Here is a 42,490-nt window from a genome sequence, read left to right as displayed (position 1 = left end):
TCCTGCAGGCGCCTTCACAAGATACCTGCGCATACTTTCAAAGATCCGGGGAAGTGGCCTCAGCGCCGTTCCCGTGTGCTGCGAAGTTTCCTTCGTAGCGAGCCGCCCATTATGCCAGACTTTTTCAGTCCGTCAACACCTTCGTTCGATCATCTCGTTCGGCGGTGGTGGGCGCCCTGTTGTCGCTGAAGCCCCTTGGTGGCGACCCCTGCGACGGGGGAGGAGAAGTATGTCCCCATTCCGATCATTTGTGAAGGGGGTGTGGCGATTTTTTTCACCGGATGTTGCATCGGTTCATGCGCCGCGCCGCGGGAGGATCCCGTGAAGAGCAGCCGAGCGTGGCTATGCCGGGCGTCCTGCCCGGCCCCTACGGGCCGTCGCACGCGACGAAGGCAACGGCTCCTGCCGTTGCCTTCGGCTCTACAAGAGCAAAAGGAAGGGCCGGCTGGCGCCGGCCCTTCCTTCTTCTCAGCCAGCGACCAGGCGCACGCGGGCGAAGGTGCGCTTGCCGACCTGCAGCAGGCCTTCGAAGCCCGGCTGCAGCACCTGCTGACCGTCTTCGACCACTTCACCGTCCACCTTCACCGCGCGCTCCTTGAGCTTGCGGTTGGCTTCGGAGTTGCTCGGGGTCAGGCCGGCCGCCGTCAGCAACGCGGCAATACGCAGGCCTTCGGCCGGGATCGCCACATCCTGCAGCGGCAACTGGGTGATGTCGCCCTGCCCGGTCACCGCCGCCTCCCAGCCGGCAATCGCCTGCTCTGCCGCCACGGCGTCGTGGAAACGGGTCGCCAGCTCACGCGCCAGGCGCAGCTTGACCACGCGCGGGTTCAGGCCGCCATTGGCCACCTGCTCGCGCAGCTGCACGGCCTCGGCCTGGCTGATGTCGAAGGACAGCAGCTCGATCCAGCGCCACATCAGGGTGTCGTCCACCTTCATGGTCTTGGTGACGATGTCGATGGCCGGCTCGCTGATACCAATGTAGTTGCCCAGCGACTTGGACATCTTGTTGACGCCATCCAGGCCTTCCAGCAGCGGCATGGTCAGCACCACCTGCGGCTTCTGGCCATGGTGTTCCTGCAGGCCACGGCCCATCAGCAGGTTGAACTTCTGGTCGGTACCGCCCAGCTCGACGTCGGCCTCCAGGGCCACCGAGTCGTAGCCCTGCACCAGCGGGTACAGGAACTCATGGATGGCGATGGACTGCTGGGCGGCATAGCGCTTGGCGAAGTCGTCGCGCTCGAGCATGCGTGCCACGGTGTGCTGGCCGGCCAGGCGGATCATGTCGGCCGCGCCCATCTTGCCGAACCACTCCGAGTTGAAGCGGACTTCGGTACGGCTGCGGTCGAGCACCTTGAACACCTGGTCCTCGTAGGTACGGGCGTTGGCCAGCACGTCATCGCGGCTGAGCGGCTTGCGGGTCAGGCTCTTGCCCGAGGGATCGCCGATCATGCCGGTGAAGTCGCCGATCAGGAAAATGACCTGGTGGCCGAGGTCCTGGAACTGGCGCATCTTGTTCAGCAGCACCGTGTGGCCCAGGTGCAGGTCGGGCGCAGTGGGGTCGAAGCCGGCCTTGATCCGCAGCGGGCGGCCTTCCTGCAGGCGCGCACGCAGATCCTCGAGCTTGAGGATCTCGTCGGCACCGCGGCCGATCAGGGCAAGGGCTTCTTCAATCGAGGACACGTGACTACTCCCGGCAACGCCGATTCTTGTGTGGGGTGTTAAAGCAAAGTTAACCCGATTGGCTTCACAAAAGCCAATGGGCACAAGGGTTTGACGCGGTTTTCTCAGGTGTCTATGGTAACCGGCGATCAGGCCCGCGCTCCCGGGCCGCCAGGAAAAAACCGCCGATGCACAATTCCGAACAAGGGCGCGCACGCAAGCAGCGCTTCCAGGAACGCCTTCACGTCCTGCACGACAACGCCCTGCATCGGAAGCTCAGGCAACACCTTCCCGCCGCCTTCAATGAGCGCTGGACCCGCCGCCATTGGATGCACGCCAGCCTGTTTGCGACCATCGGCGCCCTGGTGGCGACGATCGTCCCCGGTTTCTCGCACACCATTGATGCGCCTTACGCGGACAGCCACACCAGCCTGGCGCTGCCGCTGCCGCCGTTGACCATGGCCCGCCAGCAGCAGGTGCCGGGCGACAGCTGGCAGGTGCTGCGCATCCAGCGCGGCCAGACCCTGAGTGACCTGTTCGACAAAGCCGGCATTCCGGCCACCACCCTGCACCGGGTGCTGGAGCACCCCGGTGCGCGCGAGGCGCTGACCAAGCTGCGCCCGGGCGCCGAGATCGCCTTCGACATGCCGCTGTCCGGCGACCTGCGCAGCATCCGCTTCGATCGCGACGCCGACAACCGGGTGGAACTGAGCCTGGCCGGCGATGACATCAAGGAGAAGGTGACGCGGCGCGAGACTTCCACGCGTACCGTGGTCACCAGCGGCGAGATCACCAGTTCGCTGTATGCCGCCGCCCGCCGGGCCGGGCTGTCGCCGTCGGCGATCGCGACGATGACCGACGACATCTTCAAGTACGACATCGACTTCTCCAAGGACCTGCAGCCGGGCGACCGCTTCAGCGTGGTGATGGACGAGACCTGGCGCGAAGGCGAGAAGGTGGACACCAGCAAGATCCTGGCGGCGACCTTCACCACCGGGGGCAAGACCTATTCCGGCTTCCGCTTCGACCGCAACGGCAAGTCCGAGTACTACGACATCAACGGCCGTTCGTTGAAGAAGAGCTTCATCCGCATGCCGATCCCGTTCGCGCGGCTGAGCTCGACCTTCGGCGCACGCAAGCACCCGGTGCTGGGCAAGATGCGCATGCACAAGGGCGTGGACTACGCCGCGCGTACCGGCACGCCGATCATGGCCGCCGGCGATGCCCGCGTGCAGTTCGCGGGCGTGCAGCGCGGCTACGGCAATGTGGTGATCCTCGACCACGGTCGAGGCCACACCACCCTGTACGGCCACATGTCGCGCTTTGCGAACATCAGGACCGGCCAGCGCGTGGCCCAGGGCACGGTGATCGGCTATGTCGGCTCGACCGGCCTGGCGACCGGGCCGCACCTGCACTACGAATTCCGGGTCAACGGCGAACACCGCAACCCGCTGACCGTGACCATGCCGCCGCCGGAGCCGCTGAAGGGCGCCGAGCTGGTCGCCTTCCGCGCGCAGACCGCGCCAGCGATGGCCCGCATCCAGGGCATGGAGAAGCTGATCTACGCCGATGCCAGCCCGGCACCGACCAGCCGCGACGAGGCCGCCGCCGAGGTGGCCAGCGCCAAGGACAAGCAGGCGACCGGCCGCAAGCGCGGCTGAGCCCCTGCGTTGACGAGCAAGGACGCGGCAGCCCAAGCTTGCCGCGTCCTTTTTTTGTGCCTGCCATGAACACTACTGCCGACGCTGACGCCCCCCTGTATCTTGGCCTGATGTCGGGCACCAGCGCCGACGGCATCGACGCCGCGCTGGTGCAGTTTCCCGCGGGCGGTGGCTGCCGCTTCGTGCACGGCCTGACCGCACGCTGGGAACCGGTGCTGCGCGCGCGGCTGGTGGCGCTGGGCGAAGGTGGCCCGTTGGATTCGCTGGAGGAGCTGGGCGAACTGGACGCGCGGATTGCGATCAACTTCGCCGAGGCCGCCAACCAGCTGCTGGCCGAAGCCGGCGTGGACCGCAGCCAGGTGCGCGCGATCGGCTCGCACGGCCAGACCGTGCGACACCGCCCGCTGGCCGATCCAGCGTTCACTGTGCAGCTGGGCGACGGCAACCGCATCGCCGAACTGACCGGAATCACCACAGTATCCGACTTCCGCCGTCGCGACGTAGCGGCCGGGGGGCATGGTGCGCCGCTGATGCCGGCTTTCCACCTGGGCATGCTGGGTGCCGCCGATGAAGACCGCGCGGTGCTCAACCTGGGCGGCATCGCCAACCTGACCCTGATCCCGCGCGAAGGCGCGGTGCGCGGCTTCGATACCGGCCCGGCCAACGCGCTGATGGATGCCTGGTGCCAGCGCCACACCGGCCGTACCTTCGATGCCGATGGCGCGTATGCCGCCAGTGGCGCGGTGGACGAGGGCCTGCTGGCCGGCTGGCGTTCGGACCCGTGGTTCGCGCTGCCGCCGCCGAAGAGCACCGGGCGCGAGCAGTTCCACCTGGCCTGGGCCGAGGCGCACATGGGGGAAGGCCAGTACGCCGCCACCGATGTGCAGGCCACGCTGCTGGAGCTGACCGTGGCAACCGTGGCCGATGCGCTGCTGGCGCAGCAGCCGCAGACCCGGCGCCTGCTGGTCTGTGGCGGCGGGGTGCGCAACCGGCAGCTGATGAAGCGGCTGGCGGCGCGGCTGCCGGAGGTGCAGGTGGAGTCCAGCGCGGTGCATGGGCTGGACCCGGAGTACGTGGAGGCGATGGGATTCGCCTGGCTGGCGCAGCGGACGATGGACGGGCTGGCCGGCAACCTGCCGAGCGTGACCGGAGCCAAGGGGCCGCGGATCCTGGGGGCAGTCCACCTGGCGTGAGGTGGCGCCATCCACGCATGGCGTGGATTCACCGGGCAGCCGAGCGTGGGCTCGGCTCTACAAAGCCGCTAATCGAAGCCCTGCCCTGCGGGCAAGGCCTGCAGGGCGGCGATCGCATCGGAGAGGGCGTCCACTTCGGGATCGCCGAAACCGGAGCGGACCTCCAGTTCACTGCTGAACAGGCCCTGCTCCAACAACGCGGCGCAGGTCTGTTCATGGGTCCAGCCGCGGGCGACCGCGACACGTCGGATACGTTCCAGCAGCAGCGGGTCCAGGTCCCGCAGCACAACGTCGGCCATGCTCACTTCCCCGTTCGCAAGGCACCGCCCCCTCGGCGCGTCGGGGGCGATGATCCCGCAGTCCGGGCGGGCAGGCAATCAGGCGACCGGTGGCGGCCCGCGGTCGGCGATCCGCGGCCACAGCCAGGCCAGCAGCAGCAGGGTCGGCACCACAGTGACCGAGCTGAGGATGAAGAACGTGCTGTAGGACGTCGCCTCAACGATGTATCCGGAGACACCGCCGATGAACTTGCCCGGCAGGTTGGCCAGCGATACCAGCAACGCGTACTGCGTGGCGGTGAAGTTGCGGTCGGTCAGCGACGACATGAAGGCCACCAGCACGGTGCCGGCGAACCCCTGGAACAGGTTGTCGGCACTGAGCGCGGCATAGAACGCCCACAGCTTGCCTGGGTTGTGCGCCATCAGCAGGAAGGCGAGGTTGGACATCGCCACGCCCAGTGCGGCCACCAGCAGCATGCGCCGGAAGCCGAATGCGGCCACCGCAATACCCCCCAGGAACGCACCGCCGATCCCCATCCATACACCGAACAGCTTGGACACGGTGGCGATGTCGGCCTTGTCGAACCCCGAATCGAGATAGAACGGCCCGGCCATCACGCCGATCACCTGATCGGGGAACTTGAACAGGCCGACGAAGGCCAGCAGCACCAGTGCCAACGCCACGCCATTACGGCTGAAGAAGCTGGAGATGGGCTGGACGAAGGCTTCGGCGATATCGATGCGACGCTGCACCGCCGTGGCCGGGCGCTCCGGTTCGGCGCACAGCAGGGTAGTGACGATCGGCAGCAGCATCAGCGCGGCCATCGCCAGGTAGGCGACGATCCAGCCTTCGAACTGCGCCAGGTACAGCGCGCCGGCACCGGCCAGGATCAGGCCGATCCGGTAGCCCAGCGTATAGGTGGCCGCCAGCGCGGCCTGCGCGGTCTGCGGAGCGATCTCGATACGGTAGGCATCGACCGCCGAGTCCTGGGTGGCGCCAGCGAACGACGCCACCAGCACCCACATCACCAGTGGCCAGACGCCCTCTTCCGGCCGCACGAAGGCCAGTGCGACCAGGCCGACCAGCACCAGCACCTGCGATACCAGCAGCCACGAACGGCGGCGGCCGAGCGCGCCCAGCAGCGGAAATGCATAGCGGTCCAGCAGCGGCGCCCACAGGAACTTGAGCAGGTAGAAGAAGCTGGCCAGGCTGATCAGGCCGATGCTGCCCAGGTCCAGGCCGACGTCGCGCAGGCGCGTGGACAGCGTCTGCGAAGCGATCAGCAGGAACGGCAGGCCACTGCCGAAGCCAAGCATGGCCATGGTCAGCGCCGACGGGGTACCGAAGGCGCGCTTGATGCCTGCCCAACCCTTGTAGCTAACCGGCGTGGCGGCCTCGGTCACAGGTCGTAGTCCACGGTGAACGGGGCGTGGTCGGAGAAGCGCTCGTCGCGGTAGATCGAACAGCTACGCAGTTTGTCGCGCAGGCCCGGCGTGATGAACTGGTAGTCGATGCGCCAACCGACGTTGTTGGCGCGGGCGGCGCCGCGGTTGCTCCACCAGGTGTAATCCTCGCCGGTGGGATTGAGCAGGCGGTAGGCATCGGCCCAACCGCGGCCGGCGGCGACATCGGTGGCCTGGCCATGGTCGGCGCAGAGGGCGTTGAGCCAGTCGCGCTCCTCCGGCAGGCAGCCGGAATTCTTCTGGTTGGACTTCCAGTTCTTGATGTCCAGCGCCGAACGCACGATGTTCCAGTCGCCGCACAGCACGTAGTCGCGGCCGCTGCGCGCCCACTCCTCCAGGATCGGGCGCAGCCATTCCATCACTTCGAACTTGAAGCCCTGGCGCAGGTCACCCGAGCTGCCGGAGGGAATATAGAAAGAGACCACGCTGAGATTGCCGTAGCGCGCCTCGATGTAGCGGCCTTCGTCGTCGAACGGGGCCCAGCCCAGCGAGGTGATGACCTGGTCCGGCTCGCGCTTGCTGTAGATCGCCACACCGCTGTAGCCCTTCTTGGTGATGGCGTCGCGGTAGAAGCAGTGATGGCCATCCGGACGGAACATCGGGTCGGTCAGCTGGTCTTCCTGGGCCTTGGTTTCCTGGATGCACAGGACGTCGGCGTCCTGGGCACGGAACCAGTCCAGGAAGCCCTTGGTCGCGGCGGAACGGATGCCATTGGCGTTGAAACTGATGATGCGCATGCGGGGACCTGCGGCGGGAAACCGGGCAAGCATACCGGTTGCCCGTAGGGCTGCGCAGTCCGCCAGGCAGCGCCGCGACAGCCTTCACGCGGGGCCGGACGAGCGCGAAACGCCCAGCTGGATTAGGATTTGTGCTCCAAATGAAGATGAATCGAGTTTTGATGAGCGACCACCGCCACCGTTTCCTGCAGCTGGCCCTGACCGCCGACGCCCTGCGCTTCGGCCAGTTCACCCTCAAGTCCGGCCGGCTGAGCCCCTATTTCTTCAACGCCGGCCGTTTCGACTCCGGTTCGCTGCTGTCCCAGCTCGGCGCCTGCTATGCCGATGCCATCGATGCCAGCGGGATCAAGTACGACGTGGTGTTCGGCCCGGCCTACAAGGGCATTCCGCTGGCCACCGCGATGGCCTGCGAGCTGGCCCAGCGCGGCCGCGACCTGCCGCTGTCGTTCAACCGCAAGGAAGCCAAGGACCACGGCGAAGGCGGCCAGCTGATCGGCGCCGACATGAATGGCAAGCGCGTGCTGATCGTCGACGACGTGATCACCGCCGGTACCGCGATCCGCGAAGCGCTGGGCATCATCCGCGCTGCCGGCGGCACCCCGGCCGGCATCGTGGTAGCCCTGGACCGCCAGGAGATCGCCTCGGAAACCGACCGCCGCTCGGCGGCGCAGTCGGTGGCCGAAGAGGCCGGGATTCCGGTGATCGCCGTGGCGTCGCTGGCCGATCTGCTTGATTTCGCCTCCGGCAACCCGGAACTTGTGGGTTACCGCCAGCCGCTGGAAGCCTACCGGGCCCAGTACGGCGTCCGTTCGATCCGCTGACCGACCCAGGGGAAAGGTCATGTCCCGAGTTCCTGCCGTTCTCTTTGCCGGCCTGCTGCTGGCCGTGCCGTCCACCGTGCCGGCGCAGTCGCGCGACGGCGGCAAAGTGGAGAAGAAGCTGTATTGCTGGAACGAGGGCAAGGAGCGGATCTGCAGCGATTCGCTGCCAGCCGATGCGGTCAATCACGCCCGCGAGGAGTTCAACGCGAAGAGCGGCCTGCGCAATGCGCAGGTCCAGCGCGCGTTGACCGACGAAGAGCGCGCCGCGGCCAGCACCGAGGCGCAGCAGCAGCAGCTGGACCTGATGGCCGAGCAGACCCGCCAGCGCACCGAACAGGCGATGCTGTCCACCTATGGCAGCGAGGACGACCTGCGCCGGGTGTTCGCCGAGCGCCAGGAAGTGCTCGACAACAACCTGAAGACCGCCGAGTACAACGTCACCAGCCTGCGCGAATCGCTGGTGGCGCTGTTGTCGGCCGCTGGCGACCGAGAACTGGCCGGTGGCAAGGTGGCCGACAAGCAGGCCGAGGCGATCCGTCAGCGGCACGTGCAGTTGCGGGCGCAGCAGCGCCTGCAGGCCGGGTTCCTGCAGCAGCAGCAGGCGCTGAAGGCCGAGATCGACAGCACGCTGCAGCGCTACCGCGAGCTGAAGGGCGTGGCGCCAGCGAGCCAGGCGCCGTGATTCGCTTGTAGGGTCGAGCCCATGCTCGGCTCCACGTGGCCTTGGGAAAGAGCAGCCCAGCATGGGCCCGGCTCTACAGTGGGCGGCGCCTGGTTACGGCTTGGCCCACGGAATTTATGCACTCTTTACGCGTCGGCACGGTCCGGCGCGTAGTGCGTTTATGGGCGGCAGGACGACGATGACGGCCTGAGGTGGAGGGGTTCCACCAGGACGCTATTGCAATGTCCCCCTGGCTGTCGTTGTTGTGTGGCGTGCTGGTGCTGGTCGCCGCCGCCTATCTCCTTTATGTCGTGCTGCGGCCCGAGTCGTTCTGAGCGGAGCCTGCCATGACCGAGATGCTTGTGATTATTGCCGCCAGCCTGTTGCTCGCGTGGCCGCTGGGCCTGTACCTGGCGCGCGTGATGCGCGGCACGCCGATGAAGGCCGACGTGCTGTTCAACTGGATCGAAAAGCCGTTGTACAAGGTGTTCGGCGTCGATCCCTCGCGCGCGATGTCCTGGCGCGGCTACGTGCTGGCCTTCGTGCTGAGCAACGTAGTGATCGCCGTACTGACCCAGGCGGTGTTCATGACCCAGGCCTGGTTGCCGTTGAACCCGGACCAGATCCCGAACATGCGCTGGGACACCGCGCTGCACACGATGATCTCGTTCCTGACCAACACCAACCAGCAGCACTATTCGGGCCAGGCCCAGCTGTCCTACCTCTCACAGATGACCGGCATCACCGGCCTGCAGGTGGTGACACCGATGATGGGCCTGGCGCTGGCTGTGGCCACGCTGCGCGCGTTGTTCTCGCGTGCGCCGCAGGCTGCGGCGGCCACCGGTGCCGGCGACGACCGCCAGGTGGCGGTGGGCAACTACTACGTGGACGTGGTCCGCCTGTGCGTGCGCTTCCTGTTGCCGCTGTGCCTGGTGTGGACCCTGCTGCTGACCAGCCAGGGCGTGCCGTCGACGATGGCCGGTGGCCCGCAGGCCACGCCGATCGATGCCAGCGCCGGCATGACCGGACAGAAACTGCCGCTGGGTCCGGTGGCGGCGATGGTCGCGGCCAAGCAGCTGGGCGCCAACGGTGGCGGCTGGTACGGCCCGAACAGCAGCTTCCCGCTGGAGAACCCGACCCCGCTGTCGAACGCGCTGGAGATCGTCGGCATCCTGCTGGTGCCGATGGCGGTGATCTTCATGATCGGTGCGTTCACCGGCCGGCGCCGGTTCGGCGCCCTGGTGTTCAGCTGCATGCTGGGCATGTCGCTGCTGTCCACCGGCGCGATGGTGTGGAGCGAAGGGCACAGTGCCAGCGCCGCCACGCCGCTGCTGATGGAAGGCAAGGAGGTGCGCTTCGGCGCCGACGGCACGGCGCTGTGGGCGGCGGTGACCACCCAGGTCTCCAACGGGTCGGTCAACGGCATGCATGACTCGCTGGCGCCGCTGAGTGGCGGCATCGCGATGGTCAACATGCTGGTCAGCGCGATCTGGGGCGGCATAGGCTGTGGCCTGCAGCAGTTCATCGTGTACCTGCTGCTGGGCGTGTTCCTGGCCGGGTTGATGACCGGACGTACGCCGGAACTGTTCGGCCGCAAGCTGGAGACGCCACAGGTACGCCTGCTGGCCCTGCTGGTGCTGCTGCAGCCGATCACCCTGCTGGTGTTCACCGCGATCACCCTGGCCGTGCCCGGGCTGGCCGCTACCTCCAACCCGGGCTTCCATGGCATCAGCCAGGTGTTCTACGAGTACGTCTCGGCCTACGCCAACAACGGCTCGGGCTTCGAGGGGCTGGGCGACGCCACGCTGTGGTGGAACCTGAGCTGCTCGCTGGTGCTGCTGCTGGGCCGCTTCCCGCTGCTGATCATCCCGCTGGTGGTGGCCGCACAGCTGGCCGCCAAGCGCCAGGCGCCGGAGTCTGCCGGCAGCCTGCAGATCGAAACCCCGACCTTCGCCCTGACCCTGGTCTCGGTGATCGTCATCCTGACCGTGCTGCAGTTCATGCCGGCGCTGGTACTCGGCCCGATCGCCGACCACCTCAGCCTGGGACTGCACTAAGGACACCCCGATGAGTACCCACGCAAGTTCCACCCGTAGTTCCCTTGCCCCGCGCCCTGCGCTGCTTGATGGCGCCGGCCTGCGCCGTGCGCTGGTCGAAGCAGTACGCAAGCTTTCGCCGATGCACCTGGTGCGCAGCCCGGTGATGGCGGTGGTGATGGCTGGCACGATCGTCGCGGCCATCGTCACACTGACCGGCAATGCGCCGCTGGGCTTCGGCATGGCAGTGACCGCGATCCTGCTGGTGACCGTGTTGTTCGGCAATTTCGCCGAAGCAGTGGCCGAGGCGCGTGGCCGTGGCCAGGCCGCGTCACTGCGCCGTGCCCGCCAGGACCTGGTGGCACGCCGGCTGGCGGCGCCGCAGCCGGGTGCCGCAGAAGCCCAGGTGCCGGCCGCCGAACTGCGCCCGGGCGACCATGTGATCGTCAGTGCCGGTGAGCTGGTGCCGGCCGATGGCGAGATCGTGCAGGGCCTGGCCACCATCAACGAAGCGGCGGTGACCGGCGAATCGGCACCGGTGCTGCGCGAGGCAGGTACCGACCGTTCCGGTGTGATCGGTGGCACCAAGGTGCTGTCCGACCAGATCATCGTGCGGGTGACCGCCGAGCCGGGCCACAGCTTCCTGGACCGGATGATCGCGCTGGTGGAAGGTGCCAACCGCCAGAAGACCCCCAACGAGATCGCGCTGACCCTGCTGCTGGCGGCGATGACGCTGACCTTCCTGGTGGTGGTGGCCACGTTGCCGGCCATTGGTGCAGCCGTCGGCGTCAAGGTCGATCCGCTGCTGCTGATCGCGCTGCTGGTGTGCCTGATCCCGACCACCATCGGCGGCCTGCTGCCGGCCATCGGCATCGCCGGCATGAACCGTGCGCTGGCCGCGAACGTACTGGCCAAGTCGGGCAAGGCGGTGGAAGTGGCCGGCGACGTCGACGTGCTGCTGCTGGACAAGACCGGCACCATCACCTACGGCGACCGCCAGGCCAGCCACTTCCATCCGCTGGCCGGCATCGATGCCAGCCAGCTGCGCGAGGCGGCACTGCTGTCCTCGCTGGCCGACCCGACCCCGGAAGGCAAGTCGATCGTGCGCCTGGCGCGCGAACAGGGCTGCGCCACCGCCGAGCCGGACCATGCCGACTACCTGGCCTTCAGTGCCCAGACCCGCATGTCCGGCGTGGATCTGGAACATGGGCGGCAGATCCGCAAGGGCGCCGCCGATGCGATCCGTGCCCACGTGCAGGCGCTGGGCGGCAGCGTGCCGGCTGAACTGGCCGGGCGCGTCGAGCAGGTCGCGCGCAATGGCGCCACCCCGCTGGTGGTGGCCGAGGGTCGCCACGTGCTGGGCGTGATCGAGCTGTCGGACGTGGTCAAGCACGGCATGCGCGAGAAGTTCGCGCAGCTGCGGGCGATGGGCATCCGTACGGTGATGATCACCGGCGACAACCCGCTGACGGCAGCAGCCATTGCCGCCGAGGCTGGCGTCGACGACTACATCGCCGAGGCCCGTCCGGAAGACAAGCTGGCACGCATCCGCCAGGAACAGGCCGGTGGCCGCCTGGTGGCAATGGTGGGCGATGGCACCAACGATGCTCCCGCGCTGGCCCAGGCCGACATCGGCCTGGCGATGAACTCCGGCACGCAGGCGGCGAAGGAGGCCGGCAACATGGTCGACCTCGATTCGGACCCGGCCAAGCTGCTGTCGGTGGTGGAAGTGGGCAAGCAGCAGCTGATCACCCGCGGCGCGCTGACCACCTTCTCGCTGGCCAACGACGTGTCCAAGTACTTCGCGATCCTGCCGGCGCTGTTCGCCGCGGCCGTTCCGACCATGGCCGCACTGAACGTGATGCAGCTGTCGAGCCCGCGCAACGCGGTGCTGGCGGCGCTGATCTTCAACGCCCTGGTGATTCCCGCGCTGATCCCGCTCGCCCTGCGTGGCGTGCGCTTCCGCCCGGCCACCGCCACCGCACTGCTGCGCCGGAACATGCTGGTATACGGCCTCGGCGGCGTACTGCTGCCGTTCGCAGCGATCAAGGCGATTGACCTCCTTCTTGTCCTGGTATTCGGCGCATGAACCGTTCTGCTTCCACCTCATCTTCCCTTCCGGGCGACGCCAAGGCCGAGGCCCGCGTGGCCAGCCTGCAGGATGGCGCCTGCTGGCGCCCGGCGATCGGCCTGGGTCTGGCCTCCCTGCTGCTGGCCGGCGCGGTCTACGCCGGCATCGCCACCGGCTTTGCCGGGCTGGCCTACCCGACCCAGGCCGAAGGCAGCCTGCTGCGCGATGGCAGCGGCCAGGTGCGCGGCTCGGCCTGGCTGGCGCAGCCGTTCACCGGTGACGGCTACTTCCAGGCGCGTCCGTCGGCGGCCAACTACGACCCGATGGCCGCGGCCGGTTCCAACATGGCGCGCAGCAACCCGGCGTTGGCCGAACGTGTTGCCGCCAGCACGGCTGCGGTGGCCGCGCGCGAAGGTGTCGCCCCGGCGCAGGTGCCAGCGGACCTGGTCACCCAGTCCGCCGGCGGACTGGATCCGCAGCTGTCGCCGGCGGCGGCGCAGCTGCAGGTAGCACGCGTGGCGCGTGCCCGTGGCCTGCCGGTGGAGCGCGTGCAGGCACTGGTGCAGGCGCATACCGAAGGGCGCCAGTGGGGCCTGTTCGGGCAGCCACGGGTGAACGTGGTGACGCTGAACTTCGCGCTGGACCATGCGGCCAAGACGCCGTGATGCTGGGCTGCACCTGCTGCGCGCACAATGGTGGCCATGACAGCGGCCCCCATGACTGATGCACGTACCCGCCAGGCCGATGCCCTGGTTGAAGGCCTGCAACGCGAAGCCGGCGGCAAGCTGACCGTGTTCCTCGGTGCGGCGCCGGGCGTGGGCAAGACCTACGCCATGCTGACCCGCGCGCAGGAACAGCTGCGCCGCGGCGTCGACCTGGTGGTGGGCCTGGTGGAAACCCATGGACGCACCGATACCCAGGCGCTGCTGGAGGGCCTGCCGCAGCTGCCGCTGAAGGACGTGGCCTATCACGGCCATGCCCTGCAGGAGATGGATCTGGATGCCGTGCTGGCACGGCATCCAGCGCTGGTGCTGGTGGATGAACTGGCCCATCGCAATGCGCCCGGCAGCCGCCATGAGCGGCGCTGGCAGGATGTGATGGAGCTGCTGGACGCCGGCATCGACGTCTGGACCACGGTCAACATCCAGCATCTGGAAAGCCTCAACGACGTGGTGATGCGGATCACCGGCGTGCGGGTCAGCGAGACCGTGCCCGACGGCGTGCTCGACCGCCTGCACGACATCGTGCTGGTCGATCTGCCGCCGCGCGAACTGATCGCGCGCCTGCAGCAGGGCAAGGTCTATGTGCCGGAACAGGCCGCACAGGCCCTGCAGGCGTTCTTCTCGCCGGCCAACCTGACCGCGCTGCGCGAACTGGCGATGCAGGAAGCCGCCGACCGCGTCGACAGCAGCCTGCGCGAAACCCGCGCCGCGCGTGGCGAAGGCAATCTGCCCCTGCGTCGCGGCGTTCTGGTGGCCATCGACGGGGGCGGCCAGAGCGAATACCTGGTGCGGGTGGCGCGGCGCATCGCAGAGCGCCGCGACGCACCGTGGACGGTAGTGACCGTGCAGGGGCGGCGCCAGGACGAGGCGACCCGGCGCGAGATCGATGCGGCCTTTGCGCTGGCAAGGCGGCTGGGCGGCGACGCCGAACTGCTGCATGGATCGAGCATTGCCGATGCCCTGCTCGACCACGCCGCACACAACGGCGTGTCGACCCTGGTGCTGGGCCGTACCCGCGAACGTCCACTGGCACGGATGTTCAACCGCACCCTGACCCAGCAGCTGATCCAGCGTGGCGCGCATTACGAGATCACCATCATCAGCACGCCGCAGGCACGCGCACGCTCGCGCCGCGAGAGCCTGCTGCCGCCGATGCGCGGCATCAGCTACGAGCCTGCACAAGCCCTGATCGCGACCGCATTGGCCTGTGCGGTGGCGTGGCTGGCCGAACACTGGGTGGGCATGGCCGACCTGTCGATGGTGTTCATCGTCGCGGTGGTACTGGTGGCTGCACGCACGCGCGCCAGCGTGGCGGTGATGGCCGCGATCCTGTGTTTCCTCGCCTACAACTTCCTGTTCATCGCGCCGCGCTTCACCTTCGCCATCGGTGCACGCCAGGGCGTGATCACCGTTTTCCTGTTCCTGGCCGCGGCACTGGTGGCCGGGCGCCTGGCCTCGCGCCTGCGCATGCAGGTCATCGCGCTGCGTGCGGCCAACCGCCATGCGCGCGCGCGCCAGCAGCTGGGACGCCAGCTGGCCAGTGCGGCCGGCAACGGCGAGGTGGCACAGGCGGGCCGGCATGCGCTGGAGCAGGCCCTGGACGTGCCGGCGTGGCTGCGGATCGGCACCGATACCGCCGCCGGCGGCCGCAGCCAGCCCGGCGATACCGACCTGGCTGCCGCCGACTGGGCGCTGCGCCACGGCCAGCCCAGCGGGCGTTTCACCGATACCCTGGCCGGCGCGCAATGGTGGTTCCTGCCGCTGCTGGACGGCGAAGACCGTGCGATCGGCGTGGCCGGCCTGTACCTGCCCGGCGCACAGGCGCGCCTGCTGCCCGAGCAGCGGCAGCTGGCCGAAGCGATGGTCGATGACATCGCCCAGGCCGCGCTGCGCACGCGGCTGGTGGCGGAACTGGAGCAGGCGCACGTCAGCAACGAGACCGAGCGGCTGCGCTCGGCCCTGCTCTCCTCGGTGTCGCACGACCTGCGCTCGCCGCTGGCGGCGATGATCGGGTCGGCCGACAGCCTGGCCAGCTACGGTGCAGCGATGGATACCGCTGATCGCCGCGCCCTGCTGGACACCATCCTGGTCGAGGGCGAACGGCTGGACCGCTACATCCAGAACCTGCTGGACATGACCCGGCTCGGCCACGAAGGGCTGAAGATCAACCGCGACTGGATCGGCGTGGACGAGCTGATCGGCTCGGCGGCACGGCGCCTGCAGCGCTACCAGCCAAAGGTGCGGCTGGAGCTGGACATTCCAGCCTCGCTGGCACCGATCTGGGTGCACCCGGCGCTGGTCGAACAGGCCGTGTTCAACGTGATGGAGAACGCGGCCAAGTTCTCGCCGCCCGACGCCGCCGTGCAGGTACAGGCGCGCGAGCTGGACGGCCAGCTGCGCATCGACGTGATCGACGCCGGCCCCGGCATTCCCGATGACGAGCGCGCGCGCATCTTCGACATGTTCTACAGCGTCGAGCGCGGTGACCGAGGCCGCCACGGCACCGGCCTGGGCCTGACCATCTGCCAGGGCATGATCGGCGCACATGGCGGCAGCGTGCAGGCGCTGCCCGGACGCGACGGTCGCGGTACCCTGATCCGCATCACCCTGCCCCTGCTCAAGCCAGCCTCCCACGATGAGCCCGACCCCGATTGATGCCAGCGTGCCGGCCGCACGCGTGCTGGTGATCGATGATGAAACCCAGATCCGCCGGTTCCTGGACATCAGCCTGCGCGCGCAGGGCTACCAGGTGCGGCAGGCCGCCACCGGCCAGGAAGGCCTGCAGCTGGCCGCCAGCGAGGACATGGACCTGGTGATCCTGGATATCGGCCTGCCGGACATGGAAGGCCACGAGGTCCTGGAACAGCTGCGCCAGTGGAGCCAGGTGCCGGTGATCATGCTGACCGTGCGCGCCGGCGAAGCCGAGAAGGTGCGCGCACTGGATACCGGCGCCAACGACTACGTGACCAAGCCGTTCGGCACGCAGGAACTGATGGCGCGCGTGCGGGCGCTGCTGCGCACGCGCAGCGTGCCGACCGATGGCACACCGCCGGTGTTCGACGATGGCCACCTGCACGTGGACCTGGTGCGTCGCGAAGTCGCCCTGCAGGGTGAGCCGGTGGCGTTGACCCGCAAGGAATACGCGCTGCTGTCGCTGCTGCTGCGCAATGCCGGACGGGTGGTGACCCAGCCGCAGATCCTGCAGGAGATCTGGGGGCCGACCCACCAGCACGACACCCACTACCTGCGCATCCTGGTCGGCAAGCTGCGGCACAAGCTGGGTGATTCGGCGCTGGATTCGCGCTACCTGTTCACCGAGCCGGGCGTGGGGTTGCGGTTCAAGGGGTAGTGCCGGCCGCTGGCCGGCAACTGCAGGGTGTGTGAGGTTCATGGGCTTGCCGGCCAGCGGCCGGCACTACCCATTCTGCTGCAGCTTCCAAAGGGGTCAGAACCCCAGCGGGGTGTCGCCCAGCACTGGTTGCAGCTGGCTGCGGAACAGGGCCTGGATGCGTTCCAGTGCCGCCTCGTCGTTGCCTTCAAAGCGCAGCACCAGCACCGGCGTGGTATTGGAGGCACGCACCAGGCCCCAGCCATCGGCGAAGTCCACGCGCAGCCCGTCGATGGTCGACAGGCGGCCACCCACATACGGGTTGTCCGGGGACTGCGCCGCCGCCACCAGCATCGCCACCAGGGCATGCGGCGTCCCGTCGGCCACCGGTACCTTCAGCTCCGGCGTGGCGACCATTTCCGGCAGCTCGCCCAGCACCTCGCCCGGCGTTTCCTCGCGCTGGGCCAGGATCTCCAGCAATCGCGCAGCGGCGTACAGACCGTCGTCGAAACCGAACCAGCGTTCCTTGAAGAAGAAGTGGCCGCTCATCTCGCCGGCCAGCTCGGCATCGGTCTCGCGCATCTTCGCCTTCATCAGCGAATGCCCGGTCTTCCACATCAGCGGGCTGCCACCGTTGCGCAACACGTGGTCGGACAGCTTGCCGGTGCACTTCACGTCGTAGATCACCATCGCGCCCGGATTGCGCATCAACACATCGGCAGCAAACAGCATCAGCAGGCGATCGGCGTAGATGATCCGGCCTTCGCCGGTCACCACGCCCAGCCGGTCGCCGTCGCCATCGAAGGCAACGCCGAGATCGGCGCCAAAGCGCTTGACCGTCTGCACCAGGTCTTCCAGGTTGGCCGGTTCGCTCGGGTCGGGATGATGGTTGGGGAAGGTGCCGTCGACATCGCAGTACAGCGGAATGACGTCGGCGCCGATCGCTTCCAGCAGCTGCGGCGCCAGTGCGCCGGCCACGCCATTGCCGGCATCGGCCACGACCTTCAGTGGGCGGTCCAGCTGCACGTCATCGGCGATGCGCTGGATGTAGTCGGCACTGACATCGCGCTGCTGGTAGTCACCGGGCTCAGCGGCCTGCACCAGGCGGCCCTCGACGATGCGCTGGTAGAGATCGGTGATGGCATCGCCGGACAGCGTCTCTCCGCCAATGACCACCTTGAAGCCGTTGTACTCGGGCGGATTGTGGCTGCCGGTGACTGCCACGCAGGTGCCGGTACGCAGATGGAAGGCGGCGTAGTACACCAGCGGGGTGGGCGCCAGGCCGATGTCGATCACCGCGCAGCCGGCACGGCGCAGGCCCTCGGCCAGCCCAGCCGTCAGCTCGGGTCCGGACAGGCGGCCATCGCGACCGATCACCACCTCGCGCAGGCCCTGCTCCAGTGCCACGGTGCCGATGGCCTGGCCGATCAGCGCCGCGGTCTTCGGTGTCAGTTCACTGCCCACCACGCCGCGGATGTCATAAGCACGGAAGATGCCGGCGGCCAGCTCTTCAGCGGGCACTGGCGGTGGCGGCGGTGGCGCGGCATCGCCACTGCCGGTCACAGCGGCCTCGGATGGCGGCGCCTGCTGCAGGCTCTCGCTCAGGGTCGGGCCATGGTCGGCCTCGGACGCTGCGGCGCGGCGCGGGAAGGGCAGCGACTTCGGCAGTCGGTCACGTCCCACCACCAGCAACACGGCAATGAACGCCAGCAGCAACGCCACAATGGCGCTGGCCAGCGCGCCCAGGCCCAGCGGACCGGCGTCGACATTCGGCACCGACGCGACCAGCCGCAGCGGCGTGCCTGCAACCGGGCGCGCCAGGGCTTCGGCGCTTTCGGACAGGCCCACGTCGCCCTGGGTGACCAGATCGAAGCCACCCTGGCGCAGGCCAAGGAAGCCGGCGGACGGCGCACGCACCTGGTCCAGCGGCGAGGTCAGCCGCAGCAGCGGCTGGCGGACATAGATCACGGCCGGCCCCAGGCTGCCCAGCTGCACTGGCGCAGCCAGGCCCAGGCGATTGCCGCCACCATCGCGGACGACGCGCAGGCTGGGTTTGCCCTCAGCCACCGCCGCTTCCAGCAGGGCCAGGCGTGCATACCCGAAGGTGGCCGGATCGGCATAGGCGTTGGCCAGATCGGCCGTCAGCACCTCGACCTGCTCAACCCCGGTCCAGCTCTCGCGCACGGCCAGCGCCGCTGCAGCGGCATCGCCGGCCTGCAGCGCCTGCTGCACGCGATCGTTCTTCAACTGCTGCTGCAGCTGCTGCAACTGGCCTGCAGCGGCCTGCTGCAGGCCCTGCACGGCCTGGTCGCGCGCTTCTTCCAGCGCCTGGCCGTTGGCCTCCTGCCGCCATTGCTGCACCGCGCTCCATCCGAACCAGCCGGCCAGCAGGATCAGCAGCACCCCCAGTAGTGGTGCACTGCGACCCAACGACCGTCCCCGCTGTCCTTCCCCGATGCCGCTCATCGATGTCCCCTGTCAACGCACCCCGGTATGGCCGAATCCACCCGTGCCCCGCACGCTGTCGGTGAAAGTATCCACCACCTGCAGGCTGACGCGGGCAATCGGAACCACCACCAGCTGCGCGATGCGATCGCCGGGCTCGATGGTGAAGGCCTCGCGGCCACGGTTCCAGACGCTGATCAGCAGCGGCCCCTGGTAGTCGGCATCGATCAGGCCGGTGCCGTTGCCCAGCACGATGCCATGCCGATGGCCCAGCCCGGAACGCGGCAGGATCACCGCGCACAGGTTCGGGTCGGCAATGTGGATGGCCAGGCCGCTGGGCACCAGCGCGGTGTCGCCCGGCTGCAGGGTCAGCGCGGTATCCAGCGCCGCGCGCAGGTCCATGCCGGCGCTGGCTTCGGTGGCGTAGGCCGGCAGCGGCCAGCTGTCGCCGAAGCGCGGATCGAGCAGCTTGACCTGCAGCGGTTGGGAAAGGGATGCCTGGGTCATGCCTGGAGTCTCCGCGCGATCAGCGCCAGCAGTTGTTCGGCCAGTTCGCGCTTGGAGGTGGCCGGGAATACCTGTTCACCGTCCTGCCAGAAGGCCGTGGCGGCATTGTTGTCGCTCTCGAAACCACCGCCACTGATGCCGACCTGGTTGGCGATCACCAGGTCCAGGCGCTTGTCGATCAGCTTGCCGCGAGCATATTTCTCCACGTCATGGGTCTCGGCGGCAAAGCCGACCACCAGCTTCAGCGACTGCGTCTGCGCGGCGACTTCGGCCAGGATGTCCGGCGTGCGCACCAGCTCGATCACCAGCGACTGGCTGTCGGCGGTCTTCTTCAGCTTCTGCGCGGCGACCTGGCGCGGGGTGTAGTCGGACACTGCGGCGGCACCGATATAGATGTCGGCGGGCAGCGACTTCAGTACGGCATCGCGCATCTGCGCGGCCGAGCGCACATCGATGCGCTGCACGCCCGGCGGCGTCGGCAGCTGTACCGGGCCACTGACCAGCACCACCTGCGCGCCCAGCGCGGCGGCGGCGGCGGCCAGGGCGAAGCCCATCTTGCCGCTGCTGCGGTTGCCGACGTAGCGCACCGGATCGATGTCTTCGTAGGTCGGGCCGGCACTGATCAGCAGGCGCAACCCCTGCAGGGCACGGGTTTCCGGCGCGGCAACCGTCGCAACGACCCCGCCATTGGTCGCCAGCGCGGCCACGATGTCGCCCGGTTCGGCCAGCCGACCGGGGCCGGATTCACCTTCGGCCAGCGGGCCATCGACCGGGCCGATCACCTGCGCACCGCGCTGGCGCAGCAGGGCGATGTTGGCCTGGGTAGCCGGATGCAGCCACATCCGGTGGTTCATTGCCGGGCAGATCGTCAGCGGTGCGGTGCTGGCCAGACACAGGGTGCTGACCAGGTCATCGGCATGGCCCTGGGCCAGCCGCGCCAGCAGATCGGCGGTACCCGGCGCGACCACGATGCGGTCGGCCCAGCGGGCCAGCTCGATGTGGCCCATGGCCTGCTCGGCGGCGCTGTCCCACAGCGTGGTGCGGGTCGGCTGCCCGGACAGGGCCTGGAAGCTGAGGGGGGTGACGAACTGCTGGGCGCCGGCGGTCATCGCCACCTGCACCTGGGCGCCCGCGTCACGCAGGCGCCGCACCAGCTCCAGGGCCTTGTAGGCCGCGATCCCGCCTCCGACGCACAACAGCAGTTTCTGGCCTTCCAGCGCGCGGGCCGGCGCGGGGGAAGCGTTGGGGGAGTCAGCCACCTGGAATTCCTGTGCAAACGAGGGCATTAGCTTACCCGATGGTCGGTAATGTCCCGGTACACGGCACACATAGCGGGCGGCTATCAGCAGATGGGACTTGCGCCACAACGCTTCCAGGGTTCAAGACACTGCGATTCGGAACTTTCCTATACCTGTTGGCCGGCCACGTTTGCAGAATCGTCAGTGGCCACCGCAGGTGTGCCGCTTCGCTTTTCGAGGATTCCGCGTGCACCCGCGCATCATCATCGCCGACGACCATCCCGTCGTCCTGCACGGCATCCGCATCGTGCTGCAGACCCATCTGATGGAGGTCGTCGGCAGCGCGCGTGACGGCGCCCAGCTGCTGCAGCTGGTCGAGCACCACGGCTGCGACGCGGTGCTGACCGACCTCTCCATGCCGGGCACCGGCCCGGATGGCCCGGAACTGATCGCTGAGCTGCGCGCACGCCACCCGGGCATGCCCGTGGTGGTGCTTACCGGCGCCCGTCACCCCGGCCTGCTCGATGGCCTGCTGCGTGAAGGTGTCAGTGGCCTGGTCGACAAGTGCGCCGATTTCGGCGAGTTGCCGCAGGCCCTGAACGCGGCCATGGCTGGGCAGGTGTTCGTCTCGCAGCAGCTGCGCGACCACCTGCAGGCGCGCGACCTGATGTTCGCGCGTGAGCCGGCGGCGCTGTCGGCCCGCGAACAGGAAGTGCTGGACCTGTTGGCCGCCGGGCTGAAAGTGAACGCCATCGCCGTCCACTGCGGCCGCAGCCCGAAAACGATCAGCCGGCAGAAGGCCGAAGCCAAGCGCAAGCTGGGGCTGCAGAACAACCAGGAGCTGTTCGCCTATCTGCAGTCGCGACGCGACTGAGGCAACAGCCTACCCGGGCGTGCGCCCTGCCCTGATGGGACGCATCACGCGCGCTGGCGATGATGCAGGCATGCCCATCCATGACTGGCCCGAGCAGGAACGTCCCCGCGAGAAGCTGATCGCCCGCGGCCCCGCCACGTTGTCCGACGCAGAGCTGCTGGCGCTGTTTCTCGGCTCCGGCTTCGGTGGACGCGACGCGGTGCAGACCGCCCGCGACCTGTTGCAGGCGCATGGCCCCCTGCGCGTGCTGCTGGACCGCCCGGCCCGCGAGCTGGTCCGGTTGCCGGGGCTGGGGCCGGCACGAAGCTGTGCCCTGGCCGCCGGCCTGGAACTGGCCCATCGCTACCTGGCCGCCGAGCTTCAGCAGGGCGAGGCGGTCGGCAACAACCCAGCCGCGGTCGGCCGCTACCTGCAGCACCGCCTGCGCGGCCAGGCCCGCGAGATCTTCATGGCGCTGTTCCTGGACAACCGCCACCGGCTGATCGCCTGCGAGGAACTGTTCCAGGGCACCATCAATGCCGCCCCGGTCTACCCCCGCGAGGTGGTGCGGCGAGCCCTGCTGCACAATGCGGCAGCGGTGATCCTCAGCCACAACCACCCCTCCGGCGACCCGGAACCCTCCGGCGCCGATACCCGGATCACCGATGAACTGCAGCAGGCGCTGGCACTGGTGGACGTACGCCTGCTGGACCACTTCGTGGTCGGCGAAGGCCGCCCCGTTTCGTTTGCTGAACGGGGCCTGCTGTCCCCGCCCCAGCCACGCCTGTTCGGCTGAGCGGGCCTGACCAGGGCCGGGCAGGTACCCCCCACAGGCATGTTCTGGTCAGCGTGGGCGCGGGTATCTGCGCTAAAATGGGCGATTCCGCCGCTCATTCTCACAGCAGGCCTCGTGAAAAATCTCCTCCGCGCCCTGATCAGCCAAGGCATCGAAGCCTTGCGCGCCAATGGCACCCTGCCCGCCGACTCCCTGCCGCCGGACTTCGTGGTCGAGCGCCCGAAGACCCGTGACCATGGCGACTTCGCCACCAACGCCGCGATGCTGCTGGCCAAGGCCGCGCGCAGCAATCCGCGCGCACTGGCTCAGGCGCTGGTCGAGGCGCTTCCGCGCAGCGAGGACGTCAGCAAGGTCGAGATCGCCGGCCCTGGCTTCATCAACTTCCACCTGGCTCCGGCTGCGTACCAGCGCGAAGCCGCGTCGGTCATCAAGGAAGCCCACGACTACGGCCGCAACCTGTCCGGCAATGGCCGCACGGTGGGCGTGGAGTACGTGTCGGCCAACCCGACCGGCCCGCTGCATGTCGGCCATGGCCGCGCGGCGGCTATCGGCGACTGCGTGGCCCGCGTGCTCGACGCCAACGGCTGGAACGCCAAGCGCGAGTTCTACTACAACGACGCCGGCGTGCAGATCGAGAACCTGGCGCTGTCGGTGCAGGCCCGCGTGAAGGGCATTGCGCCGGACCAGGAAGGCTGGCCGGAAGGCGGCTACCGCGGTGAGTACATCGCCGACGTTGCCCGCGCCTACATGGCCGGCGCCAGCGTTGACCTGGAAGGCACGCTGGTGGTCGGCGCCAAGGACCCGGACGACATGCAGGCGATCCGTCGCTTCGCCGTGGCCTACCTGCGCAACGAGCAGAACCTGGACCTGGCCGCCTTCGGCGTCGACTTCGACATCTACTTCCTGGAAAGCTCGCTGTACGCCGATGGCAAGGTCGCCGAGGCCGTGGCCAAGCTGCAGGCCTCCGGGCACACCTACGAGGAAGGCGGCGCGCTGTGGCTGCGCAGCACCGATTTCGGTGACGACAAGGACCGCGTGATGCGCAAGTCCGACGGCACCTTCACCTACTTCGTACCGGACGTGGCCTACCACCTGTCCAAGTGGCAGCGCGGCTACGAGCGCGCGATCACCGAACTGGGTGCCGATCACCACGGCTCGCTGGCGCGCGTACGCGCCGGCCTGCAGGCGCTGGAAGTGGGCATCCCGCAGGGCTGGCCGGAATACGTGCTGCACCAGATGGTCACCGTCATGCGCGGCGGCGAGGAAGTGAAGCTGTCCAAGCGTGCCGGCAGCTATTTCACCCTGCGCGACCTGATCGAGGAGGCCGGCCGCGATGCGACCCGCTGGTTCCTGATCGCGCGCAAGCCCGATTCGCAGCTGACCTTCGACATCGACCTGGCCCGCCAGCAGAGCAACGACAATCCGGTGTTCTACGTGCAGTACGCGCACGCCCGCGTCTGCAGCCTGCTGCGCCAGGCCCAGGAAAAGGGCCTTGTGTACGAGCAGGGCAATGGCCTGGCCAATCTGGGCCGCCTGGCCGACGATGCCTCGCTGGGGCTGATGAACGAGATCTCGCGGTATCCGGAAGTGGTGGAAGCGGCCGGCGTGGCGCTGGAGCCGCACCTGGTGGCGCAGTACCTGCGTGAATTGGCGCATGCCTTCCACACGTGGTATCACGGGACGCCGGTGCTGGTGGACGACGCCACCGATCGCAACGCCAAGCTGACCCTGGCCTGCGCGGCGCGCCAGGTGCTGGCCAACGGCCTCGAACTCCTGGGCGTGAGTGCCCCGGAAAAAATGTAAGCATCAGGAGACGCAGTACACATGGCAGCACGACGCGGCAAAACCCAGGCACGACGCAACAGCAGCAGCCAGGGCACCCCCGGATGGGTGTGGCTGGTGGCCGGTGTGGCGATCGCCGCCGTGGTGTTCCTGGCGGCGCCGAACCTGTTCAAGGGCGAAGGCGATGGCTTCCTGCGTGCCGGTCCGCAGCCGAACCCGAACGCGCAGCCGGCCCCGGTCGCTGATGCCGACAGCGATGTCGGCAGCCAGCCGGCCGCGCAGCCGGCCACGCCGAAGCCGGCCGAACCGGAGAAGCCCGCCGCGACGCAGTACGACTTCTACACCCTGCTGCCGGGCAAGGAAGTGGAAATGTCCGACGCCGAACTGGCCGCCAGCGCGCGCGCCGAGGATCAGCGCCGGGCCAAGGCCGAAGCGTCGCGCGCGCAGGCCGCGCTGGAGGGCAAGCCGGTACCGCCGGCCAGTACGGCCACGCCGGCACCGACCGCAACGGCCAGCGTCGCAAGCACCGCGCCGGTAACCGCGACCAACCGTCCGTTGCCGGCACCGCTGAGCGAGCGCCCGGCCGCGGCAACCCCGTCGGCCAGCACGGCGGCCGCCACTCCGGCGCCGCGCGCGGAAAGCGCGCCCGCCGCATCGGCACCGCCGGCCGCAGCTGCACCAGCGGCCGCCGACAACGCCCGCTACATCCTGCAGGCAGGAGCCTTTGGGGCTTCCGGTGACGCCGAAGCCACCAAGGCCAAGCTCGCCATGATGGGCCTGGCGGCACGCGTGGAGTCGGCGCAGATCAACGGCAAGACCGTGTACCGCGTGCGCATGGGCCCGTACGGCAGTGCCGGCGAGTTGTCCGAAGCCAAGCAGAAGCTGGATGGCACCGGCCTGCAGGCGATGGCGATCAAGGCGCAGTAAGCCTGCCGATGTGAATGAAAAAGCCGGGCAGTGCCCGGCTTTCTTGTTTCTGTAGAGTCGAGCCATGCTCGACTCTGCAAAAAGCGATACAACTCCGGTCAGCCCTCGCGGGCGACCTGGAATCCGGCAAACGACTGGCTGACCGGCATCAGCTCCAGCCGGTTGATGTTCAGGTGCGGCGGCAGGCTGGCCACCCAGAAGATCTGCTCGGCGATGTCTTCGGCGGTCATCGGGTTGGCGCCGCTGTAGAGCTTGTCCGAGGCGTTCTGGTCGCCATGGGTACGTACCACGGTGAATTCGGTTTCGGCCATGCCCGGCTCGATCGTGGTCACGCGCACGCCGGTGCCGTGCAGGTCCGAACGCAGGCCCAGCGAGAACTGGCTGACGAAGGCCTTGGTGCCACCGTAGGCGTTGCCACCCGGGTACGGGTAGACGCCGGCCACCGACGAGATGTTGATGATCGCGCCCTTGCGCTCCACCAGCTGCGGCAGCAGCCGGTGGGTCAGGGTCACCAGCGCGGTGATGTTGGTGTCGATCATCGTGGTCCAGTCCGACAGCGTGGCGCTCTGTGCCGGCGCGGTGCCCTGCGCCAGGCCAGCGTTGTTGACCAGCAGGTCGATCTCGCCAAAGGCCGGCGGCAGCGCCAGCAGGGCCGCCTCCATCGCCACCGCATCGCGGATGTCGAAGGCGGCGGCGTGCACCACGTCCTTGCCGTAGCGCTCGACCAGCGGCTGCAGGCGTTCGCTGCGGCGGCCCGTGGCGATCACTTTCCAGCCGGCCTGGGCGAAGCGGTGGACGGCGGCGGCGCCGAAGCCGGACGTGGCGCCGGTAATCAGGACAGTGCGGGTCATCAGGCAACTCCAGGGGGGAAAAACCGGACGCCCATTCTGGCATTCCCGGCCCGTCCTGAGTTGCCCGCCGTCCAGCCGTCCCCCCGGCTCAACGCACGCGAAACACTCTGGCCTTGGGCAGGTCTTCGTCGACCTGCAGGAACCAGCGCCCGGCAATTCCAGGAACAACGGCGATCTGCGGCGACTGCAACACCTTGCGCAGCTTCATCTGTCCCTTCATCACCTGCCATTGCTGACCGTTATCAAGAGTGAACAGCGTGCCGGGCTGCCAGCCTGCGACCTCTCCGACTACACGGGCACTGACCGGTTCGTCATCCAGGCCCAGATGCATTGCTGCCGGTGCCGGCACATTGGCAGGCAGCGGCGCAGCGACCGGGGCCACCGCTGCCGTCGACGCAGCGGTCGTGCTCTCTGCCTCGCGCAGTACCCGGTTCAACGCCTGCAACTGCGCTGGGCTGAGCCCGACCTCGGCCAGTTGGGATGCACTGAGGCGCCGCTCGACGGGTACGAAGCGGTCCTGGGCGAAGGCAGCGAAGCTGCCGGCGAGCAGTAGTGCGGAAAACAGATACCGGCGCATGCAAGGGTCCCAGCGAACGAGTGCTCACGATGCTGCAGTTCGATGACAGTCCGGTGACACGCCAGGGGCCGGTACAATTGGGCCATGATCAACAATGATGTCCTGCGCAGCGTGCGCTACTCCCTGGACCTGGGTGACCAGCACGTGGTCGCCCTGTGCCAGATGGCCGACCCGGCCTTTGCCGTGGATACCGGGCAGGTGAAGGCCTGGCTGCGCCGCGAGGACGAAGCCGGTTTCGAGGCGATGAACGACAGCGCGCTGGCGCACTTCCTCGACGGCCTGATCGTGCACCTGCGTGGCCGCGACGAGAGCCAGCCGCAGCGCGCAGTGGAGACCCGCATCGACAACAACCTGGTGCTGAAGAAGCTGCGCGTGGCGTTCCAGCTGCGCGACGTGGACCTGATGGAGATCTTTGCCAGCGCAGGTTTCAATGTCTCCAAGTCGGAAGTGGGCGCGCTGTTCCGCCAACCCAGGCACGCCAACTACCGGCGTTGCCTGGACCAGATGCTGCGCAACTTCCTCAAGGGCCTGAGCCTGCGCCTGCGCGGTTGAGCACGGCGTCGACGAACGCCCGCGCCGCTGGTGTCGGCAGGCGCTGCCAGACCAGGTGCACGCGCCGGGTCGGGGTCGGCTGCAGCGGAATCTGCACCACGCCCTGAAACCCATCGGCGATCAATGCCGGCACGATGCCGACCGCCAACCCATGGCGGACGAAGCGCTCGACCAGTTCCATCAGGTTGACCTCGAAACGGACCGTGTGCGGCAGTCCGGCTGCGGCAAAAGCATCATCGGTCTGCCGGCGTGCGCCGGTGCCGCGCGGGAAGTCGACCAGTGCTTCATCCTGCAGTGCGGCCAATGGCAGCCGCTTGCGCCCGGCCAGCCGGTGCGATGGCGCCAGTACCGCCACCAGATCCTCCTCCTGCAGCACCTGATGGCAGACACCGTCCAGCGCTGCCGAAGGCGCCAGGCCGACCAGTGCCACATCCAGCGCGCGCGACTGTACCTGCGCGATCAGGTCCTCGCTCTTGTCCACGCGCAACTGGAACTCCACCTGCGGGTGCACGCGCTGGAAGGCCGCCAGCATCGCCACAACGTCGATTCCGGTCAGCGAGGAAATCTGCCCGATGGCCAGCAACCCACGCACTTCGCCACTGACGGCGGCCACGTCGGCGCGCAGGTGGCGCAGGCTGGCCAGCACCTGGCGTGCGTGCACCAGCAACGCCTCGCCGGCGGCGGTGGCCCGCACCTGGCGCGGCAGGCGCTCGAACAGCGTGGCACCCAGTTCCTGTTCAAGATGGGCGATCTGGTGGCTGAGCGCGGACTGCACCACGTGGCAGCGCTCGGCGGCACGGGTGAAATTGCCCTCCTCGGCCAGCGCCACGGCGAACTCGAGCTGCTTGAGGTTCATACAACTATCTTGTTTTCAGATGGCATGGATGATGATGATTCATTTCCATCATGCTCGCAGCAGGCGGACACTGTGCCCCCCGCTTCCTGGAACATCGCGTGAGCCCGTCCCTTCCCCCTCTGCACCGTTGGCAGGTGCTGCTGATGTCGGTCGCCACCGGCGTGGCCGTGGCCAGCAACTACTACGCGCAACCGCTGCTGCACACCATCGCCGACGCCTTCGGCGTGCCGTTCGGCCAGGTCGGCATGGTGGTTACCGCCGCGCAGCTGAGCTATGCCGCCGGCTTGATCCTGCTGGTGCCGCTGGGTGACCTGTTCGAACGCCGCCGCCTGATCGTGGTGATGAGCCTGCTGTCGGCGGGCGGACTGGTGATCAGTGCCTGCGCACCGTCGCTGACCTGGTTGCTGGTGGGCACCGCGATCACCGGCCTGTTTTCGGTGGTGGCCCAGGTGCTGGTGCCGTTCGCCGCCACGCTGGCCGCGCCGGAACATCGTGGCCGCGTGGTCGGAACATTGATGAGTGGCCTGCTGCTGGGCATCCTGCTGGCGCGCACCGTGGCCGGCCTGCTTTCCAGCCTGGGCGACTGGCGCCTGGTGTACGCGATCGCCGCTGCCACCCTGGTGCTGACCGCACTGGCATTGCAGCGCGGCCTGCCGCGATTCCATCACAGCGCCGGCCTTGGCTATTTCGCATTGCTGCGCTCCATTAGCGAACTGTTCGTGCGGGAACCGGTGCTGCGCCAGCGCACGCTGCTGGGCGCCTGCAGCTTCGCCATGTTCGCGATCTTCTGGACCCCACTCGCATTCCTGCTGGCACAACCGCCGTACGCCTACAGCGACGCCACCATCGGCCTGTTCGGGCTGGTCGGTGCGGCCGGGACGCTGGCGGCGGGTCTGGCTGGTCGCATGTCCGACCGTGGCCAGACCGGACGTGCCACCGCCATTGCACTGGCGCTGTTACTGCTGTCGTGGCTGCCACTGGGGCTGTCGGCCCACTCGCTGCTGGCGCTGCTGGTCGGCGTGGTGGTGCTGGACCTGGCCGCGCAGCTGCTGCATGTCAGCAACCAGAACCTGATCTATGCGCTGCAGCCTGCGGCACGCAACCGCCTCAATGCCGGCTACATGACCGGCTATTTCATCGGCGGCTCGCTGGGCTCGCTGCTGTCTGCACAGGTCTACCAGCGCTTCGGCTGGACCGGTGTCTGCGTGGCCGGTGCCGCCGTGGCCGTGCTGGCCCTGCTGCTGTGGCTGCCCGGCGCGCTGCGTGCGCGCCAGGCGGCATCGTCGAATTAGAAACTGCCCTGCAGCGCCAGCTCCCAGCGTCCACCGGCGTTACCCGGGAACAGGCGCTTGGCCGCACTGTCGGTGTCGTGCACGGTGGCACGCAGCTCCCATGCAGGGGCCAGCGTGGCAATGGCACTGAGCTGGCCATGCAGGTAGTCCGGGCCCTGCGCGGTGGCCAGCCAGTACTGGCCCACCGCCGCTTCCAGGCGGACGCGTTCGTGCAGCGGCACACGCACACCCAGCTGGGCATAGGTGCCGCGGTGGCCACCGGCCAGTGCATCGCTGGAATGGGCGACCTGCAGCCAGGCACGCTGCTTCCAGGTCAACGTGGTGTTGAGTTCGGTCCAGTCCAGCGTGCGGCCGGTGCCCGGGTACACGTAGCGAGTCAGGTTCGCATCCAGGTTCCAGGCCGGCGCCAGTGCGCCGGACCAGCCGGCCACCAGGTCGAACTCGCTGCGCGCACCATTGTCCGGTTTGAACGAAACGTTCGAACCCCACACGCTGGCGTACCATCCCGACGGGATCGAGACCTTCGCGCCGGCCTGCACTGCCGGGTCGCCATCGCTCTGCGAGCTGCCACGCCACACGTAGTCGCTGGTCAATGCAGCACTGCCACTGGCCTGCACCTGTGCCTGCGCGCTGCCGATCCCGAGCAGCCCTGCCAGGGCGGCCACCAGCGCCGCCATCGTCTCCTTGCTGTTCACTGCACTGTGTTCCTCGTCGAAGGCGGTCGCGCCGCCGGGACGGCAGTGTCGGGGGCGCCGCCGTAACGGATCGAGGGCGCTGCCCGGCCTGCGGCGCAAATTCGGCGTAAATCCCGTGGATGGAGGCTACGTGCCAGCCGCGCGGTATCATGGCGCCTTGTTTCCAGGAACCAACCACGTGGACGCCATCCTGACCCCGGTATCGATCGGCGAGCTGATCGACAAGATCACCATTCTCGAGATCAAGGCCGAGCGCATCGACGATGCTGCCAAGCTGGCCAACGTGCGCACCGAACTGGATGGCCTGTTGCCCTTGCTGCAGCAGCAGCTGCAGGCGCAGCCGGCATTGGACGCGCTGAAGCAGCAGCTGAAGGCGATCAACGAGCGCATGTGGGACATCCAGGACCAGCTGCGCGACAAGGAAGCGGCCCAGGTGTTCGACGATGCATTCATCCAGCTGGCACGCGGTGTCTATGGCACCAATGGCGAGCGCGTGCAGGTGAAGAACGAGATCAACCGCGTGGCCGGTTCGGCGCTGGTGGAAGAGAAGCAGTACCAGGGCGAGTAAGGCCGCTCAGCCGCATTCGAGCAGGTGGCGGAAGCGGAACAGGTCACCATCCCCGCGGATGCCGAGCTTGCGGTAGGCCGACGTCTTCTGCGAGCTGATGGTGCTGGCCGAGCGCCCTGAGCGCAGGGCCATTTCACTGGTGCTGACGCCCTTCAGCACCAACCCGAGCACTTCACGCTCGCGCTGGCTCAGCGGCGTCAGCACCGGTGCAGATACCCGGCGTGTGCGTGGCAGCTTCAGCTCCTCGCGTAGTTCCGGTGGCACGAAGCGCCCTCCGCGAGCGACCACGTCAATGGCGCGCAGCAACGTCTCCGGTGGCATCGACTTGGACAGGAAGCCGCGCGCGCCGGCTCGCATCGCGGTGGTCACCGTACTGGCGTTGCAGTGCGCCGAGAGCACCAGCACCGGCAGCGCCGGCCAGCGCTGCGACAGCACGCGCAGCAGGGCCAATCCATCGCCCAGGTCGCCCATCGGCAGCGCATCGATCAGCAGCAGGTCGACACACCTCGGGCTGCGCTCCAGCAGCTGCAGCAGGTTCGCCTCGTTGGACAGGCTCACGCGCACCTGCACACCACTGTGTTGGCGGAGCAGAACTTCCACGCCCAACCGAAGTACCGGGTGCGGATCCAGCAGCGCCAGGCGTCGTGGCCGATCAGGCCGCAGGGGCGGGAGTGTCGGTGGCATCGCGGCCTGTCCAGGCAACATGGAACATCCACCGTAGGCCGGTGCCCGCAGCGGCGGAATCCAATTCCTTGCAATGCTCGGCCCGCATGCGCCACCAGTCAGACGGCATTTTGTTTCGCGCCGCCACAAACGCAACAGGCCCGGCAAGAGCCGGGCCTGTCGAGACGCCTCCAGCGCGCAGGCGCGCCGGAACAGCAGTTACCAGCTGAAGCGCGGGCCGACGGTGTATTCCTTGTCGCCGTCGCGGTTCATCTTCAGTTCGCCGTTCAGGCCCCAGTTCTGGTTCAGCTTGACCTGGCCACCCAGGCGGCCGTACCACTGGCCTTCCGGATTCACGCCGTGCTTCTTTGCGTAGTCTTCGTAGCCAACCATGCCGTAGACCTCGGCGTGGGCGCCGAAGGCAGTGCGGATACCGGCTTCAGCGCTGTAGCCGTTGAAGTCCAGGCCATGCTTCTGGTCGAGCTTCTGGTAGGCAACGCGGGCAACGAAGTCGGTGCTCGGAGCGATTTCAACGTTGTAGCCTGCACCGATCTTCCACTGGTCCAGCTTGACGTTGGTGTGGTCGAATTCCTGACGGCTGTACTCACCGAAAGCGTGGAAGTTCGGCAGGAAGCCGTACGAACCCTTCACACCCCAACCGTCGGACTTGAACGCGTCGTTGTCGGTCTTGGCGTAGTTGGCTTCGGCGTAGTTGTAGGACAGGTTCTCAGCAGCCGAGGCGGTGAACGGCAGGGCAGCGGCCAGGGCCAGAGCAATCAGCGAATTCTTCATGGGGGTACACCTTTACTTTCTTATGGTGTGCAGCAGCGCCAGGGCGCCATCGCATCGGGAATGTAAATTCTCCGTTATTCGCCACAACGCTCCCTGAAAACAGCAGCCTTCGCATTGCTGAATTTTTTGGCTTGATTCAGGCTGTATCTGGCATACGCGCGCGGCGAGCGTGCATTCGAGTTCCGCTGACCCTTGCAACAGGAGGTTGCCTTGCACGTGCCTGCCCCGCTGCGGTTCCCGCTCTGCGCTGTCGTCCTCGCCTTCATCGACGGGTGTTCCACTGTATCGGCTCAGCCACTGCAGCCTTCTGATTACCAGCGCGCCGAGCGCGTGCACGACAGCCACCTGCGCGGTGCATTGCGCAATGCCTCGGTCGTGCCGAACTGGCTGGCCGATGGCCGCTTCTGGTATGAGCGCGAGGATGCACGCGGTCGACGCCAGGCGGTACTGGTCGACCCGCTACAGGCAACTGGCGAGGTCCTGTTCGAGCCCGCCGCACTGGACAGCGCGGTGGCGCCCTTCGGTGCCAGCGGGCCACGCCTGCGACTGGCCAGCGTGCAGGCAACCGACGATGGCCTGCGCCTGCGATTCAGCGGCGAGGCGCCGATCGATTGCCGGTGGCCGCGCTGGCAATGCGCGCCGTCGCAGGATGCGATGCCGCCGGCAGATGCGTTGCTTTCGCCCGCTGGCGATGCCTGGCTGCAGGTGCGCGACCACAATCTGTGGCTGCAGTCGCCCGGAACGGCGGCACGGGCACTGACCACCGGCGGCGAACCCGGTCATGGTTATGGCGTACTGCCGGACTTCACCCTCCGCAGCATTCCGCGCCGCCAGGGCCGGATGCCGGTGCGGCCGTTTGCGGTCGGCTGGTCACCGGATGGCCGCTACGTGGCCGGCATCCGCTACGACGAGCGTGCGCTGCAGGACTACCCCTATCTGGAAAGCACGCCGGCCAACAGCGCGCGCCCACGCGTGCACACCGTGAAGCTGGGGGTACTGGGCGATGCACAGCAGGTGCGCGACAGCCTGTACATCGTCGATGTACGCAGCGGCCGGCAGCAGGACATCACCCTGCCCGAGGGCTGGAACATCCTGAGCGAGGCGGGCATCCTGGGCTGGGACGGTGGCCGGTTGTACGCCGCGATGGCGCACTTCGGCATGCCACGGCGCCTGCGCCTGGTAGAGATCGACGCCGGCAGCGGTGCGCTGCGCACCGTGCTGGAGGAGTCCAGTGATACCCGCCTGCAGCTCAACGTGTATTCCTACAACCGGCCAGCGGTGGCAATCCTGCCCGGCCGGGACACCGCCGTGTGGTTCTCGCAGCGCGATGGCTGGGGCCATCTGTACCGGGTGCGCCTGTCCGACGGCAAGGTGATGGGCCAGCTCACCGGCGGCCGGTGGGCGGTGCGGGACCTGCTCGGCGTGGACAGCGCAGGCGATTGGGCATACTTCAGTGCCGGCGGTGTCGAGGGCGGCGATCCCTACGTGCGTGGCCTGTACCGGGTACCGCTGCACGGCGGAGCGGTGCAGCGCCTGGCCGCCGATGGCGACGACCACCTGGTTGATGCGGGCACCGGCATGCTGTTCGGTGGACGTGCACCGCAAGCGCTCTCACCCGGCGGTGGCTACCTGGTGGATACGGTGTCCAGCCTCACGCAGCCGCCACGCACGGTGCTGCGCGCCAGCGACGATGGCCGCGAAGTGATGGTGCTGGAGGCTGCGGATACGCAGGCGGTCGTCACTGCTGGCTGGCGGCCGCCACGGCGCGAGCGGCTGCTGGCCGCCGACGGGCGCACGCCGATCTTCGCCACCATCTACCTGCCCCGCGACTATCGCGATGACGGCAGCTTCCCGGTGATCGACGCGATGTACGGCGGTGCTTTCATCAGCAATGCGCCGGTCACCTATGCCGAAGCGGTCTCGGCGCAGAACCCGGTATCCCGCGCCAGCCTCGCCGAGCTCGGCTTCGTGGTGGTCAGCATCGATGCCCGCGGCACCGGCGGCCGCGACAAGGCATTCCATGACAGCAGCTTCCTGCACGGCGCCGATGTACAGCTCGATGACCATGTGGCCGCACTGCGCCAGTTGGGCGAACGCTACCAGGGTATCGACCTGCAGCGGGTCGGCATCTATGGGCATTCGTTCGGCGGCTACAGCGCGGCGCGTGCCCTGCTGCGCTACCCCGCGTTCTACAGGGTGGCCGTGGCCTCGGCCGGCAGCCACAATTTCCAGGGCATGTACGGCGGCGCCCTGCACGGCATGGACCGGCTGTTCGGTGGCGTGGTGCCAGCTACAGCCATGGCCGATGGCGTGCCGGCCCCCTTTGCCGGTCTCGACAATGCGGCGCTGGCCAGCAACCTGCGCGGGCATCTGCTGCTGGTCTATGGCGAACTGGACGAGAACGCGCCACCCGCGCTGACCCTGCAGCTGGCCGCGGCCCTGAACAAGGCCCAGCGTCGCTACGACCTGCTGTACCTGGCTCGACAGGACCACGAACTGTTCCGCAACGACGCCACCTATACGCACCGCATGTGGGACTACTTCGTGCGCCACCTGGCCGGCCAGCAGCCACCGGATACGGCGCTGGCCCCGCTCCCGGGTGGCCCGGGCTGAACAGGCGTACGCGGGATGTCGATCCCCGCCGCGCTGGTTCGTCGTGTACTTGAAGGCCGTGCATGTGGCACGGTCCATCCGGAGGCTGGCAATGAGCTACATCGATGGTTTCGTCCTGGCGGTTCCCACCGCCAACAAGGAGAAGTTCCTCGCCCATGCACGCACAGGAGATCCGGTCTTCATCGAGTACGGCGCACTGCGCGTGGTGGAGTGCTGGGGCGATGACGTGCCGCACGGCAAGACCACCGATTTCTTCGGCGCGGTGAAAGCCACGCCGGACGAGACGGTGGTGTTTTCCTGGATCGAATGGCCCGACAAATCGACCCGCGACGCCGGTATGAAGAAGATGATGGAAGACCCGCGGTTTGATCCAACGAAGAATCCGATGCCGTTTGACGGTGCGCGGATGATCTACGGCGGCTTCGTGCCGATCTACGAGCTGACCCGCTGAACCCGGCGGACGTGCTCAGCGCGCGTCCGTTTCATCGCTGGCAGCGGCATGGCCGGCGCCCAGTGCGGCGCCGGCACCGAGGCCCATGCCGCCCATGCCAGCGCCCATTCCGCCGCCCCCACCTCCGCCACCACCCGCACGGCCGCCCTTGGCATCGCCATCGTTGCGCCCCTTGCCGCCACCACTGGCAGCGGGGCGGGTCGGCCCCTGCGGCGGAATCCGCAGGTCGGGAGGAATCGGCGCCAGGTCCAGCGCTTCGCGCACGAAGTCGCGCAGCGAGACCACCAGTTCGTGGGTATGCACCGGTCGCCCCTGTGCCAGTTCGTTGGCAGCGCGCGCGGCCAGCCGCACCTGTTCGTCGGTGCCCAGCAACAGGATGTCCGAGAGCGCGGCCTCGACCGCATCGCGGATGCGGCGCGTTCGATCTGAACGCGGTTCGGCGATGCCTTCGGCCGCTTCGCGCTGGCGCAGATCACGGCGATGGCTGGGATCCACGCCCAGTTCACCAGTGAATGAACCGCCCAGGGTCTTGTAGGCCGCCATCAGTGTGCGCAGCCGCTCGTTGATCTGCCGGTTCTCGCGCTCGCGACGCTGCTGCAGGGTCTGCATCACCAGCAGGCGGATGCCCACGCCCAGCAGGGTGATCAGGACCAGGCCGGCCAACGTGGACAGCACGCCCTGCCAGGAACTGAAATCGATACCGCGCATGCTGGGGCTCCGGCGGGAAGAATCTGCATCTTGCCCCAGACCGCGCCCCGAAAACGCGAAAGGCCCCACCACCCGGTGGGCGGCAGGGCCTTCGGTCACGGCGCGATTACTTGCGCTTGGCGACCTTGCGCACGGCCTTGGCCGGGGCCTTCCTGGCAACAGCCTTCTTGGCCGGAGCCTTCTTGGCGGCGACCTTCTTCAGCGGTGCAGCCTTCTTGGCGACGACCTTCTTGGTCGAAGCGACCTTCTTGCCGACAGCCTTCTTGGCAGCAGTGGTCTTCCTGGCAACGGCCTTCTTGGCGACGGCAGCCTTCTTGCCGACAACCTTCTTGGCGGCGGCGGTCTTCTTGGTGGCGACCTTCCTGGTGGCGGCAACCTTCTTGCCGACAACCTTCTTCGCAGCCACTGCCTTCTTGCCGGCAACCTTCTTGGCGGCGACGGTCTTCTTGGCCACAGCCTTCTTGGCGGTGGCGACCTTCTTGCCAACCACCTTCTTGGCGGCCGTGGTCTTCTTGGCAACGGTCTTCTTCGCGACAGCAGCCTTGTTGGTGGCGGCCTTCTTCACGGTGGCGACCTTCTTGCCGGCAGCCTTGGTGGCGGCCTTGGTGGTCTTCTTGGCAGCGGCGGCCTTCTTGGTCACGGCCTTGCCCGCAGCCGCCTTCTTCTTCGCCACTTCCTTCTTCAGGGCAGCAGCTTCGGCCTTGGCGTTCTTCTTGGCCGCTTCCAGCTTCTTCTTGGCGTTGGCAACTGTCTTGCCAACCGACTTGGCAGCCTTCTCGGCCTTCTTGGCAACGGTCTTCTCGACCTTGGCCACGGCCTTCTTGGCCTTGGCAACGCGGGTACCGGCAGCCTTGCTGGCGCGCTTGACGGTCTTCTTGACCGACTTCACTGCGTCTTCGGCGGCGTGGGCGATGGTCTCGCCGACGTTGGTGGCGGTTTCTTTCACGTTCTCGACAGCGTCGGTCACGACCGACACACCATTACCGTTGCTCATGTTGCCCTCCTGCGGGCCTTAAGTATCAAAACGGGGCGATGCTATACCGACATTGACGATCGTGGAACGGGGCATGTGCCAGCAATCGCATCTGTTGCGACGCCGATGGTGTACGCAGCAGCCCCCGTTGCCACCTGCGGTTCGCAGCAAACCCCTTTTTTTCAGTACTGCGCCACGCGAACCCAGCATTGCCTGGCCGTCGTCGCGCGCACATGCACGGGCGCAGCGTCCGGCATCCGTCGTGGCGCATTGCGGCACCCGCCTGCGCGGAACTGCGCAAGTATCCGCCTGTGCCAGTGCGGCGCGCGTTGGCCTTGAGTGGCGCACCCATCACCTGCCCGGGTGTCACCACAACCGCGCTTTTGGCCCCCGCGCTCCCACCTTCGAGGCCCCCGTTTTCATGGCGCATTTATCCAGATCGCGACACACTCATTCAGCTTGTTTTACCGTAGGCCCGAACAGCCCCCACCCACGCCAGCGAACCGACTCCCATGCGACCGCTTCCCACCCTGCTCACGCTCGCAATCGCCGCCGCCTTCGGTGGCTTCGTTGCCACCGGCATCAATGCCCACCTGGACAACCGTGCCGACGCCGCGCCGCTGCCGGCGGTCCTGCCGACCACCGCAGCGTTGCCGGCCTCGGTGGCCGGACAGGCGGTACCGTCACTGGCACCGATGCTGGAGAAGGCGATGCCGGCGGTGGTCAGCGTCAACACCAAGCAGGTGGTTCGCGTACGCAATCCCTTCTTCAACGACCCGTTCTTCCGCCGCCTGTTCCCGGACATCCCGCAGGAACGCATCAACGAATCGCTCGGCTCCGGCGTGATCATCGACGCCAAGGAAGGCCTGGTACTGACCAACCACCATGTCATCGAGAACGCCGATGACGTGCAGGTGACACTGGCCGACGGGCGCACGGTCAAGGCCCAGTTCCTGGGTTCGGACCGCGATACCGACATCGCCCTGATCCGCATTCCGGCGCAGAACCTGACCGACATCAAGCTCGGCAACAGCGACCAGCTGCGCGTGGGCGACTTCGTGGTGGCCATCGGCAACCCGTTCGGCTTCAGCCAGACGGTCACGTCCGGCATCGTCTCGGCGGTGGGCCGCAGCGGCATCCGCGGGCTGGGCTACCAGAACTTCATCCAGACCGATGCGTCGATCAATCCCGGCAATTCCGGTGGTGCACTGGTCGACCTGCAGGGGCAGCTGGTCGGCATCAATACCGCCAGCTTCAACCCGCAGGGCAGCATGGCCGGCAACATCGGCCTGGGCCTGGCGATTCCATCGAACCTGGCGCGCAGCGTGGTCGACCAGCTGGTCAAGCACGGCGTGGTGGTGCGCGGCACGCTGGGGGTGGAAAGCCAGAACCTGACCGCGCAGATTGCGCAGGGACTGGGCCTGGCCGAAACACGTGGTGCGCTGATCACCCGCGTGCTGGCCGGCTCGGCCGCTGCCGCAGCCGGGCTGAAGCCGGGCGACGTGGTGGTCTCGGCCAACGGCCAACGCGTGGACAGCGCCGAAGCCCTGCACAACGTGGAAGGCCTGGCCGCCGTCGGCAGCCCGATGACGCTGGACGTCCGCCGCGAAGGCAAGCCCGTGCAGATCAAGGCAACGCTGAAGGAACAGGCACGGGCGGTCACCGGCGAGAGCCTGGACCCGCGGCTGACCGGCGCCACCTTCGTCGACCTGCCCGAGTCGCTGCGGCAGTCGGGGGTCGGCGGCGTGCTGGTCAGCGAGGTCAAGCGCGGCAGCCGCGCGGCCAGCAACGGCCTGCAGCAGGGCGACATCATCACCGACGCCACCGTGGGTGAATTCGCCGACCTGGCCAGCTGGCGTGCCAATTTCCAGCAACGCCCGCCGACCCTGGTGGTGCGCGTGCTGCGCAACAATGGCCAGCAGCAGGGCCAGCTCGTGATGCGCTGATCGCCCTGCCGTAACACCCCCTATACCCCAGCAATGCTATTGCTGTCAGTCCAGGTCGGCACCGCCGACGCCCGTTCCCCCATCGCAACAGGAGTGATTCGATGAGCCCCACCAATACCGAGAACCTGAAGGAACACCTGGGTGAAGCCGGTTCCCACCTGAAGCAGGCCGCCACGGCCGCCGGCGGTGCGATCAAGGGCGCAACCGGTGCCGCGACCGACGAACTGCGGATCGGCAAGGCCAACGTCAAGGCTGAACTGTCCGACAGCGCGCTGTCCGGCCTGGCCGCCGCCGAGTTCGGCGGGGCCGCTGCCAAGGAACAGGTCGATGCACTGATGGACAAGGGCAAGGACCTGATCGACAGCGCCGCCGAGCTGATCCGCGAACGTCCGCTGGCCTCGTTCGGCGTGGCCTTCGCTGCCGGCTGGATCATCGCCAAGCTGGCCCGCGGCAGCAGCGACAAGTAAGCCGCGGCGTGAGCGAAGACAACGCGCAAGCCCCTGATCCGGCGGCCACCCCGCCGCTGGATGAGAGCATCCGCCAGGTCGGCGCGGCCGGTCGTGCCGCTGCCGATTCGGCCAAGCACTCGCTGCGTTCGCTGCGCCGGCTGGCCTCGGCCGACTTTGCGCTGGCTCGCAGCGCATTCGGCCGTGCACTGGCCTGGGCCGGGGTAGCGATCGTATTCGGTGCGTCGGCCTGGCTGCTGATGGCCGCCACCCTCATCGCCCTGCTGCAAAGCTGGGGCCTGAGCTGGCTGCAGGCGCTGCTGATCACCTCGCTGCTGAGCCTGGCCGTCACCGGTTATGCGATCTGGCGGGTGTCCTACTTCTTCCACCACACCGGCATGCACGCCACCCGGCGCCAGCTGTCCCGCCTGGGCCTGTTCGACGAGCCCAGCGAAGACGACCCCGATGCCGATGTGCAGCTGCCAGAGGGCAAGCCATGAAGTTCGGTGCGCTGCAGCGGCGGGTGAAGCGCTGCGAACAGGTGGTGACCGTGCGTCTGGTCGAGACCCAGGACCACTGGTCCACGCTCAGCCAGGTCTGGCGCCAGGGCTGGTCGCCACTACGCATCGTGGTAGTGGGCCTGGCCGGTGGCTTCATTGCCGGCAAGCTGGAAATGCCGGGCAAGGTCAACGGTGCGCGCTGGCTGCAGATGGTGGGTTCAGTGTCGAACCTGTTCGCCAGTGCGCAGGCAGCGTTCGCCACGGCGATGGCGGCGCAGGCTGCGGCTACCGCCGACGATGCGGCCGAAGAAGCCGACAACGCCAGCGAACAGGCACAGGCGGCCGCATCGGCATCAGCCGCACGGCCCGCGCCAGCGGCGGCGCCACGGGCCGCCGCAGAACCGGAGCCGCGCGAACCGCGCCCGGCCGAAGCCGCCACCGAACTGTCCGAACGTTGATCCATGGAATCCGCCGCGCCGATCGCGGCCGGCGGATAATGCGCTCCCCTTTCCGGCTGATGCGTCGATGAGCGAGTCCTCCCTGTCCCTGTCACCAGCCGATCCGCAGGACCCGGAGGCACCGCTGCCGCCTCCGTCTCGCCCACGCGGGCCGATGTCGCTGGTGGTGCTGGCGACCCTGGCGGTGGGCTACACGCTGTGGGCTGCGCAGGACATCATCCTGCCGGTGCTGCTGGCGATGTTCTTCGCACTGGTCGGCAACCCGATCCTGCGCCTGCTGCAGAAACTGTGGATTCCGCGCGCGCTGGGCGCGCTGCTGATTCTCGGCGCCGGCCTGGGCGTGACCGGTTCGCTGGCGGTGCAATTGATCGGCCCGGCGATGGAATGGGCGCAGGAAGCCCCGCAGCAGCTGCGCAAGGTCGCCCGCCAGGTGCAGGACCTGACCAAGCCGGTGCAGCAGGCCAACCAGGCGGCGGAGAACTTCGCGCGCGTCGCCGGCGGCGACAGCAACCACAAGGTGCAGGTGATCCGCACCCAGCTCGACGACCCGTACCGCATGCTGACCCGCGCGCCACGGCTTGCCGCCTCGGTGCTGGCCGTGGTGCTGCTGACCCTGTTCTTCATGATCTATGGGCAGAGCCTGCAGCGCGCGGCAATCGCGCTGTTCCCGAACCGCCAGCAGCAGCGCTTCACCGCCGACATCCTGCGGTCGATCGAGCGCGAGGTCTCGCGCTACGTGCTGACCATCAGCGTGATCAACACCCTGGTCGGGCTGGTGTTCGCAGGCGTGCTGATGCTGCTCGGCATCGGCCTGCAGGAGGCGCTGCTGTGGGGCACGGTGGCCGCGCTGCTGAACTTTGCCCCGTACGTCGGTCCGCTGATCGGCGTGGCACTGATGCTGCTGATGGGCTTCGTGGAATTCCGCGACCCGCTGCAGGCGCTGCTGCCGGCGGCCGCGTACCTGGCCCTGCACACTCTGGAAGGGCAGATGGTGACCCCGATCGTGCTGGGCCGGCGCATGAAGCTGTCGCCGCTGGTGCTGATCCTGGCGCTGATGGTGTTCGGCTGGGCCTGGGGCATGATCGGCCTGCTGCTGGCGGTGCCGCTGCTGGTCTGCATCAAGCTGGTGCTGGCACGGCTGGAAGGCATGCAGGGCTGGGCACGGCTGCTGGAATGAAAGCCCGCGCGGGCAGGCGTAGAATGGAGGGGTGAATTTCCCCGTCCAAGCCATCACTCTCGACCTTGACGACACGCTGTGGCCGTTCGCTCCGATTGGCGCCCGCATCGACCTGGTCCTGCACGAGTGGATGCGTGAACACAGCCCCGCCACCGCCGCGATGTATCCGGTGGCGGCAATGCGCGAACTGCGCGAGCGCCTGTACCACGCCCATCCGCACCTCCATCACGACCTGAGCGCACTGCGCCGGCTGACCCTGCACGAAGCGCTGCACGCCAGTGGCGCCAGCCTCGATCTGCTGGAGCCAGCGTACGAAGCGTTCTACGCCGCGCGCAACCAGGTCGAGTGCTATCCCGATGCGATCGATGCGCTGGCGCGGATTGCCGCGCGGGTGCCGGTGGCAGCGCTGAGCAACGGCAACGCCGATCTGGAGCGGATCGGCCTGGCGCATCATTTCGCCTTCCAGCTGGGCGCGCGCGAACACGGCGCGGCCAAGCCGGAGGCAAGCATTTTCCACGCCGCCTGCACCCGACTGGGTGTGGCGCCGGCACAGGTACTGCATGTCGGCGACCACGCCGAAATGGACGTGGCCGGGGCGATCGCCGCCGGCCTGCGCGGGTGCTGGATCAACCGCGAAGCAGCCACCTGGACCCATCCGAAACTGCAGCCGGACCTGCAGTTCGACACCCTCACCGGCCTGGCCGACTGGTTGGACGCCAACCTCGACGCCGCCGCATCCCGGAGTACCTGACGCATGAGCGAGATCACTGGTTTCACCGCCGACACCACCGCGGCGCTGCCGCTGTACGTGCTGGACCGCGAGCAGTTCGCCGCCTGGAAGGACGGCCAACCGGCCGCCACCCAGGCCTGGCTGGCCTCGCAGGGTTTCACTGCCGGTGCGCACAGCGTGGCCCTGCTGCCCGGCAGTGAGGGCCTGGCCGGCGCGGTGATCGGTGTCGGTGATCGCGCCGATGCCTACAGCTATGCGCATGCGCCGCACGCGCTGCCGGAAGGCAGTGTCTGGCAGCTGGCCAATGAACTGCCTGCCGCCGAACAGGCGCTGCTGCAGCTGGGCTGGGGCTTGGGCAGCTACCGCTTCGACCGTTACCGCAAGCGCAACCGCGCCCCGGCGCAGCTGGTGGCCGCACCGTCCGGCGAAGTGGCCGACCTGATCGCCGCCAGCCTGCGCGTGC

General features: G+C 68.0%; 41 protein-coding genes (1 of these 41 cut by a window edge). 26 read left to right on the top strand and 15 right to left on the bottom strand.

The genetic code is table 11. From position 1 onward, the window contains the following. Positions 1–468: 468 nt before the first annotated feature. Complete coding sequence (gene tyrS, locus ACM0PB_RS13985; protein ID WP_164093408.1) at positions 469–1,680, bottom strand: tyrosine--tRNA ligase; 1,212 nt, start codon at positions 1,678–1,680, stop codon at positions 469–471. A 167-nt stretch (positions 1,681–1,847) separates the two neighbouring features. Between tyrS and ACM0PB_RS13980 the strand changes: the two genes are divergently transcribed. Together ACM0PB_RS13980 and ACM0PB_RS13975 are read left to right on the top strand one after the other, a co-directional pair. After that, positions 1,848–3,320 (top strand): M23 family metallopeptidase, encoded by a 1,473-nt coding sequence (locus ACM0PB_RS13980; RefSeq protein ID WP_053500323.1) that lies wholly within the window; start codon positions 1,848–1,850, stop codon positions 3,318–3,320. Between the two features lie 65 nt (positions 3,321–3,385). Next, positions 3,386–4,513 carry an anhydro-N-acetylmuramic acid kinase gene (locus ACM0PB_RS13975; protein WP_222523724.1) on the top strand — a complete coding sequence of 376 codons (1,128 nt, stop codon included), beginning with the start codon at positions 3,386–3,388 and terminating at the stop codon, positions 4,511–4,513. Positions 4,514–4,581: 68 nt separating this feature from the next. On the opposite strand, the gene ACM0PB_RS13970 is transcribed toward ACM0PB_RS13975, so the two are convergent. The 3 genes from ACM0PB_RS13970 to ACM0PB_RS13960 all read right to left on the bottom strand — a co-directional run bounded on the left by ACM0PB_RS13970 (position 4,582) and on the right by ACM0PB_RS13960 (position 6,992). Beyond that, on the bottom strand, positions 4,582–4,812 hold the full coding sequence (locus ACM0PB_RS13970; RefSeq protein ID WP_005420465.1) for a hypothetical protein: 231 nt from the start codon (positions 4,810–4,812) through the stop codon (positions 4,582–4,584). 78 nt (positions 4,813–4,890) lie between these two features. Further along, positions 4,891–6,195: an AmpG family muropeptide MFS transporter gene (locus tag ACM0PB_RS13965; protein WP_049413991.1), complete on the bottom strand. Its 1,305-nt coding sequence runs from the start codon at positions 6,193–6,195 to the stop codon at positions 4,891–4,893. Continuing rightward, positions 6,192–6,992: an exodeoxyribonuclease III gene (locus ACM0PB_RS13960; protein ID WP_005420469.1), complete on the bottom strand. Its 801-nt coding sequence runs from the start codon at positions 6,990–6,992 to the stop codon at positions 6,192–6,194. Before ACM0PB_RS13960 ends, ACM0PB_RS13965 begins: the two co-directional genes overlap by 4 nt. A 161-nt stretch (positions 6,993–7,153) precedes the next feature. Here ACM0PB_RS13960 and pyrE point away from each other — a divergent pair, with 161 nt between their 5' ends. The 8 genes from pyrE to ACM0PB_RS13920 all read left to right on the top strand — a co-directional run bounded on the left by pyrE (position 7,154) and on the right by ACM0PB_RS13920 (position 16,652). Next, positions 7,154–7,813: an orotate phosphoribosyltransferase gene (gene pyrE / locus ACM0PB_RS13955; RefSeq protein WP_005420471.1), complete on the top strand. Its 660-nt coding sequence runs from the start codon at positions 7,154–7,156 to the stop codon at positions 7,811–7,813. Between the two features lie 19 nt (positions 7,814–7,832). Then, complete coding sequence (locus ACM0PB_RS13950; RefSeq protein WP_005420473.1) at positions 7,833–8,495, top strand: hypothetical protein; 663 nt, start codon at positions 7,833–7,835, stop codon at positions 8,493–8,495. A gap of 221 nt (positions 8,496–8,716) precedes the next feature. Continuing rightward, the gene (locus ACM0PB_RS13945; RefSeq protein WP_005407770.1) at positions 8,717–8,809 is read left to right on the top strand and encodes a potassium-transporting ATPase subunit F; all 93 of its coding nucleotides are present in this window, start codon (positions 8,717–8,719) and stop codon (positions 8,807–8,809) included. 12 nt (positions 8,810–8,821) lie between these two features. Further along, complete coding sequence (gene kdpA / locus ACM0PB_RS13940) at positions 8,822–10,531, top strand: potassium-transporting ATPase subunit KdpA (protein WP_053500329.1); 1,710 nt, start codon at positions 8,822–8,824, stop codon at positions 10,529–10,531. 10 nt (positions 10,532–10,541) lie between these two features. Continuing rightward, positions 10,542–12,599: a potassium-transporting ATPase subunit KdpB gene (gene kdpB / locus ACM0PB_RS13935; RefSeq protein ID WP_065179004.1), complete on the top strand. Its 2,058-nt coding sequence runs from the start codon at positions 10,542–10,544 to the stop codon at positions 12,597–12,599. Beyond that, positions 12,596–13,246: a potassium-transporting ATPase subunit KdpC gene (gene kdpC / locus ACM0PB_RS13930; RefSeq protein ID WP_065185650.1), complete on the top strand. Its 651-nt coding sequence runs from the start codon at positions 12,596–12,598 to the stop codon at positions 13,244–13,246. Before kdpB ends, kdpC begins: the two co-directional genes overlap by 4 nt. Positions 13,247–13,297: 51 nt before the next feature. Then, positions 13,298–15,958, top strand: coding sequence for an ATP-binding protein (locus ACM0PB_RS13925; protein ID WP_065185649.1), 2,661 nt, complete (start codon positions 13,298–13,300; stop codon positions 15,956–15,958). Then, entirely contained in the window at positions 15,939–16,652 is a 714-nt protein-coding gene (locus ACM0PB_RS13920; protein WP_005420506.1) for a response regulator transcription factor, read from the top strand. The genes ACM0PB_RS13925 and ACM0PB_RS13920 overlap by 20 nt, the downstream gene beginning before the upstream one ends. A 96-nt stretch (positions 16,653–16,748) precedes the next feature. Here ACM0PB_RS13920 and ACM0PB_RS13915 read toward each other — a convergent pair whose 3' ends face one another. Genes ACM0PB_RS13915 through coaBC form a run of 3 tightly spaced genes read right to left on the bottom strand, consistent with a single transcriptional unit; the run spans position 16,749 to position 20,869 of the window. Next, on the bottom strand, positions 16,749–19,097 hold the full coding sequence (locus ACM0PB_RS13915) for a phosphomannomutase/phosphoglucomutase (RefSeq protein ID WP_065185648.1): 2,349 nt from the start codon (positions 19,095–19,097) through the stop codon (positions 16,749–16,751). 12 nt (positions 19,098–19,109) lie between these two features. Further along, on the bottom strand, positions 19,110–19,583 hold the full coding sequence (gene dut, locus ACM0PB_RS13910) for a dUTP diphosphatase (RefSeq protein ID WP_005420510.1): 474 nt from the start codon (positions 19,581–19,583) through the stop codon (positions 19,110–19,112). After that, positions 19,580–20,869, bottom strand: coding sequence for a bifunctional phosphopantothenoylcysteine decarboxylase/phosphopantothenate--cysteine ligase CoaBC (coaBC, locus tag ACM0PB_RS13905; RefSeq protein ID WP_005420512.1), 1,290 nt, complete (start codon positions 20,867–20,869; stop codon positions 19,580–19,582). Before coaBC ends, dut begins: the two co-directional genes overlap by 4 nt. 199 nt (positions 20,870–21,068) lie before the next feature. Here coaBC and ACM0PB_RS13900 point away from each other — a divergent pair, with 199 nt between their 5' ends. From ACM0PB_RS13900 to ACM0PB_RS13885, 4 genes are all read left to right on the top strand, one after another. Then, positions 21,069–21,695: a response regulator gene (locus ACM0PB_RS13900; protein WP_061478747.1), complete on the top strand. Its 627-nt coding sequence runs from the start codon at positions 21,069–21,071 to the stop codon at positions 21,693–21,695. Positions 21,696–21,765: 70 nt separating this feature from the next. Continuing rightward, entirely contained in the window at positions 21,766–22,470 is a 705-nt protein-coding gene (radC, locus tag ACM0PB_RS13895; RefSeq protein ID WP_414604649.1) for a RadC family protein, read from the top strand. A gap of 114 nt (positions 22,471–22,584) precedes the next feature. Next, positions 22,585–24,273, top strand: a complete 1,689-nt coding sequence (argS, locus tag ACM0PB_RS13890) for an arginine--tRNA ligase (protein ID WP_005420518.1) — start codon at positions 22,585–22,587, stop codon at positions 24,271–24,273. A 21-nt stretch (positions 24,274–24,294) separates the two neighbouring features. Then, on the top strand, positions 24,295–25,179 hold the full coding sequence (locus tag ACM0PB_RS13885) for an SPOR domain-containing protein (RefSeq protein WP_065185647.1): 885 nt from the start codon (positions 24,295–24,297) through the stop codon (positions 25,177–25,179). 98 nt (positions 25,180–25,277) lie between these two features. Here ACM0PB_RS13885 and ACM0PB_RS13880 read toward each other — a convergent pair whose 3' ends face one another. Then, positions 25,278–26,030, bottom strand: coding sequence for an SDR family NAD(P)-dependent oxidoreductase (locus ACM0PB_RS13880; protein WP_005420523.1), 753 nt, complete (start codon positions 26,028–26,030; stop codon positions 25,278–25,280). Positions 26,031–26,118: 88 nt separating this feature from the next. After that, positions 26,119–26,607, bottom strand: a complete 489-nt coding sequence (locus ACM0PB_RS13875; protein ID WP_005420525.1) for a hypothetical protein — start codon at positions 26,605–26,607, stop codon at positions 26,119–26,121. 84 nt (positions 26,608–26,691) lie between these two features. Between ACM0PB_RS13875 and ACM0PB_RS13870 the strand changes: the two genes are divergently transcribed. Continuing rightward, on the top strand, positions 26,692–27,159 hold the full coding sequence (locus ACM0PB_RS13870) for a YehS family protein (RefSeq protein WP_414604647.1): 468 nt from the start codon (positions 26,692–26,694) through the stop codon (positions 27,157–27,159). On the opposite strand, the gene ACM0PB_RS13865 is transcribed toward ACM0PB_RS13870, so the two are convergent. Beyond that, the gene (locus tag ACM0PB_RS13865; RefSeq protein ID WP_053499479.1) at positions 27,128–28,015 is read right to left on the bottom strand and encodes a LysR family transcriptional regulator; all 888 of its coding nucleotides are present in this window, start codon (positions 28,013–28,015) and stop codon (positions 27,128–27,130) included. The two genes, ACM0PB_RS13870 and ACM0PB_RS13865, sit on opposite strands and share 32 nt — an antisense overlap. Positions 28,016–28,158: 143 nt before the next feature. Between ACM0PB_RS13865 and ACM0PB_RS13860 the strand changes: the two genes are divergently transcribed. Continuing rightward, entirely contained in the window at positions 28,159–29,307 is a 1,149-nt protein-coding gene (locus ACM0PB_RS13860; RefSeq protein ID WP_343234758.1) for an MFS transporter, read from the top strand. Here the strand turns inward: ACM0PB_RS13860 and ACM0PB_RS13855 are convergent. Continuing rightward, complete coding sequence (locus tag ACM0PB_RS13855; protein ID WP_065185644.1) at positions 29,304–30,002, bottom strand: TorF family putative porin; 699 nt, start codon at positions 30,000–30,002, stop codon at positions 29,304–29,306. The genes ACM0PB_RS13860 and ACM0PB_RS13855 overlap by 4 nt on opposite strands. Positions 30,003–30,180: 178 nt before the next feature. On the opposite strand from ACM0PB_RS13855, the gene ACM0PB_RS13850 reads away from it, so the two are divergent. Beyond that, positions 30,181–30,570 (top strand): DUF6165 family protein, encoded by a 390-nt coding sequence (locus ACM0PB_RS13850; protein ID WP_049414316.1) that lies wholly within the window; start codon positions 30,181–30,183, stop codon positions 30,568–30,570. Positions 30,571–30,576: 6 nt separating this feature from the next. Here ACM0PB_RS13850 and ACM0PB_RS13845 read toward each other — a convergent pair whose 3' ends face one another. Continuing rightward, positions 30,577–31,254: a response regulator transcription factor gene (locus ACM0PB_RS13845; protein WP_065178996.1), complete on the bottom strand. Its 678-nt coding sequence runs from the start codon at positions 31,252–31,254 to the stop codon at positions 30,577–30,579. A 198-nt stretch (positions 31,255–31,452) separates the two neighbouring features. Continuing rightward, the gene (locus ACM0PB_RS13840) at positions 31,453–32,025 is read right to left on the bottom strand and encodes an OmpO family porin (protein ID WP_065178995.1); all 573 of its coding nucleotides are present in this window, start codon (positions 32,023–32,025) and stop codon (positions 31,453–31,455) included. Between the two features lie 210 nt (positions 32,026–32,235). Between ACM0PB_RS13840 and ACM0PB_RS13835 the strand changes: the two genes are divergently transcribed. Next, positions 32,236–34,638, top strand: coding sequence for a S9 family peptidase (locus tag ACM0PB_RS13835; protein WP_164093411.1), 2,403 nt, complete (start codon positions 32,236–32,238; stop codon positions 34,636–34,638). 91 nt (positions 34,639–34,729) lie between these two features. Beyond that, complete coding sequence (locus ACM0PB_RS13830) at positions 34,730–35,089, top strand: DUF1428 domain-containing protein (RefSeq protein WP_005420538.1); 360 nt, start codon at positions 34,730–34,732, stop codon at positions 35,087–35,089. A gap of 15 nt (positions 35,090–35,104) precedes the next feature. Here ACM0PB_RS13830 and ACM0PB_RS13825 read toward each other — a convergent pair whose 3' ends face one another. Together ACM0PB_RS13825 and ACM0PB_RS13820 are read right to left on the bottom strand one after the other, a co-directional pair. Continuing rightward, positions 35,105–35,797 carry a hypothetical protein gene (locus tag ACM0PB_RS13825; protein ID WP_065178993.1) on the bottom strand — a complete coding sequence of 231 codons (693 nt, stop codon included), beginning with the start codon at positions 35,795–35,797 and terminating at the stop codon, positions 35,105–35,107. 106 nt (positions 35,798–35,903) lie between these two features. Then, a complete protein-coding gene (locus tag ACM0PB_RS13820; protein ID WP_414604646.1) occupies positions 35,904–36,791 on the bottom strand; it encodes a histone in 888 nt (295 codons plus the stop codon). Between the two features lie 491 nt (positions 36,792–37,282). On the opposite strand from ACM0PB_RS13820, the gene ACM0PB_RS13815 reads away from it, so the two are divergent. The 7 genes from ACM0PB_RS13815 to ACM0PB_RS13785 form a co-directional block, all read left to right on the top strand. Then, complete coding sequence (locus ACM0PB_RS13815; protein WP_005420544.1) at positions 37,283–38,716, top strand: Do family serine endopeptidase; 1,434 nt, start codon at positions 37,283–37,285, stop codon at positions 38,714–38,716. Positions 38,717–38,817: 101 nt separating this feature from the next. After that, the gene (locus ACM0PB_RS13810) at positions 38,818–39,183 is read left to right on the top strand and encodes a hypothetical protein (RefSeq protein ID WP_004153835.1); all 366 of its coding nucleotides are present in this window, start codon (positions 38,818–38,820) and stop codon (positions 39,181–39,183) included. A gap of 8 nt (positions 39,184–39,191) precedes the next feature. Continuing rightward, positions 39,192–39,662, top strand: coding sequence for a phage holin family protein (locus ACM0PB_RS13805; RefSeq protein ID WP_004153834.1), 471 nt, complete (start codon positions 39,192–39,194; stop codon positions 39,660–39,662). Next, positions 39,659–40,120 carry a protein sip-5 gene (locus ACM0PB_RS13800; RefSeq protein ID WP_065185642.1) on the top strand — a complete coding sequence of 154 codons (462 nt, stop codon included), beginning with the start codon at positions 39,659–39,661 and terminating at the stop codon, positions 40,118–40,120. Before ACM0PB_RS13805 ends, ACM0PB_RS13800 begins: the two co-directional genes overlap by 4 nt. A gap of 67 nt (positions 40,121–40,187) precedes the next feature. After that, positions 40,188–41,297 carry an AI-2E family transporter gene (locus ACM0PB_RS13795; RefSeq protein WP_065178990.1) on the top strand — a complete coding sequence of 370 codons (1,110 nt, stop codon included), beginning with the start codon at positions 40,188–40,190 and terminating at the stop codon, positions 41,295–41,297. A 31-nt stretch (positions 41,298–41,328) separates the two neighbouring features. Beyond that, positions 41,329–42,048: an HAD family hydrolase gene (locus tag ACM0PB_RS13790; protein ID WP_053499497.1), complete on the top strand. Its 720-nt coding sequence runs from the start codon at positions 41,329–41,331 to the stop codon at positions 42,046–42,048. Between the two features lie 3 nt (positions 42,049–42,051). Further along, positions 42,052–42,490 carry the 5' portion of a leucyl aminopeptidase family protein gene (locus ACM0PB_RS13785; protein ID WP_053499499.1) on the top strand. Its footprint extends 929 nt past the window's final position, so the window shows 439 of its 1,368 coding nt (coding positions 1–439); it begins with the start codon at positions 42,052–42,054; the stop codon falls past the right edge of the window.

It is taken from the genome of Stenotrophomonas sp. AR029 (genome assembly GCF_047520695.2).
Lineage (GTDB): Bacteria > Pseudomonadota > Gammaproteobacteria > Xanthomonadales > Xanthomonadaceae > Stenotrophomonas > Stenotrophomonas sepilia.
This window is presented reverse-complemented; position numbering and strand designations above follow the sequence as displayed.

Bases quoted from the DNA above. Each gene is read 5' to 3' on its own strand.
- coaBC (WP_005420512.1), bottom strand. From the start codon at position 20,869: ATGCCCTCGTTTGCACAGGAATTCCAGGTGGCTGACTCCCCCAACGCT.
- ACM0PB_RS13980 (WP_053500323.1), top strand. From the start codon at position 1,848: ATGCACAATTCCGAACAAGGGCGCGCACGCAAGCAGCGCTTCCAGGAA.
- ACM0PB_RS13840 (WP_065178995.1), bottom strand. From the start codon at position 32,025: ATGAAGAATTCGCTGATTGCTCTGGCCCTGGCCGCTGCCCTGCCGTTC.
- ACM0PB_RS13925 (WP_065185649.1), top strand. From the start codon at position 13,298: ATGACTGATGCACGTACCCGCCAGGCCGATGCCCTGGTTGAAGGCCTG.
- ACM0PB_RS13870 (WP_414604647.1), top strand. From the start codon at position 26,692: ATGATCAACAATGATGTCCTGCGCAGCGTGCGCTACTCCCTGGACCTG.
- ACM0PB_RS13820 (WP_414604646.1), bottom strand. From the start codon at position 36,791: ATGAGCAACGGTAATGGTGTGTCGGTCGTGACCGACGCTGTCGAGAAC.
- dut (WP_005420510.1), bottom strand. From the start codon at position 19,583: ATGACCCAGGCATCCCTTTCCCAACCGCTGCAGGTCAAGCTGCTCGAT.
- ACM0PB_RS13845 (WP_065178996.1), bottom strand. From the start codon at position 31,254: ATGCCACCGACACTCCCGCCCCTGCGGCCTGATCGGCCACGACGCCTG.
- ACM0PB_RS13970 (WP_005420465.1), bottom strand. From the start codon at position 4,812: ATGGCCGACGTTGTGCTGCGGGACCTGGACCCGCTGCTGCTGGAACGT.
- ACM0PB_RS13885 (WP_065185647.1), top strand. From the start codon at position 24,295: ATGGCAGCACGACGCGGCAAAACCCAGGCACGACGCAACAGCAGCAGC.
- ACM0PB_RS13880 (WP_005420523.1), bottom strand. From the start codon at position 26,030: ATGACCCGCACTGTCCTGATTACCGGCGCCACGTCCGGCTTCGGCGCC.
- ACM0PB_RS13830 (WP_005420538.1), top strand. From the start codon at position 34,730: ATGAGCTACATCGATGGTTTCGTCCTGGCGGTTCCCACCGCCAACAAG.
- kdpC (WP_065185650.1), top strand. From the start codon at position 12,596: ATGAACCGTTCTGCTTCCACCTCATCTTCCCTTCCGGGCGACGCCAAG.
- ACM0PB_RS13915 (WP_065185648.1), bottom strand. From the start codon at position 19,097: ATGAGCGGCATCGGGGAAGGACAGCGGGGACGGTCGTTGGGTCGCAGT.
- ACM0PB_RS13795 (WP_065178990.1), top strand. From the start codon at position 40,188: ATGAGCGAGTCCTCCCTGTCCCTGTCACCAGCCGATCCGCAGGACCCG.
- ACM0PB_RS13810 (WP_004153835.1), top strand. From the start codon at position 38,818: ATGAGCCCCACCAATACCGAGAACCTGAAGGAACACCTGGGTGAAGCC.
- ACM0PB_RS13815 (WP_005420544.1), top strand. From the start codon at position 37,283: ATGCGACCGCTTCCCACCCTGCTCACGCTCGCAATCGCCGCCGCCTTC.
- ACM0PB_RS13950 (WP_005420473.1), top strand. From the start codon at position 7,833: ATGTCCCGAGTTCCTGCCGTTCTCTTTGCCGGCCTGCTGCTGGCCGTG.
- ACM0PB_RS13860 (WP_343234758.1), top strand. From the start codon at position 28,159: ATGTCGGTCGCCACCGGCGTGGCCGTGGCCAGCAACTACTACGCGCAA.
- ACM0PB_RS13920 (WP_005420506.1), top strand. From the start codon at position 15,939: ATGAGCCCGACCCCGATTGATGCCAGCGTGCCGGCCGCACGCGTGCTG.
- kdpB (WP_065179004.1), top strand. From the start codon at position 10,542: ATGAGTACCCACGCAAGTTCCACCCGTAGTTCCCTTGCCCCGCGCCCT.
- ACM0PB_RS13975 (WP_222523724.1), top strand. From the start codon at position 3,386: ATGAACACTACTGCCGACGCTGACGCCCCCCTGTATCTTGGCCTGATG.
- radC (WP_414604649.1), top strand. From the start codon at position 21,766: ATGCCCATCCATGACTGGCCCGAGCAGGAACGTCCCCGCGAGAAGCTG.
- ACM0PB_RS13875 (WP_005420525.1), bottom strand. From the start codon at position 26,607: ATGCGCCGGTATCTGTTTTCCGCACTACTGCTCGCCGGCAGCTTCGCT.
- ACM0PB_RS13945 (WP_005407770.1), top strand. From the start codon at position 8,717: ATGTCCCCCTGGCTGTCGTTGTTGTGTGGCGTGCTGGTGCTGGTCGCC.
- kdpA (WP_053500329.1), top strand. From the start codon at position 8,822: ATGACCGAGATGCTTGTGATTATTGCCGCCAGCCTGTTGCTCGCGTGG.
- ACM0PB_RS13960 (WP_005420469.1), bottom strand. From the start codon at position 6,992: ATGCGCATCATCAGTTTCAACGCCAATGGCATCCGTTCCGCCGCGACC.
- ACM0PB_RS13865 (WP_053499479.1), bottom strand. From the start codon at position 28,015: ATGAACCTCAAGCAGCTCGAGTTCGCCGTGGCGCTGGCCGAGGAGGGC.
- pyrE (WP_005420471.1), top strand. From the start codon at position 7,154: ATGAGCGACCACCGCCACCGTTTCCTGCAGCTGGCCCTGACCGCCGAC.
- ACM0PB_RS13825 (WP_065178993.1), bottom strand. From the start codon at position 35,797: ATGCGCGGTATCGATTTCAGTTCCTGGCAGGGCGTGCTGTCCACGTTG.
- ACM0PB_RS13800 (WP_065185642.1), top strand. From the start codon at position 39,659: ATGAAGTTCGGTGCGCTGCAGCGGCGGGTGAAGCGCTGCGAACAGGTG.